This window comes from Goodfellowiella coeruleoviolacea (assembly GCF_024171785.1).
In the GTDB taxonomy this organism is placed as follows: Bacteria; Actinomycetota; Actinomycetes; order Mycobacteriales; family Pseudonocardiaceae; genus Goodfellowiella; species Goodfellowiella coeruleoviolacea.
Genome location: NZ_JAMTCK010000014.1, coordinates 173,015 through 225,507, shown reverse-complemented (window position 1 = coordinate 225,507; position 52,493 = coordinate 173,015). Strand labels below are relative to the sequence as shown.

At 72.6% G+C, this 52,493-nt stretch carries 40 protein-coding genes (1 of these 40 cut by a window edge); 17 read left to right on the top strand and 23 right to left on the bottom strand.

Features of this window, described 5'->3' with window-relative positions; translation table 11 throughout:
• The 3 genes from LX83_RS27615 to LX83_RS27605 form a co-directional block, all read right to left on the bottom strand.
• The coding region (locus tag LX83_RS27615) for a condensation domain-containing protein (protein WP_253776544.1) at positions 1-2,301 on the bottom strand (2,301 nt) is incomplete at its 3' end.
• Complete coding sequence (locus LX83_RS27610; protein ID WP_253776542.1) at positions 2,298-3,974, bottom strand: fatty acyl-AMP ligase; 1,677 nt, start codon at positions 3,972-3,974, stop codon at positions 2,298-2,300. The genes LX83_RS27615 and LX83_RS27610, both read right to left, overlap by 4 nt.
• A 15-nt stretch (positions 3,975-3,989) precedes the next feature.
• Complete coding sequence (locus LX83_RS27605; protein WP_253776540.1) at positions 3,990-5,213, bottom strand: phytanoyl-CoA dioxygenase family protein; 1,224 nt, start codon at positions 5,211-5,213, stop codon at positions 3,990-3,992.
• A gap of 384 nt (positions 5,214-5,597) precedes the next feature.
• Here LX83_RS27605 and LX83_RS27600 point away from each other — a divergent pair, with 384 nt between their 5' ends.
• The 4 genes from LX83_RS27600 (at position 5,598) to LX83_RS27585 (ending at position 12,043) form a co-directional block, all read left to right on the top strand.
• On the top strand, positions 5,598-8,582 hold the full coding sequence (locus tag LX83_RS27600) for an ATP-binding protein (RefSeq protein WP_301329004.1): 2,985 nt from the start codon (positions 5,598-5,600) through the stop codon (positions 8,580-8,582).
• 153 nt (positions 8,583-8,735) lie between these two features.
• Entirely contained in the window at positions 8,736-9,989 is a 1,254-nt protein-coding gene (locus LX83_RS27595) for a cation:proton antiporter (RefSeq protein WP_253776536.1), read from the top strand.
• Positions 9,986-11,503 (top strand): DUF885 family protein, encoded by a 1,518-nt coding sequence (locus LX83_RS27590; RefSeq protein ID WP_253776534.1) that lies wholly within the window; start codon positions 9,986-9,988, stop codon positions 11,501-11,503. The genes LX83_RS27595 and LX83_RS27590 overlap by 4 nt, the downstream gene beginning before the upstream one ends.
• A 99-nt stretch (positions 11,504-11,602) precedes the next feature.
• A complete protein-coding gene (locus tag LX83_RS27585) occupies positions 11,603-12,043 on the top strand; it encodes a universal stress protein (protein ID WP_253776532.1) in 441 nt (146 codons plus the stop codon).
• A 31-nt stretch (positions 12,044-12,074) separates the two neighbouring features.
• On the opposite strand, the gene LX83_RS27580 is transcribed toward LX83_RS27585, so the two are convergent.
• The 6 genes from LX83_RS27580 to LX83_RS27555 all read right to left on the bottom strand — a co-directional run bounded on the left by LX83_RS27580 (position 12,075) and on the right by LX83_RS27555 (position 18,936).
• Positions 12,075-13,253 carry a carboxylate-amine ligase gene (locus LX83_RS27580; RefSeq protein WP_253776530.1) on the bottom strand — a complete coding sequence of 393 codons (1,179 nt, stop codon included), beginning with the start codon at positions 13,251-13,253 and terminating at the stop codon, positions 12,075-12,077.
• A gap of 145 nt (positions 13,254-13,398) precedes the next feature.
• Positions 13,399-14,739, bottom strand: coding sequence for a glucosylglycerate hydrolase (gene ggh / locus LX83_RS27575; protein WP_253776528.1), 1,341 nt, complete (start codon positions 14,737-14,739; stop codon positions 13,399-13,401).
• Positions 14,739-15,830, bottom strand: a complete 1,092-nt coding sequence (locus tag LX83_RS27570; RefSeq protein ID WP_253776526.1) for an ABC transporter ATP-binding protein — start codon at positions 15,828-15,830, stop codon at positions 14,739-14,741. Before LX83_RS27570 ends, ggh begins: the two co-directional genes overlap by 1 nt.
• 21 nt (positions 15,831-15,851) lie before the next feature.
• Positions 15,852-16,715 carry a carbohydrate ABC transporter permease gene (locus tag LX83_RS27565; protein WP_253776524.1) on the bottom strand — a complete coding sequence of 288 codons (864 nt, stop codon included), beginning with the start codon at positions 16,713-16,715 and terminating at the stop codon, positions 15,852-15,854.
• Positions 16,712-17,587 carry a carbohydrate ABC transporter permease gene (locus LX83_RS27560; protein WP_253776522.1) on the bottom strand — a complete coding sequence of 292 codons (876 nt, stop codon included), beginning with the start codon at positions 17,585-17,587 and terminating at the stop codon, positions 16,712-16,714. The genes LX83_RS27565 and LX83_RS27560 overlap by 4 nt, the downstream gene beginning before the upstream one ends.
• Entirely contained in the window at positions 17,587-18,936 is a 1,350-nt protein-coding gene (locus LX83_RS27555; protein ID WP_253776520.1) for an ABC transporter substrate-binding protein, read from the bottom strand. Before LX83_RS27555 ends, LX83_RS27560 begins: the two co-directional genes overlap by 1 nt.
• A 121-nt stretch (positions 18,937-19,057) precedes the next feature.
• Between LX83_RS27555 and LX83_RS27550 the strand changes: the two genes are divergently transcribed.
• Positions 19,058-20,239, top strand: a complete 1,182-nt coding sequence (locus LX83_RS27550) for an ROK family transcriptional regulator (protein WP_253776518.1) — start codon at positions 19,058-19,060, stop codon at positions 20,237-20,239.
• A 247-nt stretch (positions 20,240-20,486) separates the two neighbouring features.
• Complete coding sequence (locus tag LX83_RS27545; protein ID WP_253776516.1) at positions 20,487-21,053, top strand: DUF4396 domain-containing protein; 567 nt, start codon at positions 20,487-20,489, stop codon at positions 21,051-21,053.
• A 578-nt stretch (positions 21,054-21,631) separates the two neighbouring features.
• Here the strand turns inward: LX83_RS27545 and LX83_RS27540 are convergent.
• On the bottom strand, positions 21,632-22,231 hold the full coding sequence (locus LX83_RS27540) for a TetR/AcrR family transcriptional regulator (protein WP_253776514.1): 600 nt from the start codon (positions 22,229-22,231) through the stop codon (positions 21,632-21,634).
• A gap of 94 nt (positions 22,232-22,325) precedes the next feature.
• Between LX83_RS27540 and LX83_RS27535 the strand changes: the two genes are divergently transcribed.
• A complete protein-coding gene (locus LX83_RS27535) occupies positions 22,326-23,294 on the top strand; it encodes an NADP-dependent oxidoreductase (protein WP_253776512.1) in 969 nt (322 codons plus the stop codon).
• Positions 23,295-23,318: 24 nt separating this feature from the next.
• On the opposite strand, the gene LX83_RS27530 is transcribed toward LX83_RS27535, so the two are convergent.
• From LX83_RS27530 to LX83_RS27515, 4 genes are read right to left on the bottom strand one after another with little or no spacing between them, the layout of a single operon-like run.
• A complete protein-coding gene (locus tag LX83_RS27530) occupies positions 23,319-23,975 on the bottom strand; it encodes a nucleoside/nucleotide kinase family protein (protein WP_253776510.1) in 657 nt (218 codons plus the stop codon).
• The gene (locus LX83_RS27525) at positions 23,972-24,793 is read right to left on the bottom strand and encodes an ATP-binding cassette domain-containing protein (protein ID WP_253776508.1); all 822 of its coding nucleotides are present in this window, start codon (positions 24,791-24,793) and stop codon (positions 23,972-23,974) included. Before LX83_RS27525 ends, LX83_RS27530 begins: the two co-directional genes overlap by 4 nt.
• Positions 24,790-25,770, bottom strand: a complete 981-nt coding sequence (locus LX83_RS27520) for an ABC transporter permease (RefSeq protein WP_253776506.1) — start codon at positions 25,768-25,770, stop codon at positions 24,790-24,792. Before LX83_RS27520 ends, LX83_RS27525 begins: the two co-directional genes overlap by 4 nt.
• Before the next feature lie 3 nt (positions 25,771-25,773).
• Positions 25,774-26,799, bottom strand: a complete 1,026-nt coding sequence (locus LX83_RS27515) for a substrate-binding domain-containing protein (RefSeq protein WP_253776504.1) — start codon at positions 26,797-26,799, stop codon at positions 25,774-25,776.
• Between the two features lie 129 nt (positions 26,800-26,928).
• Between LX83_RS27515 and LX83_RS27510 the strand changes: the two genes are divergently transcribed.
• A complete protein-coding gene (locus tag LX83_RS27510; RefSeq protein WP_253776502.1) occupies positions 26,929-27,921 on the top strand; it encodes a LacI family DNA-binding transcriptional regulator in 993 nt (330 codons plus the stop codon).
• Between the two features lie 42 nt (positions 27,922-27,963).
• Here the strand turns inward: LX83_RS27510 and LX83_RS27505 are convergent, their stop codons facing one another.
• The gene (locus tag LX83_RS27505; protein ID WP_253776500.1) at positions 27,964-29,772 is read right to left on the bottom strand and encodes a glycoside hydrolase family 15 protein; all 1,809 of its coding nucleotides are present in this window, start codon (positions 29,770-29,772) and stop codon (positions 27,964-27,966) included.
• A gap of 247 nt (positions 29,773-30,019) precedes the next feature.
• Here LX83_RS27505 and LX83_RS27500 point away from each other — a divergent pair, with 247 nt between their 5' ends.
• The 3 genes from LX83_RS27500 (at position 30,020) to hisG (ending at position 33,187) form a co-directional block, all read left to right on the top strand.
• Complete coding sequence (locus tag LX83_RS27500; RefSeq protein ID WP_253776498.1) at positions 30,020-30,238, top strand: hypothetical protein; 219 nt, start codon at positions 30,020-30,022, stop codon at positions 30,236-30,238.
• Positions 30,239-30,243: 5 nt separating this feature from the next.
• Positions 30,244-32,016, top strand: a complete 1,773-nt coding sequence (locus LX83_RS27495; protein WP_253776496.1) for a flavin monoamine oxidase family protein — start codon at positions 30,244-30,246, stop codon at positions 32,014-32,016.
• 292 nt (positions 32,017-32,308) lie between these two features.
• Positions 32,309-33,187 carry an ATP phosphoribosyltransferase gene (hisG, locus tag LX83_RS27490; RefSeq protein WP_308204063.1) on the top strand — a complete coding sequence of 293 codons (879 nt, stop codon included), beginning with the start codon at positions 32,309-32,311 and terminating at the stop codon, positions 33,185-33,187.
• A gap of 161 nt (positions 33,188-33,348) precedes the next feature.
• On the opposite strand, the gene LX83_RS38070 is transcribed toward hisG, so the two are convergent.
• Positions 33,349-33,471, bottom strand: coding sequence for a hypothetical protein (locus LX83_RS38070; RefSeq protein ID WP_301329002.1), 123 nt, complete (start codon positions 33,469-33,471; stop codon positions 33,349-33,351).
• Between the two features lie 1,391 nt (positions 33,472-34,862).
• Here LX83_RS38070 and LX83_RS27485 point away from each other — a divergent pair.
• Together LX83_RS27485 and LX83_RS27480 are read left to right on the top strand one after the other, a co-directional pair.
• Entirely contained in the window at positions 34,863-35,321 is a 459-nt protein-coding gene (locus LX83_RS27485) for a DoxX family protein (protein ID WP_253776494.1), read from the top strand.
• A 129-nt stretch (positions 35,322-35,450) separates the two neighbouring features.
• Positions 35,451-36,413: a DUF1152 domain-containing protein gene (locus LX83_RS27480; protein ID WP_253776492.1), complete on the top strand. Its 963-nt coding sequence runs from the start codon at positions 35,451-35,453 to the stop codon at positions 36,411-36,413.
• A gap of 56 nt (positions 36,414-36,469) precedes the next feature.
• On the opposite strand, the gene LX83_RS27475 is transcribed toward LX83_RS27480, so the two are convergent.
• On the bottom strand, positions 36,470-37,420 hold the full coding sequence (locus LX83_RS27475) for a hypothetical protein (protein WP_253776490.1): 951 nt from the start codon (positions 37,418-37,420) through the stop codon (positions 36,470-36,472).
• Between the two features lie 416 nt (positions 37,421-37,836).
• On the opposite strand from LX83_RS27475, the gene LX83_RS27470 reads away from it, so the two are divergent.
• Positions 37,837-38,796, top strand: a complete 960-nt coding sequence (locus tag LX83_RS27470; protein WP_253776488.1) for a DUF6807 domain-containing protein — start codon at positions 37,837-37,839, stop codon at positions 38,794-38,796.
• A gap of 74 nt (positions 38,797-38,870) precedes the next feature.
• Positions 38,871-39,620 (top strand): cupin domain-containing protein, encoded by a 750-nt coding sequence (locus LX83_RS27465; RefSeq protein WP_253776487.1) that lies wholly within the window; start codon positions 38,871-38,873, stop codon positions 39,618-39,620.
• Between the two features lie 48 nt (positions 39,621-39,668).
• Here the strand turns inward: LX83_RS27465 and LX83_RS27460 are convergent, their stop codons facing one another.
• From LX83_RS27460 to LX83_RS27450, 3 genes are all read right to left on the bottom strand, one after another.
• Complete coding sequence (locus LX83_RS27460; protein ID WP_253776641.1) at positions 39,669-40,505, bottom strand: peptidoglycan-binding domain-containing protein; 837 nt, start codon at positions 40,503-40,505, stop codon at positions 39,669-39,671.
• Positions 40,506-40,645: 140 nt separating this feature from the next.
• Complete coding sequence (gene dpgD, locus LX83_RS27455) at positions 40,646-41,449, bottom strand: enoyl-CoA-hydratase DpgD (protein ID WP_253776486.1); 804 nt, start codon at positions 41,447-41,449, stop codon at positions 40,646-40,648.
• Positions 41,450-41,466: 17 nt separating this feature from the next.
• Positions 41,467-42,924: an aldehyde dehydrogenase family protein gene (locus LX83_RS27450; protein WP_253776485.1), complete on the bottom strand. Its 1,458-nt coding sequence runs from the start codon at positions 42,922-42,924 to the stop codon at positions 41,467-41,469.
• A 585-nt stretch (positions 42,925-43,509) separates the two neighbouring features.
• Here LX83_RS27450 and LX83_RS27445 point away from each other — a divergent pair.
• Positions 43,510-46,425 (top strand): AfsR/SARP family transcriptional regulator, encoded by a 2,916-nt coding sequence (locus tag LX83_RS27445; RefSeq protein ID WP_301329001.1) that lies wholly within the window; start codon positions 43,510-43,512, stop codon positions 46,423-46,425.
• A 61-nt stretch (positions 46,426-46,486) separates the two neighbouring features.
• Here LX83_RS27445 and LX83_RS38065 read toward each other — a convergent pair whose 3' ends face one another.
• Positions 46,487-49,408, bottom strand: coding sequence for a helix-turn-helix transcriptional regulator (locus LX83_RS38065; RefSeq protein ID WP_301329000.1), 2,922 nt, complete (start codon positions 49,406-49,408; stop codon positions 46,487-46,489).
• A gap of 468 nt (positions 49,409-49,876) precedes the next feature.
• Between LX83_RS38065 and LX83_RS27430 the strand changes: the two genes are divergently transcribed.
• On the top strand, positions 49,877-50,584 hold the full coding sequence (locus tag LX83_RS27430) for a class I SAM-dependent methyltransferase (RefSeq protein ID WP_253776484.1): 708 nt from the start codon (positions 49,877-49,879) through the stop codon (positions 50,582-50,584).
• Between the two features lie 3 nt (positions 50,585-50,587).
• Here the strand turns inward: LX83_RS27430 and LX83_RS27425 are convergent, their stop codons facing one another.
• Entirely contained in the window at positions 50,588-51,694 is a 1,107-nt protein-coding gene (locus tag LX83_RS27425) for an HAD-IIIC family phosphatase (RefSeq protein WP_407649678.1), read from the bottom strand.
• A gap of 76 nt (positions 51,695-51,770) precedes the next feature.
• Positions 51,771-52,493 carry the 3' portion of an acyl-CoA dehydrogenase family protein gene (locus tag LX83_RS27420; RefSeq protein ID WP_253776483.1) on the bottom strand. It continues 387 nt past the right edge of the window, so only the last 723 of its 1,110 coding nucleotides appear in the window; its start codon lies beyond the right edge, outside the window — the gene reads right to left on this strand; its stop codon occupies positions 51,771-51,773.

Genomic DNA, 52,493 nt, shown 5'->3' with positions numbered 1-52,493 from the left:
TTCGCCGCCGAGCAGCAGGGTGGTGAGGGTGGTGAGGGCGTGGGGGTTGTGGGTGAGCAGGGTGGTGGCGTAGGAGGGGGTGGTTTGCAGGTGGGTGATGGTGGTGAGTTGGTCGGTGATGGGGGTGGTGTCGGGCAGGACGGTGGTGGCGCCGGTGGTGAGGGTCCAGATGAGTTCGACGACGGAGATGTCGAAGGCGGTGCTGGTGAGGGCGAGCCAGGTTTGGGGTTGTGGGGTGGCCAGGAGGGTGTCCATGGCGGACAGCAGGGTGGCGAGGTTGGCGTGGGTGACGGCCACGCCCTTGGGCACGCCGGTCGACCCGGACGTGTACAGCACGTAGGCGAGGTTGTCCGGCAGTGGAACCGAGATGTCCACAGTAGACTTGTCTACTTCGGACTGCGCTACGTCGGACTCGGCCGGATCGAGCGCGAGCGTGGGCACGGGCAGCTGGTCCGGCAGGCCCGGGTCGGCCAGCACCGCCACCGGCCGCGCCGACTCGACGATCTGGCGCAGCCGGGCCGGCGGGTGCGTCGGGTCCAGCGGCAGGTAGCCAGCGCCGCTGCACAGGATCGCCCACAGCCCGACCACGGTGTCGATGCCGCGTCCCGCGTACAGCCCGACCAGCCGCTCCGGGCCGGCGCCCGCGTCGCGCAGGCGCGCGGCCAGGGCGCGCACCCGCGCGGCGAACTCGGCGTAGCTCAGGCTCGTGGTGCCGGCGCGCAGCGCGGTCCGGTCGGCGAACCGCGCCACGGCCGAGGCGAACCGGGTCAGCACGAGCGGGGCGTGCTCGACCTGCTGGCCGGCACCCAGGTCGGCCAGCGCGGTGCTCTCGGCCGCGGTGAGCAGCGGCAGCCGACTCACCGGACACTGTGGACTGTCGGCGATCCCGTGCAGCAGCACGCTGAACCAGCCGGCGAACCGGGCGATGCTGGCCGGCTCGAACAGGTCCGTGCGGTACTCCCAGCGCAGCCGGAACACCTCGCCGGTGTCCTCGACGTCCAGGGACAGGTCGAACCTGGCGGTGCCGGTGTGCAGCTCGCGGGCGCTGGCCCCGGCGCGCTCGGCCGGGCGGCGCACGGTCAGCAGGGTCTGCGTCAGCGGTGCCACCCCGGGTGCGCGGGTCGGCACCAGCGCGTCGACCAGTTCGTCGAAGGGCAGGTCCTGGTGCTGCTGGGCGGCCAGCAGGGTGGCCCGGCAGCGGTGCAGCAGCGCGACGAACGACGGGTCGTCGCCCAGCTCGGTGCGCAGCGCCAGGGTGTTGACGAAGAAGCCGATCAGCCGGTCCAGCGCGGGGTCGGGCCGGTTCGCCACCGGCGTGCCCACCACCACGTCGGTCTGGCCGGTGACGCGGGACAGGAAGGTGGCGTACGCGGCGTGCAGCAGCACGAAGGTGGTCACGCCGTGGTCCCGCGCCAGCCGGGTCAGTGCCGCGCGCACGGCGGCGGGCACGGTGTGCTCGTGCACCGCGCCCGCGCTGGCGGGTGCGCTGCCGCGCGGGTGGTCGACGGGCAGCTCCAGCGGCGCCGGCAGGTCGGCGAACCGGTCCCGCCAGTGCGCCAGCTGCCGGTCCCGCTCGCCACCGGCCAGCAGGTCCCGGTGCCAGAGCGCGTAGTCGGCGTACTGCAGGGCGGGCGGCCCGGCCGGCTCGGCGGTCAGCTCGGCCAGCAGCACGTCCAGCGACCAGCCGTCGCAGATGATGTGGTGCGCGGCCAGCACCAGCTCGTCGCCGACCAGGGCGGCCCGCAGCAGCGGACCGCTGGCCAGGTCGAACGGCTCGGCGGTCAGCGCGGCCACGGCGTCGGTGCCCGGCGGCAGCACGGCCACCGCGACCGGCGTGGTGGGCAGGACCTGTTGGTGCGGCCCGGTGTCGTCGACGCGGAAGACGGTCCGCAGGATCTCGTGCCGGTCCACCACCCGGGTCAGCCGCGCGCCGAGGTCGCGGGTGTCCGCCAGGCGGATGGCACCGGCCAGCACGTACGCGCCGGGCGTGAGCTGTTCCAGCACCCAGAGCCGGCGCTGCGCCGGGGAGAGCGGCAGCCGGTCCGGCCGCGCGGTGGCGGTGGGGCCGGACCGGGTGGCCGTGGCCGAGGCGGCCGAGGCCAGCTCGCGCAGGGACCGGCCGGCGAGGATGTCGGCCACCGGCAGGGACACGCCCAGCTCGGCCTCGGCGTCGTGGGCCAGGCCGATCGCCAGCAGCGAGTCGAACCCCAGCTCCAGCGGGGAGGCGTCCGGGTCGAGCACGGCCGGGTCGCACTCCAGCAGCCGCCCGGCAATGGCCCGCAGCCCGTCCACCACGCTCACCGCGCCGCCTCCTGACCGGCGCTCACCAGCAGGTTCAGCGCGCCGTCGAGGAACTGGCGCCGGCACTCCTGGCGCTGGAGCTTGCCGTTGGCGGTGCGCGGCAGGGCGCGGGCCCGGACCGGGGTGACGGTGTGCACGTGCAGCCCCAGTTCCTCAGCGACGGCCCGGCGGATCGCGGCGGTCGCGGCGGCGATCTCCTCGGGGTCCTTGCGCTGGAACATCTCCGCGACCACGACCAGCCGGTCGCCGTCGGCGCCGGGCGCGGTGAACGCGGCCACGCCGTGCGCGCGCACCAGGTCGTGACTGCGCTCGGCGCACGCCTCCACGTCCTGCGGGTAGTGGTTGCGGCCCCGGATGATCAGTACGTCCTTGAGCCGTCCGGTGATGTAGAGCTGGCCGTCGGCGATCAGGCCGAGATCACCCGTGCGCAGGAACGGCTCCGCGCGACCGGGCAGCCGCAGTCCGAACTGCTCGGGCGCACGGCCGTTCCAGTAGCCGGCGGTGACGCTGGCGCCCGCCACCACGATCTCGCCCACCTCGCCGTCGGGCAGCGGGGTGTCGCCGTCCTGGGCGACGATCCGGACGTCGAGGTCGTCGGGCAGCTGCCCGCACGCGACGTGTTCGGTGCCACCATCGGGTCCATCGGATGCCACCGTTCGGGTGACTGGCTCCGGTGCCCCCACCGGGCCGCCACTGACGAACAGGGTCGCCTCGGCCAGCCCGTAACAGGGAAACCACGCCGAGCGATGAAACCCGCGTGGCGCAAAGGTTTCCGTGAACCGGTTCAGGGTGCTGGGGCGGATCGGCTCGGAGCCGGAGAAGGCCACTGTCCAACTGCTCAGGTCGAGGTCGTCATCGTCCGCGGTGTCCGGCCGGTATCGACGCACACACAGCTCAAAAGCGAAGTCCGGGCCGCCGCTGACGGTGGCGCCGAACCGGGAGATCAGCCGCAGCCAGCGCATGGGCTGTTGGAGGAACTCCATGGGCGGGGTCAGCACCCCGGGGAAGCCGGAGAACAGCGGTTGCAGCACCCCGCCGACCAGACCCATGTCGTGGTACGGCGGCAGCCAGCTGACCAGCGTGGACCCGTCGTCCAGCCGCATCTGGCCGGCGATGACCGCGGAGTTGTGCAGCAGGTTGGCGTGGGTGACCATCACCCCCTTGGGCACCCCGGTCGAACCCGACGTGTACTGCAGGAACGCCGGGCTGGCCGGGACGGCGGCGACCGGGTCGGGCGTGCCGGCGCCCAGGGTGGCCGCGTCCAGCCGGGCCAGCCCGGCGAAGACCGGGTCGTCGGCGGGCAGCAGGTCCAGCACGGGGGCGTCGGCGACCACCGCGACCGGGGTGGCGTCCGCGCTGACCGCCCGCAACCTGGCCAGGTTCTTCGGGTTGACCGGCGGATAACTGGGCACGGCGATGAGCCCCGAATGCAGGGCGGCGAGAAAGGCCACCACGAAACGCTCGCCGGGGCCGGGCAGCAACAGCACCCGCTCGCCCGGTCGGGCGTGTTCCCGCAGCGCCGCCGATGCGGCGAGAACGGATCGGTAAAGCTGGGCATAGGACACGGTGTCGGTGTCCTCGCCGCTCACGAAATGATAGGCGGTGCGCTCCGGCGTGTGCTCGGCCCGGTGCGCGAGGATATCGGTGAAGGAGTTCGGCGATGTGCGGTTCATTGCTCGCGTCCCGCCTCAGTCCCGGAACCAGTTCAACTGTTCCACGGCGAGTTCCGCCGCGCCCTCGATCCGCAGTCGGCCGGATCCCAGCGCGCTCATCGGGTCCATTTTTCCGGACACGATCCGGAGGTAGTCGCTGAATGACGAGCTGATCGCCACCTGGCCGGCCCGCTGGCCGGCCGCGGCCACCGAGCATTCCCCGCCGGAAACCACGAGCTGCCAATGGTGGTCGGTGCCGTTTTTCCCGGTGATGTGGTAGTCGATCACCGCCTCGCGGGAACCGGCCTTGGTCGGCCGGAACGCGTCGCGCATGTTGTTGAACAGTCCCGCCAGCACCACGTGCTCGCCCTCGGCCGGGGTCTGCGCGGGCACGGTGACGAACTCGGACGGGGGTATCTCGGCGGCCTCGCCGCCGGTGCGCTCGACCACCCGCACCCCCGCCGGCGGGCGCACCCAGGACCGGGTCGTCCAGTTCGCGCCCAGCTCGTCCCAACCGGGCAGGGCGCCGGCCAGGTGCGGGCCGAGTGCCTCGGCCGGGACCGGGGTCGCCGCCGACTGCCAGCGGTAGTCAGCGGACAGGCGCAGCCGGTCGGTCCGGTTGGGCAGGGCGCCGTGCGCGGTCAGGCAGTGGAACAGCAGCACGTCGCCCACCTGGTAGGAGGTGGTCGCCCAGCGGTCGTCGGCCGGGTCGACGTGGTCGAACCTGGGGCTGACGCCCTCGTTCTGCGACCCGGTGAGGATGGCCAGCCCGCCCAGTTCCGGCGGGCAGTCCACGAACGGCACCCAGGTGGTGAACATGTCCATCACGCCCTCGACCACGAAGTCCTGGTGGACGTAGATGCCGGGGGTGGTGCCCAGTTCGGTCGGCCAGACCAGCCGGGCCACCTTGCGTGGGTGGCAGAACACGTCCGGACCGATCAGCGCCTGCACCACGCTGGTCAGCGCGGGCTGGTGCGGCAGGGCGTGCAGGTATTCGATTTTCTGCACATTGGTATATCCAGGTAAAAAGTTCACATTCTTGAAGTCCCGGGCCGGCGGGCGCAGCTCGGCCACGTCCGGGTCGACGCCCTCCGCCAGCCAGCCGTCGGCCTGCAAAGCGGTGCGGATGTCCCTGGCGAGCTTTTGGATCGGCGCCGGATCCAGCAGGCCGCGGAAGAACAGGTATCCCTCGTCGGCGACCCGGGCGCGCAGCGCGGCCGGGTCGTCCGCGATCCGAGTCGAATCCACCAGTTCGCGCATTCCCGCTCCCAGAATCGAAGTCATGTGTTCCTCGCGGTCGGTCCGCCGGCGATTTCTTTCCGGATTGATTTCCGGCTGCTCGAATCTATTCGCTCCGGCGGCGGGGAGAACTGAAGTCCCAACCCCGTTCCCGGGGTAGCCGCGAATCCCCTCCTGGCCGCAGCGCCAGCTTATGTGCCCCAGGGGGTCGGGCGGCAAGTTAGGGAAATCCCTGAGAGCAGCGCGCGGGACGGGCCACTCTGTGTGCTTAAGGCTCGACCGTCCGGGTGAGGTTATCGAGTGTGCTTGCCATGTTTCGGTTTCGGAGGTAGACAAGATCGAGGCTGTATCAACTGGGGTGAAAAGGAGCAGGGCTATGCACCTGCGGATCTGGCTCGGCACACCATGGGGGAAGATCTGTTTCACGACGAGCGCTCGCATTTTCGGCGCCGACCGGCCGTGAACCGTAACGGGGAGGCCACCCGCACGATATTCGGGCGGGGTGGGGAGCTCAAGGTGCTGTCGCGGGCCGTCAGCGAGGTCGGGCGAGGGCACAGCCGGACCATCGAGGTCATCGGCGAACCGGGCATCGGCAAGACCAGGCTGCTGCTGGAGTTGGAGCGGGACACCGTCGCGTCCCGGATGACCGTGCTCACCGGTCGGGGCTGCGAAGCCGACCGGGACGTGCCGTTCTCCCTGTTCACGGACGCGATCGACGAGTACGTGGCCGGGCTGGGTCCGGACGGGCGCGGCCGGCTGCTCGCTGATCCGGCGCTGGCCGCGGTGTTCCCGCACCTGGCCGACGGCGGAGTCGACCAGGGCCAAGGCCCCGAGCGGGGGGAGCCCGCGCTGGGCGGGCACGACGTCGAGCGCAGGCGGCTGTTCCGGGCGGTGCGCGAGCTGTTGGCGCGCATCGCCGCGGACACCGGTCTGGCGCTGCTGCTCGACGACGTGCACTGGGCCGACGCGGACTCCGCCGACCTGCTCGTCTACCTGGTGCGCCATCCACCGGCCGCGCCGGTGCTGCTGGCCATGGCGCACCGGCCCAAACAGGCGGTGGCCGGGTTGGCGGCCACGCTCAGCTCGGCCGCCAGGCACGGCCTGCTCCAGGTCCTGCCGCTCGGCCCGCTCAACCAGGCCGCCGCCGACGAACTGCTGGAGTCCGTCACGCCCGGGCTGAGCCGGGCCGGCCGCACCGCGCTCTACCGGGCCAGCGGCGGCAACCCGTTCTACCTGGAGGTGCTGGCCGAGGCCCGCCGGGGCGGGCCAGCCGACGCGGACGGGCCGTGCCCCCGGCTGACCGGGATGCTGCACGCTGAGCTGTCCGCGCTGGACCCGGCCACCCGGGCGGCCGCGCAGGCCGCGGCCGTGCTCGGCGAGCCCTTCGAGGTCGGGCTGGTCGCCGAGGTCGCCGGGCTGTCCACCGCCGAGGTGTTCACCGCCATGGACGAACTGGCCAGCCGGGACCTGGTGCGCCAGCTGGGCACCTCGTCCCGGTTCGCCTTCCGGCACCCGGTCGTGCGGCACGTCACCTACCGGGCGATCGGCGCGGGCGGGCGGATCGCCGCGCACGCCAGGGCCGCCCGGGTGCTGGAGGCCCGCGGCGGCTCGGCCGTGGCCATGGCCCCGCACGTCGAGCGCACCGCCGGCGCCGGCGACACCGCCGCGACCAGGGTGCTCGGCGAGGCCGCGCGCGGTGTGCTGCGCCGCGACCCGGCCGTGGCCGCGCAGTGGCTGCAGACCGCGCTGCGGCTGCTGCCCGACCGGCCGGAGTTCCTCGGTGAACGACGGGAGCTGCTGTCGCTGCTGGCGCAGGCCCTGGCCAGTGCCGGCCAGTTGGTGGACAGCGAGGCCGCGCTGACCCAGGCGATGGGCCTGCTCGACGGCGCCGACCCGGCGGTCCGCATCCGGCTGGTGGTGCGGCGCGCCGCCATCACCCGGCTGCTCGGCCGGCACACCCAGACCGTGACCTGCGTGGACGACGAACTGGCCGGTGAGGTCGAGCCCGGCTCGGCCGAGTCGGTCGCGCTGCGCCTGGAACTGACGGTCAACGCCGTGCTGGCCGGTGCGGGGGACTGCCGCGTCGAACTCGACCCGGCCCGCGCCGACGAGGCCGTGCTCGCCGCGGCCCAGCTCGACGACCGCGGCCTGCACGTCGCCGCACTGGCCGCGGCGGCGCTGGCCAGGGCGGCCGTCGGCGAGTTCAGCGCCGCGGCGGCACTGGCCGCCGAGGCCACCGCGCGGCTGGACCGGCTCGCCGACCCCGCCGTCACCGACCACCTGGACGGCGTGATCTGGCTCGGCTGGTGCCGGGTGCACCTGGGCGACGCGGACGGCGCGCTGCGCCACCTGGAGCACGCCCTGGACCTGGCCCGCGCCGCCGGCCGCGCCGTGGACCTGCCCCGGCTGCTCACCGCGCTCGCCCTGGCCCACCTCGACCTCGGCGCGGTCGCGACCGCGGCGGAACGGGCCGAGGAGGCGGTGGAGGCGGCGGCGAACCTGCCCGGTACGGAACTGCGCACCATGTCCCTGGTCGCGCAGTGCCGGGCGCTGTCCCACCAGGGCGCGACCGCGGCCGCCGTGGCCGCCGGAGTGGCCGCGACCCGCGCGGCCGAGCCCAGCCGCGGCCTGTGGTGGTCGCTGGCCTGGCTGGCGCTGGGCGAGGCCCGGCTGCTGCACGGTGATCCGCAGGGGGCGCTGGCCGCGGTGGCCGAGGTGACCGGTGACGCCGGGCTGGACCGGGTGGTCCCGGCGGCCCGCGCCCAGGTCGCCGAGGTGCTGGTGCGGGCCGAACTCGCGCTCGGCCGCCTCGACCAGGCCCGCGGCTGGGCCGACCGGATCGCCGCGCTGGGTCCCCGGTTCGCCGGGTTCGCCGCACTGGCCGGCGCCCAGGTGCTCAGCACGACCGACCCGGCGGCCGCCGCCCAGCAGGCCGCGCTGGCCGAGACGGTGTTCGGCAAGGAGGGCAGGCGGCTGCTCGCCGGCCGGGCTCGGCTGGTCGCGGCCGCGGTGCTGGTCGCGGCCGGCAAGCGGGTCAAGGCGTCCGCCGAGCTGTTCCGCGCCGAACAGCTGCTGCGCGAGTGCGGTGCCACGGGCCTGGTCGAGGAGGCCATGGCCGGGCAGCGCAAGCTGGCCAGGGCCAGTCAGGGCACCCCGGAGCCGGGCGCGGGCCTGGACGCGCTCACCGCCCGCGAGCGCCAGGTCGCCAGCCTGGTGACCGGCGGCCACACCAACCGGCAGATCGCCCACCGGCTCGGCGTCAGCGACAAGACCGTGGAGGCCCACCTGGCCCGGGTCTTCGCCAAGTTAGGGGTGGCCTCCCGGGCGGCGGTCGCCAGCGTGGTGGCCCGCTCGCGCACGGTCAGCGGGCTGATCAGCGAGGGCGCCTGAGCCCCGCCTGGCGCGGCCGGTGCCGCGCACCGCGTGATCCGCGGGTGCCCTCAGCTCCCCCCGGTGTCCTCAGGCGCCGGTGTCCTCGGTTCTCGGTGTCCTGGACGGATCTCGACGTTCCCGACGCGTTCGACGCAGAAAGCGGAGTGACCCATGCTCGATACCCTGCGGTGGTTGGGTGTGGCGCTCGCCGCGCTGGCCGCCACCCTGGCGGTCGCCAAGATCGGCGAGGTCGCCGCCCGCGCGCTGGGCCAGCCCGGTGTCGTCGGGGAGATCGTCCTGGGCCTGCTGACCGGGCCGTTCCTGCTGTGGGTCGGCGGCACCGGCGCCTCGGCCGCGGTGCTGGGGGAGGGCAGGCTGGACGCGCTCACCACCCTGTCCCACGCCGGGCTCGTGCTCTTCCTGGTGGGCGTCGGCCACGAACTCAAGGCCGGTGCCGCCACACCCAGGGCCCGGCCACTGGTGTGGACCGCCGTGGGCGCGCTGGTGCTGCCCGCCGCGGCCGGCCTGCTGATGGCCGCCTGGGTGGGCGGGCAGGGGCCCGAGTTGCGGGGCAGCGCGCCCAGCCTGGCCTTCGGGCTGGTGATGCTGGTGGCGCTCACCGTCACCGCGGTTCCGGTGCTGGCCCGCATCCTGGTCGAGCGCAACCGGATGCACACGGCGGCGGCCCGGCTCTCCCTGGGCTCGGCCGCGCTGATCGACCTGGTCGCCTGGGCACTGCTGGCGGTGGCCATCGCCAGCGCGTCCAGTTCGGGCAGCGTGCTGTCGGTGCTGGGCCGGCTGGCCGTGCTCACCGCGGTCGTGCTGCTCACCGTGCTGGTCGGCCGGCTGCTGCGGCTGGCACCGGCCCGGGCCTGGGCCCGCCGGCACCGCCCGATCGCGATCGTCCTGATCGGACTGGCCGCGCTGGGCCTCGCCGTGCTGGCGAGGGCCTTCGGCCTCAACGAGATCCTGCTCGCGCTGGCCGTGGGGCTGGCGCTGCCGGCGGACGGGCCGGACGGCGCCTGGACCCCGGTCGCCGAGACCGTGGCCAGGGGTGGCCGCCTGCTGGTGCCGGTGTTCTTCTTCGTCACCGGCATCGGGGTGTTCGCCCCGGGTGTGGGCGCCATGCCGTGGGCGGCCGCGGGGGTCGCGGTGCTGCTGGCCATCGTCGGCAAGATGGGTGGTGCCCTGATCGGCGCCCGGCTCGGCGGCCGCACCACCCGGGAGGGCCTGGAACTGGGCATCCTGCTCAACACCCGAGGCCTGACCGAACTGGTGGTGCTGCAGGCCGCGTTCGCCGCGCGGATCATCACACCAGCGCTCTACCTGGCCCTGGTCGTGATGACGATGGTGACCACCGCGATGACCGGCCCGCTGCACAGCTGGCTGACCACACGTGCCCCGGTGGAGGTGAGGGCGGCATGACCGCGGTTTCCGACCCGGTGGGTGAGTTCCTCGAACTCGACCCGGTCCGCGCCGCCCTGGTGGGCGTCCCGGTCCAGCCCGGCGTGTTGACCGACTACTCGCCGGAGGGCTGGGCGGCCCGGCTCGACCGGCTGCGCGCGGCGTCCGCCGAACCCGATCCGGCACTGGCCGAGCGGGTGGCGGCGGAGAGCGGCTACGCCGAGGCCGGGCTGGCGGCCGAGCTGAACCTGGTGACCTCGCCGCCGATCCTGGTCCACGAGCACCTGGCGCAACTGGCCAGGGACGGCGACCAGGCCGCGCTGGCGGCCGGGCTGGCCGCGGTTCCCCGCGCGCTGCGCGGCTACGCCAGGACGCTGCGCGCGGCACCGCGACCGCCCGCGCGGCGGCAGGCCGAGATGGTGCTCGGCGCGGTCCGCTCCTGGGCCGGCAGCCCCGAGTTCGGCCCGACCGGGCCGGCCGAGGCCGCGCGGCGCGCGTTCGGCGAGTTCGCCGACGTGCTGGAGCGGGAGATCCTGCCCACCGCGTCCGAACAGGACGGTGTGGGCCCGGACCGCTACCGGGCCGCGGCCCGCTTCCACCTCGGTGTCGACCTCGACGCCCGGGACTGCTACGACACCCTGGTCGAGGAACTGGACCAGCTGCGCGCGGCAACGACCGCGCTCGCCGCGACCCTCGGCCGGGGCACGTTCGCCGAGACCTGCGCCGCGCTGAACACCGATCCACTGTGGACGATCTCGGGGGCGGCGGAGCTGCGCGCGTGGGCCCAGCAGCGCCTGGACGCCGCCGCGGCGGCGTGCGACGCCCTCGACCTGCCAGCGCGGTCGCGCGGCCTGGAGGTGCACGTGGTCGCCGAGGCCGGGCCGGTGCGCTACCTGCCCCCGGCCGCCGACGGCACCCGCCCCGCCCGGGTGGTCTGGCCGATGGCGTCGGCCGAGCCGGTGCCGGTGTGGAACCAGACGACCATGCTGCACCACGAGGGCGTGCCAGGACACCACCTGCAACTGGGCGGCGTCCGCGCCCGGCCGCAACTGGCCGTGGCGGGCAACGCCGAGGGCTGGGCGGTGTACGCCGAGGGGCTGATGCACCAGGCCGGCGCGCTGGCACCGGAGGAGGAACTGGGGTACCTGACCGGGCTGCGGCTGAACGTGGCCATGGCCCTGGTGGACCTGGCCCTGCACAACGGCTTCCCCCTGCCCGACACGGGCCAGCCGTGGTCGCTGGACGGCGCCGCCGCGTTCCTGGCCGCGGAATCGGCGTTCCCGGTGGGCTCGCTGTACTTCACCGTGCTGCGCTCGGCCGCCTGGCCCGCACAGGCGATCACCTACAGCTGGGGCGCCCGCCAGTGGCGGTCGCTGCGCGCCAGCGCCGCCGCGGTCAACGCCCGCGAGTTCCACTCCCGCCTGCTGGCCCTGGGCCCCTGTGGCCTGTCCGTGCTGCGCTCCGCCGCCCACACCCTCGCGAGTCGACTTCGCAAACCCCGCGAGTCGCACACTCAGGCAGGGCCGTTCGGGTGATGAGGTCAGCTGACCCGCATGAGGGGGAAACCACGGCGCTGACCGGGCCCGGCCGGGCTTCGTCTGGCCGGGCGTCCGGTTGTGCGGCACGGTGTGGGCATGGCCGGTCAGCAGGGCTACCAGATCGTCGTCGGCGTGGACGGTTCACCCGCGTCCAAGGCGGCGCTGCGGTGGGCGGTGTGGCAGGCGGGGCTGACTCGCGGCACGGTGACCGCGCTGATGGCCTGGGACGCGCCGCCCCTCTACGACTTCGAGCTGCCCGCCGAACTGGACCCGGAACACCTCGCCGCGCGCACCCTGACCGACGCCGTCAGGGAGGTGACCGCCGAGGCCGGGGCCGAGCCCGTCACCGTGCACACCCGGATCGCGCAGGGCAACGCGGCCAAGGCGCTGTTGGACGCGGCCAAGGACGCCGACCTGCTGGTGGTGGGCAGCCGGGGGCACGGCGGGTTCACCGGGTTGCTGCTCGGGTCGGTCAGCCTGCACTGCACCCAGCACGCGAACTGCCCGGTCGTGGTGATCCGGCTGCCCCGGTCCTGACGGCGAGGCGAGGCCACCCGGGCGAACATCCTCAGGCCGAGGGGCGGCGCGGCGGCCGACCGGACCCGGACAGGGATTCCGGCACGTCCGCGACGGTCTGCTCGATGAGCAGGCTGAGCACCGCCGGAAGGCCACCGCTGGCCGCGGCGGCGACCTGGCGGGTGGACCCGGTGCCCCGCTCGCGCAGCCCGGCGACCAGTGACTGGATCACCGCGGTGTCACCGGACTCGTCCAGCGCGTCCCGGACGTGCAGGAGCAACGCGTCCAGCATGGCCGAGGCCGGGACGGCGCGCTGCTGCCACGGGTCGACGGCTTCACCGGCCAGCCCGTGCCGGGCCGCGGCCCACAGCGCGCAGTTGAGCAGCCAGTGGTCGAACCGCTGCGCGGTGCGCCCGGCGGCCAGGTCGGTGAGCGCGGTGCGGACCAGGGCGCGGGTCAGCCCGGCGTACAGCACGGCCTCGCCGACCGTGGCCGCGGCGTCACCGACCCGGACCTCCACGGTGGGAAAGCGGGACGACAGGCGGGCGACCCGCAGGCCGCCCTGACCCTCGTCGAGCATGCCGCAGTCCACCAGCCGGTCGAGCACCGCGTAGTAGGACGCGGCGTCGGCGTGGAAGAGCGGCATGCCGGCGGCCGGCAGCCGGGTGTGCGCCATCATGCGCCAGCTGTGGAACCCGGAGTCCGCGCCGTACCGGTACCGCGAGTTCGTGGTGAGCGCCAGCAGGGTGGGCAGCCAGGGTGTCAGGTGGTTGAGCACGGCCACCCGGGTTTCCAGGTCGTGCACGCCGACGTGCACGTGGCAGCCGCACAGCTCCAGGTCGGTGACCGCCCCGGTGTAGCGCTCGCGCATCCGCAGGTAGTGGTCGGTGGCGGTGATGCCAGGCTCCGGGGCGCGGGTCACCGGCTCGCCCACCGACACCAGGTGGGCGTGTTCCCCGGCCGCGCCCCGCGCGAGGCTGGACCGTCCACTGTGGATCTTCTCACCCAGTTCGGACAGCGTGGTGCAGACCGTGGTCGCCGCCTCGATCTCGCTGGTGCACAGCTCCTGCTGGAAGGTGGACAGGGTGGTGGGCGCGGAGCGGGTGACCCGGGCCAGGACGTCGCGGGCGCGCGGCGCCGGTAGCAGCGTGTCGGCGTCGAGCAGGAGGAACTCCTCCTCCACGCCCAGGGTCACCCCGTCGGGTGTCGGGCGTTCGGCGCTGTCGGGCATGGGGCCTCCCGTAGCCGGCCGCGCTTCCCGTTCTCGGGGTTGTGCCTTCCGCTCCAGGGTTGTCCCTGTCGGTGGTTGCCGCCACCGCAGCCGGGCCGGCCGTGCCTGGTACCGGACCGGCGGGGTCACCCGACCAGCCACGCGGTCACTCGACCAGCCAGGCGAGGGCCACCGCCGCCGTCCACGACTGCTGGGAACTGCCCAGCGCCTGCCCGGTCAGCGGCTGGTAGTACTCGGCGAAGCTCAGGTCGCCCAGCTGGTCCAGTGCCTCGGCGCGCAACCGGTCGGCCACGGCGTGCTGACCGTGCCGGCGCAGCGCCCACCAGAACAGCCAGGTCATCACCGGCCACTGTGGACCCCGCCAGTAACTGCGGGGCTGGAACTCGGGGGAGTCCGGCGGCACCGACGGTGGCAGTGCCCGGCGCAGGTCGGGGTGCCCGCACCAGCGCGGCCCGGTGAACAGCTCGACCTGCCTGCGCAGGGTGGGCTGGTCCGCGCCGCAGATCAGCGGGGCGAACCCGGCGATCGACTCGGTGTCCACCCAGGCGCCGGTGCGCAGGTTCTGGTCCCGCGCCAGGCCGGTCGTGGCCGACACACTGCCCAGCACCCCGTCGCGGAACCGCTGGGCCAGCTCGTTCAGCTCGGCGGCCTCGTCGGCGCGACCGAACTCGGCACCGAGTTCGGCGAGAACGGCACAGGCCGCGCTGGCGATGGCGGACATGAACACGTCGGCCATCCGGAAGTCGATGCGCTCGCGCACCGCGTCGTCGTCGTAGCGCGCCTCGCGCATCTGCTGGATCAGCCACAGGTAGCGCTGGTACTCGGTGTCACTGGGCCGCTCGGCCGGGTCCTTGACGTAGCGCAGGTCGTGCCGGCGGTCAACCGGGATGGGCTGCGGGGGTTGGATCCTGGCGTAGGCGTCGTCCCAGCGCGGCGAGTTGTCCATTCCGGACTCCCAGCCGTGGTGGATCTCCAGCAGGCCACGGCCTTCGGGGTCGCGCGCACCGGCCAGCCACCGGTGCCAGGCCAGCCACCGGTCGAAGCTGTCCACCACGAACCGCTCGGCCAGCTCGCGGTCCGCACCGCCGGCGCGTCGGCCCGCGTCGAGCACGTGGGCCACGGCGATCGCGTGCACCGGCGGCTGGCAGATGCCGGAGGTGCGGGCGGCCGGCGCGGTCGGCGCCACCTCGCAGCGCCACACGTCCGGGCCGGGGAAGTACTCGGTGTCCGGGCCGAACACGATGTGCGGCAGCATGCCCGTCCGCCACTGGGCGGCCAGCAGCGTCCGCAGCTCCACGATCGCGCGCGGCACGCTGAGCTTGGCCAGCCCGGTGGTGATGAACGCGGCGTCCCAGCTCCACAGGTGCGGGTACAGCCGGGGCGAGGCGGTGGTCATCACGCCGATGTCGTTGGCGCGCAGCACGTACGCGGCGTGCGCGGCCAGCTCGGCCGGTGAGACCGCGGGGGAGGCGTGCGTGGTGGGCATCAGGCGGCGACCTCCAGCGCCAGTGCGGTGTCCGGGTCGTAGAACCGCATGTGCTTCGGGTCGATGGTGAGCCAGACCGGTTTGCCCGGCTGGGTGGCGAAGCTGGGCGGGGTCTGCACCTTCAGCTGGATCCCGTCGAGCTGGACGGTGAGCAGCACGGCCGAGCCGGTCGGCTCGACCACCTCGACCTGGGCGGCGAGCGCGCCGTCCCGGGCGGTGTCGGACACGTTGATGTTCTCCGCGCGGATGCCCACGCTGACCGGTCGCCCGGCGAAACCGGTGAGCTGGCCGGGGGCGGCCAGCCGCTGTGTCCCGACCAGCACCCGCGCCTGTCCCGCGCCGGACTCGACCGTCGCGGGCAGGAAGTTCATCGGCGGTGAACCCAGGAAGCCGCCGACGAACTGGTCGGCCGGCCGGTCGTACACCTCGATCGGCGGTCCGATCTGGGCGATCCGGCCATCCCGCAGCACCGCCACCCGGTCGCCGAGCGACATGGCCTCGGCCTGGTCGTGGGTGACGTAGATGGTGGTGGTGCCGAGCTGGTTGACGATCTTCTTGAGTTCGGAGCGGAACTGCAGGCGCAGCAGGGCATCCAGATTGGACAGTGGTTCGTCCATCAGCAGCACGTCGGCGTCGACCGCGATGGCCCTGGCCACGGCGACCCGCTGCCGCTGCCCACCGGACAGCTGCGCCGGGTGCCGGTCCAGCACGTCGGTGAGGTTGAGCAGCTCGGCGGCCCTGGCCACCCGCCGGTTGATCTCGTCCTTGGGCACCTTGTGCAGCATCAGGCCGAAGCCGATGTTCGCGCGCACCCGCATGTGCGGGAAGATCGCGTAGGACTGGAAGACCATGGACACGTTGCGCTGCCGGGCCGACAGGTGGGTGACGTCCCTGCCCCTGATGTGGATCGTGCCGGCGTCGGGGGTCTCCAGGCCGGCGACCATGCGCAGCAGCGTGGTCTTGCCGCAGCCGCTCGGGCCGACGAGCACCAGGAACTCCCCGTCGGGGATGTGCAGGGAGATGTGGTCGGTCGCCGGTCGCCTGCCACCGGGGTGGGTCTTGACCAGGTCACTGACAATGATGTCAGCCACGGGACATCCTTCCGGGAACGGTCAGCGGAGCGTGGTGCCCCACATGCTCAGCAGGTACTTGCGCATCAGCGCGACGAACACCAGCGCGGGCACGATGAGGGCGAAACCACCGGCGAACCGGTAGGTCAACGGGGAGGCACCCAGGGTGGAGAGCACCTGGGCGGGCAGGGTCCGGCGGTCCAGGGTCAGGATCGCCGCGCCGAGCACCTCGTTCCACGAGGTCACGAAGGTGAACAGGCCGGCAGCGGCGATGCCGGGCAGTGCCTGGGGCAGCACGACCCGCACGAACGCCTGCACCGGCGTGGCGCCGAAGATCTGCGCTGCCTCCTCCTGGTCGCGCGGCACGCCCACGAACACCGCCGAGGTGATCAGCACCGTGGTGGGCAGCGCCAGCGCGGTGTGCAGCAGGATCACCGCGTAGGTGGTGTCGTACAGGCCGGTGGTCAGGAACAGCTGGGCCAGCGGCACGGACAGCACCACGATCGGCAGCGCCCTGGTCAGCAGCATGAACAGCTGGTAGGCGTCCCGGCCGGCGAAGACGTACCTGGCCAGGGCGTAGCCGGCGGGCAGTCCGATCAGGACACTCAGCACCAGCGTGCCGACACCCACGATCAGCGAGTTGACGAACGCCGGGAGCACGCCGCCCATGGTCAAGAACGAGGCCATGGTCTCCACCGAGACGTCGGTGGGCAGCAGCGACAGCGGGAAGCGGTTCAGCGATTCCGGAGTGGACAGTGCGGCCAGCGCGACCAGGTACACCGGCGCGAACATGAACGCGGTCACCGCCAGGCAGGCCAGCTGGACGCCCACGGCCCGCCACCGGGCGCCACGCCCCCGGCCCGCCCTGGCCGGCTTGTGGGGTGCGGGTGTGTCAGCCGGGGTCATGGCCGCGCCTCCGTTGACGTGCGGTCGCGCAGCACCCGCAGGTACACCACGGCGGTGCCCATGGACAGCGCGAGCACCACCAGGGCCAGCACCGCCGAGACGTTCGGGTTCTGCAGCAGGTTGTACCACTGGTAGGTCTCGCCGACGAGCAGCGGGAAGTCGCGGCCGGTCAGCGCCTGCGCCACGGCGAAGGTCTGCAGCGCCAGAATGGTGCGCAGGATCAACGCCACCTGCAGGCTGGGCCGCAACTGCGGCAGCAGCACGTGGCGCAGCCGCTGCCAGAAGGTGGCGCCGAAGACCTCGGCGGCCTCCTCGTAGTCGCGCGGGATGCTCTGCATCCCCGCCACCACGATCACCAGCACCAGCGAGGTCGCCCGCCACAGCTCGGCGACCAGCACGGCCAGGAACATGGTGGGGTAGCTGGCAAAGGACAGCCAGGGGTAGGTGGGCAGACCGAGCAGGTCGAGCAGTGAGTTGAGGTATCCCTGGTCGGTGAACACCGCCAGCCACACCAGTCCGGCACACAGGTCGCTGACCGCGAGCGGCACCACCCACAGGTAGAAGTACACCTGGGAGAACCGCGGTTTCGCGCGCAACAGCAGGGCCATGGCCAGTGCGAAGGCGAACTGCAGCGGGATCAGCACCACGAGCAGCAGCAGGGTGTTGCCCACCGAGGGCCAGAAGTGCGGGTCGTCGACCATCCGGCGGACGAACTCCAGGGTGGGGCCGTCCTCGCCGAGGAACGCCTGGCCGATCCCGACCACCAGCGGCCACAGGAACAGCGCCGTCATGAAGACCACCGACGGGATCAGCAGCAGCACCGGGACCGGCGGCCGGCGCCGGCGGGTGGTCGTTGTCGTGGCGGTGGTCATCACAACACCCGGCAGCTGGTGCCCTCGACCGGGTCGGGAGCCCAGCACGGCACCTTGACCTGGTCGAGGATCGCGTTGAGCTGGACCGCCTGCGCGTCCAGCACCTCCTGGACCGGCTTGCCGTCCAGGCAGATCTCCGTGAAGCAGTTCTTGAAGATCTGCGACACCTCCCCGTCTCGCTTGCCGAGCCCACCCGGCGGCAGCGACAGGACCGCGCCGTCGGCCTCGGACTGGTTGCTGATGGCATCGGCCTCCAGCCGGGCGGCCGGGGGCAGGTCAGCCGGTATCGCGTCCCGGATCACCGGGAAGAACGCGTTCTGGCGCAGCACCTCGGCCTGGGCGGTGGCCGTGGTCAGCGCTCTGATCACCGCGCGAGCCCGGTCGGGCTGCGGTGCGCCCCTGGGGATGGCCAGGCCGGCGGCCACCAGCAGGTAGCCCTGTCCCTTGGGGCCACGCGGCGCGGGCACCATCAGCCAGTCGTCCGGGCTGCTCTCGGGTGCCTTCACCAGCCGGGCCACGTGGTCCCACGCGATCAGCACCTCGCCGCGCGCCAGTGGTTCCTGCATGTAGTCGTAGTTGGTGGACGCGGGCGCGGTGTTGGCCCAGAGCCGCTTCATGTACTCCCAGGCGGCCACCGCGTCCTGGTTGCGGAACGTGGTGATCTGCCCGCCGGTGAAGCTCGGCAGCAGGTATCCCTGGAAGAACCGGTGGTAGAGCCCCTTGGGGCCGGCCGGCAGGCCGAAGATCGGCTTGCCGCCGTTGGCCGCGCGGCCGGCGCTCACCCAGTCGAGCAACTGGTCGTAGGTCAGGTGTCGCACGTCCGCGCCGGCCGGCAGCCAGCCCAGTGCCTTCTTGTGCACGGCGAGCACGGACGACGCCTGCATCCACGGCACGTACTTGCTGGACTTGCCGCCGAGCGTGGTCAGCGAGAGCAGGTGGCTGGGGAACCCGCGGTCGCCGAGTTCGGCGACCAGGTCGTCCAGATCGGACAGCAGGTCGGTGTACTGGCCGAGTTCCCCGTGCAGCGCGCCGACCAGGCTCACCGACACCCGACCGGAGTTCACCTGTGAGGTCAGGGTGGTGCCGAACACGCCGACGTCGACCGGGTTGTAGCCGACGTTGATGTCGGTGACGGTGTTCTTGAGGATCTGCTCGAACCGCTGGCGCTCGTCCAGCGGCGTGAACTGGGTGGACAGGAAGCCCACCCCGTCCTTGCCCGCGCCCGAGGTGGTGGACAGGCCGGCGCAGGCGGAGAGCAGCGGCGCGGCGGCCGCGCCCAGCCCGAGGCCCAGCACCGAGCGACGGGTCAGGGGACGGCCTGGCCTGGCGTTGCGAGCGGATCTCTCCATCGCTGGCTCCGATCGGCGGTGGTCGGTGCGGGGTGGCCCGACGTGGCATGGGCACTTATGTAAAATGGGATGACGTAAGTTAGGTCGCGGATGCGCGGCTGTCAACCCCGGGGGGATCGCGGTGCGCGTGGGTAGGGCGGAGTCAGGTCGGGTACCCGCGACCACCCCCGGCCACCTGCTCGCGTTGATCCGCTCGCGTCCGGTGTGGACACGCCAGGAACTGCTCGACGCCACCGGGATGTCCCGGCCGACGCTGCTGGCCCGGCTCGCCGCGCTGGTCTCGGCCGGCCTGGTGTACGAGTCCGGCTCCGCGTCCTCCACCGGCGGTCGACCCGCCCAGCTGATCCGGTTCGACGACCGCGAACTGCTGGTGCTGACCCTCGACATCGGACAGACCAGGGCCGCGGTCAGCGTCACCGACATCCACGGCCGCGAACTGGCGTGCGCGCGCCGGCCGGTCAACGCCTTCGAGGACGCGCCGGACGACCTGCTCGGCCCGCTGCTGGCCGAGGGGGAGCGGCTGCTGGCCGAGACCGGTCGCGGGCGACTGGTCGGGGTGGGCATGAGCCTGCCCGCCCCGATCCGACCGGACACCGGCCTGCCGCACACCGTCTGGACCATGCCGCGCTGGCGCGACTACCCGATCCCCCAGCGCATCGCCGCGCTCTGGGATGTCCCGCTGGTTCTGGAGAACGACGCCCGCGCCATGGCGCTCGGTGAGGCTGGCGTCGACGACGCCAACACCCTGCTCGCGGTGAAGTGGTCCAGCGGCATCGGCGCGGGGCTGGTGATTGGCGGCGAGTGCCTGGTGGGTGAGGACGGCGCGGCCGGTGACATCGGGCACCTGCGGGTGGGTCGCGGTACCCGGCGGTGCCGGTGCGGGCAGCGTGGCTGTCTCGCGGCGTACGCCTCCGGCTACGCGCTGGTGACCTCCCTGCGGTTGCGCTCGGTGGACGAACTCGCCGAGCGCGCGCGAGCGCGCGACGAGCGGGTGTGCGCGGCGTTGTCGGAGGCGGCCGAACTGGTCGGTGTCGCGCTCGCCTCGATGATCACCATGGTCAACCCGGGTGTGCTGGTGCTCAACGGCACCATCGGTGTGCTCCCCGGAATCGTCACCCGGGTCGGCCGCACCCTGCGCGCCACCGCGTTGAGCCGCAGCACCGAGAACCTGCGGGTGGTGTCGAGCGGCCTCGGCGAGCGCGCGGTGACCACCGGGCTGGCCCAGCTCGTCGCCAACCGCGTGCTGCACCCCGATGCCGTTGACGAGTCGCTGGCGGCGGGTTCTCCTCCTGCGCACGGCTGATCGCGGCTGCTCCGCCGGCTGACCGTGCCGCGCTCGCGCTGGCGCGGCCCGCACGACCACGCGGATCCGCACATCCACGCGATGACCCAAGCTCGCGTGACCAGCCAAGCTCGCGCGGCCACGCGGGATCACCCGGCCCCGCGGGATCACCCGGCCACGCTCCGTCGCGCGAGCACGCGCCGGTTGTCGGATTGCCTGTAGATACCCTAGGGGGGTATGGTCTGCCCGGTAGGAAGGGAGACCAGTCATGGACCACGCTCAGCACACCGGCACCACGACCTGGGCCATGGCCGCGCAGGCCACGCTGCACTGCCTGACCGGCTGCGCCATCGGTGAGGTCGCCGGCATGGTCATCGGCACCGCGGCCGGCCTGCACAACGCCACCACCGTGGTCATCTCCGTGGCGTTGGCGTTCGTGTTCGGCTACGCGCTGACCATGCGCGGCGTGCTGCGCGCCGGAGTCGGCTTCGCCGCCGCGCTGAAGGTGGCGCTGGCGGCGGACACCGTTTCCATCGCGGTGATGGAGGTCCTGGACAACCTCGTCATGGTCGGCATTCCCGGTGCCATGGACGCCGGCCTGACCAGTGGGCTGTTCTGGGGTTCGCTGGCCGGTTCCCTGGTGATCGCGTTCCTGCTCACCACCCCGGTCAACCGGTGGATGATCTCCCGGGGCAAGGGGCACGCCGTGGTGCACGCCCAGCACCACGGTCACCAGCACGGCCACGACAGCCAGCCCGGCCACGACAGCCAGCCCGGCCACGAGCACGGCCACGGCCACCAGCACGACCACGGTCACGAGCACGGCCACCACTGACCCGAACACCCAGGCGCGCGCGGCAGCGGCCGCTCGCCTCGGTGGCCCCGAGCGGGAGTTGTCAAACCAGTGCGCCACACCGTCCATGCGCTCAGTCAAACATGTGTTCGATCGGCTCGGTAGTCACACGATCTGGTGATATCGCCGCGCGGTGGCGGCACGTCGGCAGCGTGGGCGGCAGCTCCCGGTGATGGCCACCACGCGCGGCTCGCCACCGGCTCATGTGGACGGTGCGGCTGGCGCCCAGGTGGTCCACCCCGGCGGCGTGCTGGCACAAGTGGTGTGCCATGCGCCTGAGCTTCGCACCCGACGACATCGAGCGGTTCGCCCACACCAGGGACCGGCTGGCGGAGACCTTCCAGGCGTGGGCCGCGTCGCGGAACCGCGCCGCCAACCACCTCGCGCCTGACCGCGGCACTGGACTTCGAGTTCGAAGTGGACGGTCATCTCGCCTGGTGGAGTCGGGAAGACCTGAGCGAGCTGCTGCTGGCGTGGTTGCCCCACAACATCACCATGACCGAGCCCGACCGGGACGCCGTGGTGCCGAGGTGTGACGCCGTCAGGCGGTGCGGTGGCGGTCAGGCGAGCGTTGGCGGGGGCTGGGGCAGCGGGTGGGCGCCTTCGGGGCGCAGGCCGTCGAAGATGATGGCCAGGTAGCGCCGCCACAGGTCGGGCGGGGCCTCCGGCAGGTAGCCGGTGACGTAGTTGGGCGCGCACATCAGCAGGATCACGTCCGCGCCGGTGACGTCGTCCCGCACGGCGCCGTGGTCGCGAGCGCGGTCCACGAGCGCGTTGATGATCTCGTACATCCGCGTGCGCACCTGGCTCACCTCGGCGTTGAGTTCACCGGCCTCCAGCAGGAACGACAGGTCGCGTTCCTGCCGCTGTCGCGCGGCCGCGGTGAGGAACTCCAGCAGCGCGGCACCGGGGTCGGGGGCGGTGAGCAGCGGCTCGCCCACGGCGTTGAGCGCGGTGATCCGGTCGATGACGATCGCGGCGATCAGGTCGTCCTTGGTGGGGAAGTGGCGGAACACCGTGCCCTTGCCAACCCCGGCCCTGCGCGCGATGTCGGCGACCGACGCGTCCAGCCCGTGCTCGGCGAACTCGTCCGCGGCCGCCGCCAGCAGCAGCTCCCGGTTGCGGGCCGCGTCGGCGCGCAGGGGACGAGTCGAGGTCACCAGGGCAGCGTAACAAGTTGACCGCCCGGTCCGGTTATTGCTAGCTTCCCGGTCAGAACATGACCGCAGGGTCCGTTTTTCTGGAGGGGAACCCATGAAGGCAGTTGTGGCCACTGGCTACGGCCCACCCGAGCAGTACGCGGTGGCCGAGGTGCCGGTGCCAAGGCCGGGACCTGGACAGATCCAGGTCCGCATCGCCGCCGCCTCGCTCAACCCCGGCGACATCCAGTTGCCCAGTGGCACTTTCCGCGACGTCGCGCCGCTGACATTCCCGCACGTGCCCGGCAACGACTTCGCCGGGACCGTCACCGAGGTCGGTCCCGGGGTGACCACCTACCGCGTGGGGGACGAGATCTTCGGCCAGGCCGTACCCAGGGTGCTGCGCGCCATGACCGGTGCCACGCGGCCGTCGCTGAGCACCGGGTCCCTGGCCGAGTACGCGGTCTTCGAGGCGGACACCCCGTTGTTGGCGCACCGCCCCGCCGGTCTGTCCGTCGAACAGGCGGCGGCACTGGCCACCACCGGGCTGACCGCGCGGGCCCTGATGACCACCGCCCAGGTGCGGCCGGGCGAATCCGTCCTGGTCGTCGGGGCCACCGGCGGTGTCGGCACCGCGGTGGTGCCGCTGCTCGCCTCGGCCGGGGCGCGGGTGATCGCCACCGCGACCGATGTCGACGCCGACCTGGTGCGCGGTCTGGGTGCGGCCGAGACCATCGGCTACGCCGAGGCCGAGTACCCCACCGGCGTGGACGCGGCGTTCAACCTCACCCTGCCCAGCGACCAGCTCACCGGCCTCGCTCGCGCCGTTCGCCCGGGCGGGCGCCTGCTCACCATCACCTACCCAGTGCCGCAACAGGAGTGGATCGGCCGGGACGACGTCACCCTGCACTTCGTGCTCGACCTGGCCGGCGCCCTGGGCGGGATGCGCGAGGTGGGCGAACTGGCGGCCAGCGGCGACCTGCCGGCGACGATCGGTCGGCGGTACACCCTGGACGAGGGCGCGCGGGCGTGCGTCGACTTCGTCCGCCAGCACACCACGGGCAAGATCGTCGTCACCATGTGAGGTCCACTGCGGACACCCGCCCGGTCAGTCCTGGGGCGTCTGGTCGTAGGCGTGGACCAGCACCAGGTCGGCGTGGCGGGCGGTGGGGGCGATCCGGTCCGCGTTGGCCTGGTCCGAACCCAGCGCCCGCTGCTCGGCCTGCTCGGGCGAGCGGCCGAAGCGGCGGTGCCTGGCGATCAGCCGGGCGATGCGCTCGCCCTCGTCCGGCGCGAGGAACCAGGCCTCGTCCAGCAGCGGGCGCACCCGTGCCCACGGCCCCTCGTCCAGCAACAGGTAGTTGCCCTCGGTGACCACCAGCGGGGTCTCCGGGTGCACCGGGACGGCACCGGCGATCGGCTCCTCGATCTCCCGGCGGAACAGCGGCGCGTACACCACGTCCGCGTGGTCGTCGCCGGAACCGTTGCGGCGCAACCGGTCCAGCAGGTCCACGTAGCCCACCGCGTCGAAGGTGTCCGGCGCGCCCTTGCGCTCGGTCCGGCCCAGCCGCGCCAGTTCGCACTGGGCCAGGTGGAACCCGTCCATGCCCACCAGCACGGCCTGCCCGTCCAATGCGGACACCAGTCGAGCGGCCAATGTGGACTTCCCCGACGCCGGAGCGCCGGCGATGCCAAGCACCCGCCGGCCACCTCGGCCGGCCAGCGCGCGGGCCCTGGCGACCAGGTCGGCGAAGCCGGGCGTCACGGCCGCGTCGTCAACCCGGTGCGCGCCACGGTCGACACCTCCTCCAGTTGTCCGTTCTCCCCCATGCGCAGGGCGCCGGTGATCAGGCCGACCACCTCGTTCATGGTGCGCTCGCGCGGCGAGACCAGCGCGACGCGTTTGCCCAGCCGGTGCACGTGGATCCGGTCGGCGATCTCGAACACGTGCGGCATGTTGTGGCTGATCAGCACCACGGGCAGGCCGCGGTCCCGAATCCGGCCGATCAGGTCGAGCACCCGCGCGGCCTCGGCAACGCCCAGGGCGGCGGTGGGCTCGTCCATGATCACCACACGGGTGCCGAAGGCCGCGGCCCTGGCCACGGCCACCCCCTGGCGCTGGCCGCCGGACAGCGTCTCCACCGGCTGCTGCATGGACTTGACGCGCACGCCGAGGTCGCCGAGTACCCGCTCGGCCTCGGCCCGCATGCCGCCGGAGTCCAGCATCCGGAAGACCCTGCCGAGCAGACCGGGGCGCCGGCGTTCCCGGCCGAGGAACAGGTTGCTGGCGATGTCCTGGGCCGGGGCCAGGGCGAGGTCCTGGTACACCGTTTCGATGCCGGCCCGCCTGGCGTCCAGCGGACCGTGGAAGCGCACCGGGTTGCCGTCGACCAGGATCTGGCCGGAGTCCGGCACGAGCGCGCCGGACAGCGCCTTGATCAGACTGGACTTGCCGGCGCCGTTGTCACCGACCACGGCCAGCACCTCGCCGGGCAGCAGGTCGAAGTCGGCCCCGTCGATCGCGGTCACCTTGCCGTACCGCTTGACCAGTTTCCGCGCTGCGAGCACAGGTTCCCGGGTCACCGCTGCCTCCTGCGGGAGAATCGGTCCACGGCAACCGCGAGGATGACCAGCACACCGGTTGCCACGTCCTGGTAGAGGCTGTCAATGCCGGCCTGGGTCAGGCCGGAGCGCAGCACCGACACGATCAGCGCGCCCACCAGGGTGCCGAGCACGCTGCCGCGCCCGCCGAACAGGCTGGTGCCGCCGAGCACCACCGCCGTGATCGAGTCCAGGTTGCCGGTCTGGAAGGCGTTCGGGTCGGCGTTGGGCACCCGGCCCAGCGCCTGCCAGGCCGCGATGCCGTACACGATCCCGGCGACCAGGTACACGCTCAGCACGGTGCGCCGCACGTGGATGCCGGACAGCCGGGCCGCCTCGGGGTCGTTGCCCACCGCGTAGACGTGCTTGCCCCACGCGGTGCGCGTCAGCGCGTACCAGAGCACCAGGAACATGGCCAGTGCCACGCCCATCCCGACGGTGACCTCGACCTGGCCGAACAGGTACTGGCGGGTGCCGAGGAAACCCAGCAGCCCGTCGGTGACCGGGAAGCTCTGCCCGTCCGCGTAGATCCGGCTCACCGCGGTGACGATGGTGAGCGTGCCCAGGGTGACGATGAACGGCGGCAGCCGCAGCGAGGTGACGATGCCGCCGGTGGCCGCGCCGATGCCCGCGGCCACGACGAGGCCGGTGAGCAGCGCGAGCGGGGCCGGCGCGCCGGTGAGCACCAGCTTGGCCATCAGCAGCGTGCCGAGCACGGCGGTCGCGGCGTTGGCCAGGTCGATGCCGGCGGTGAGGATGACCAGCGTCTGGCCGAGCGCGAGCGTGCCCACCACCAGGGACTGCTGGACCACCAGCGAGAGGTTGTCGAGTCGCAGGAACGTGTCGGTGGTCAGCGCGAACGCCACGATCGCGACGAGCAGCGCCAGCGCCGGCCCCACGGCCGGGGTGCGCAGCACGAACTCGGCCACGCTCGTCCGGTTGAGTGCCTTGGTCGCCACCGCTCACCCCCAGCAGTTCTGCAGGCCCCAGGCGGTGTCCTTGCTGTCCACCCCGGGTACCGGCTTGTCGGTGATGACCACGGCCCCGGTGTTGACGAAGCCGCTCAGCTTCTTGCCGGTCCTGGCGAACTCCACGCCCGCCTGCACGCCCTGTTCGGCCATCTTCTTCGGGAACTGCATGACGGTCACGGCGTACTTGCCGGCCTGCACGTCCCTGACGCCCTGGCAGCCGCCGTCGATCGCGCCCACCACCACGCCGTCGGTCAGACCCCTGGCCTGCAGCGCGGCCTGGCCGCCCCGGGCCGCCGGCTCGTTGATGTTGTAGACCGCGTTCACCGAACTGTTGCGCTGCAACAGGTTCTCCATGGCCTGCTGGGCCTTGTTCTGGTCGCCGTTGGTCGGCTCGGCGCCGAGGATCTGCGGGGCGCCCTCGGCGAGGCCGATGCCCTGCAGGAAACCGTCGTGGCGCTGCTGGTCCACGGTGCCGCCCGGGGTGCCGTCGAGCATGATCACCGCCGGCGGCCGGTCGCCGAGCGCGGCCTTGACGTACTGGCCCTCCAACCGGCCCGCCTCGGTGTTGTCCGTGGCGAGGGTGGCGTCCACCGCGCTCTCCGGATCGGTCCGGGTGTCCAGCGCGATGACCAGGATTCCCTTGTCCCTGGCCTGTTTGATGGCACCGAGGATGCCGGTGGAGTTGCTCGGCGTCACCAGGATCGCCTTGACCCCCTGCTGCACCAGGTTCTCCAGGGCCGCGACCTGGCCGTCGTTGTCGCCGTCGAACTTGCCGGCCAACGCGATCAGTTCCGCGCCGGACTTGTCCGCTTCCGCCTTGGCGGACTCGCGCAGTTCCACGAAGTAGGGGTTGCTGTCGGTCTTGGTGACCAGCCCGATCTTGATCTTCCCGCCGCTGTCACCGCCGGAGCTGGCCGCCTTCTGGCTGGTGCAGGCCGCGCCGGTGAGCAGCATCGCCCCGGTGGCGAGCAACGCGAGGCCCCGGGTGGTGGTGCGGTGTGGACGACGTTGTCCCATGGCTTCCTCCTGGCCGCCGGTTTGGGGCACGCTAAGTCGCGCAACGCCGCGAGGCAAGCGTTTGCGCAAACGCTTGCGCCCCGCACCGCCATCCGTGCCACTGCTGTCACCGGAGGTCCCGTGGTCACCATGCGTGATGTCGCCGAACTCGCCGGGGTGTCCATCACCACGGTGTCCCACGTGGTGAACGGGACCAGGGCGGTCGCCGAGGCCACCAAGCAACGGGTGCTCGACGCGGTCGAGGCCACCGGCTACACCGGCAACGCCATCGCCCGGTCGCTGGCCACCGGCGGCACCCGGTCGCTGGGCGTGGCCATCTCCCTGGTGGTGAACCCGTACTTCGCCGAACTGATCCAGGTGATCGAGGGGGAGGCGGCCCGGGCGGGGTTCACGCTGCTGCTGGTGGACACCCACGACACGCCGGACACCACCAGGGCCGCCGTGCACATGCTCCGGTCGCGCCGGGTGGACGGCCTGCTGCTCACCCCGTCACCGGGACCGCTGTCCACGGCACTGCCCGACCTGCACCAGCTGAAGACGCCCATCGTGCTGGTCGACCGGCTGTCCGGGGAGGGCGTGGTGGACCAGGTCGGTCCGGAGAACGTCGGCGCGACGGCCGCGCTCGTCGGCCACGTGGCCGCCCGGGGACACCGCAGGATCGCCCTGATCAGCGGGGCCGCCGGGCTGGCGACCACGGCCGAGCGGACCCAGGGCTACCGCCTCGGCCTGCGCCGGGCCGGGCTGGCCTTCGCCCCGGAACTCGTGGTGTGCGGTGAGTCCTCGGCCGAGCCGGCGCGCGCGGCCCTGCACCGGCTGCTGGACCTCGACCAGCCGCCGACCGCGGTGGTCAGCGGCAACAACCGGATGACCGTGGGGGTGCTGCGGGCCGCGGGCGACCGCGGACTGCGCATCGGCCGGGACCTCGCCGTGGTCGGCTACGACGACGTGGAGTGGGCCGAACTGGTCGACCCGCCGCTGACCACGATCGCGCAGCCGATCACCGACATCGGCCGCACCGCCGTGCGGCTGCTGCTCGACCGGATCACCCACCCGGACCGGCCGGCCAGAACCGTGCGCCTGCCCGGTCGACTGGTGCACCGCCGCTCCTGCGGCTGCCCGTAGCGCGGCGGGTGCCTGGGCGGTGGCTGCCCTGGCGGTGGGTGGTCAGCCGAGGACGCGGTCGAGGTTGAACGCGGCGCTGATCAGCGCCAGGTGGGTGAACGCCTGGGGGAAGTTGCCCTGCTGCTCGCCGGTGCGGCTGATCTCCTCGGCGTACAGCCCCAGGTGGTTGGCGTAGGTGAGCATCTTCTCGAAGGCCAACCGGGCCTCGTCCACCCGTCCGGCGCGGGCCAGCGCCTCCACGTACCAGAAGGAGCAGATCGAGAAGGTGCCCTCCGCACCCCGCAGGCCGTCCGGGCTGGCCTGCGGGTCGTAGCGGTAGACCAGCGAGTCGGACACCAGCTCCGCGGTGAGCGCGTCCAAAGTGGACAGCCACTTTGGATCGGTTGGCGAGATGAACTTGGCCAGGGGCATCATCAGCACCGCGGCGTCGAGCACGTCGCCGTGCTCGTACTGGACGAACGCCTGCCGCTCGGCCGACCAGCCGTGGCGCATGATGGTGCGGTAGATGGTGTCGCGGGCCTGACGCCAGCGGGGGATGTCAGCGGGCAGGCCGCGCCGCTGCGCCATCCGCATGGCCCGTTCGATCGCCACCCAGCACATCAGTCGCGAGTAGAGGAACTTCTTGCGGCCGCCCCGGGTTTCCCAGATGCCCTCGTCGGGTTGGTCCCAGTGGTCGCACACCCAGTCCACCAGCCCGCACACCTCGTCCCAGTGACCGCTGGAAATCGGCTGCCCCCACTTGTCGTAGAGGTAGACCGAGTCGATGAGCGCGCCGTAGATGTCGAGCTGGAGCTGGTCGGCGGCGGCGTTGCCGACCCGGACCGGCGCGGAATCCCGGTAGCCAGCCAGGTGGTCCAGCTCGCGTTCGGGCAGGTCGGTGCGGCCGTCGATGCCGTACATGATCTGCACCGGGCCGGACGGGCCGGTGTCGCTCAGGTTGATCCGCTGGATGAGGAAGTCGATGAAGGAGGCGGCCTCGCTGGTCAGGCCCAGCCGGAGCAGCGCGTACACGCAGAACGCGGCGTCGCGGGTCCACGAGTACCGGTAGTCCCAGTTGCGGTCGCCGCCGATCCGCTCGGGCAGGCTGGTCGTCGCCGCGGCCACGATCGCGCCGGTCGGCGCGTAGGTGAGCAGCTTGAGCACCAGCGCGGAGCGGTGCACGGTCTCCCGCCAGCGACCGCGGTAGTGGGAGCCGGACAGCCAGCGCCGCCAGAACTCCACGGTGGCGACGAACTGCTGCTCCGCCTCGGTGCACGCGCAGCCGCGCGGCAGCACGTTCTCGCCCACCCGGTCGAGCGCGAACACCGCGGACTCGCCCTCCAGCAGCTTGAAGTCCGCGCGCACGTCCACACCGCTCTCCTCCAGCGGCACGGTGGCGGTCAGCGCGAGCGAGAGGTCCGGCGACTCGAACAGGGCCATGCCGTGCTCCAGCCGCAGGGTGTGCGGGTGGGTGCCGTAGGCGAACCGGGGTGCCACCCGGGCCACGAACGGCAGTGACCCGCGCACGCAGAACACCCGCCGGATCAGCCGGTGCCGGTCGGTCTCGGTGGGCTCACCGGTCACCGGCATGAAGTCCTGGACCTCGCCCACCCCGTCGTCGGTGAAGAACCGGGTGATCAGCACGTTGGTGTCGGGGAAGTAGAACTGGGTGGTCCGGGCCGGCACGGCGGCGGCCAACTCGAAGCAGCCGCCCCGGTCCGCGTCCAGGATGGACCCGAACACGCTGGGGGCGTCGAACGACGGGCAGCAGTACCAGTCGATGGTGCCGTTCGTGCCCACCAGGGCCACGCTGCGCAGGTCGCCGATCAGCCCGTGCTCGGCGATGGGCAGGTAGCGGGATGCCTCGGCCATGACGGTGACCTCCCCGCGTCCGGTGACCGTCGCGGCCGCCGGGACAGCAGTGCGTGCACTGGGCACGGGCGGTGTCGGCGCACCGGCCCGCGCCGTTCCCGGTTCGGGTTCCCAACCTGCGACCAGGAGAAACACCCGGGGCCCCTGGCCGCGCTGGAAAAGGAATTCCGCCCCGGTTGTCCGGGAGGCGAGTCGGGCCGGTGGTGAAAAGAGTTCATCTTCCGTGCGGGTGGGGAGTGGGTGTGCGGTGGGTGCGGACTGGTGGCGGTGGACCTGCGGTAGCGCGGTCGGCGGCGGGTGGTCCGGCGAGGTCAGCGGCATTGTTGGTCGCAGGAACATCACCCGGCTGGAGAATCAAGAAAGCCAAAATGATGAATTTTTACCAGAGGTCTCCGCTGATTTCCTGAAATGTCCACTCGAAAAGGTGACTATCGTTGTCACCGAATGGTTGAGCCACTACGAGTGAGCACCATGACTACCCATGGCCCCCACTCGATGGGGCGGCGCGGTTTTCTCGGCGCGGCGGCACTGGCGGCAGGAACGACGTTCACGGGTTTGCGTCCGGCCCACGGCGCCCCCACCCGGTCGACCACCGCCTCCGACACCAGCCAGGAACTCGCCCGCACGCTGCTGCTCGTCGGCGAGAACGGCGAGGACCTCAAGCTCGCCTACCTGCGAATCCTGATCAACGACGGGCTGCCAAAGCAGGGCAGGCCCAAGAAGATCGCCGTGGTCGGGGCGGGCATCGCCGGCCTGGTCGCCGCCGACCTGCTGCGCGCCGCCGGCCACCAGGTCACCATCATCGAGGCGAACGCCAACCGCACCGGGGGTCGGATCAAGACCTTCCGCGGCGTGTTCGAGGACAAGAGCCTGCACGCCGAGGCCGGCGCCATGCGGCTGCCCGACTTCCACCCCATGGTGCTGGCGCTGGTGGACAAGCTGGGCCTGCGGCGCCGGCTGTTCTACAACGCCGACGTCGCCCCGGGCGCGCAGCCGGTGGGGCCGGTCCCGCCGGTGGTGTACCGCGCGTTCACCGGCGAGTCGTGGACCAACGGCACCCCGGTGGACTTCCAGGCACCGCAGCCGACCCTGCGCAGCCTGATCCAGGTCAACGGCATGCGGGTGACCCGGGGCCAGTACGCGGCCAGGCCCACCGAGATCAACCGATCCTTCGGCGCGGCCCTGACCGGCACGACAGCGGCAGCGGTGGACCGGGCGCTGGCCCCGGTGACCGTGCCCCAGAGCGTGTCCATCGAGGAGCGGATCACCGCGTGGGCGCGGCTGATCCAGGACTTCGACGACTACTCCACCCACCGGTACCTGGTCGAGCAGGCCGGGTGGGGCCTGGCCGACATCGAGGCCGCGGGAACGTTGGAGAACATGACGTCCCGGCTGCACTACTCGCTGTTCCCCACGCTGATGGACCACGCCATCATCAGCCCGACCAACCGCTACTGGGAACTGGAGAACGGCACGGCTGCGCTGACCGACGCGCTGACCGCCAAGCTCGACACCGTCATCCGGCGCAACCGGCGGATGACCGCGCTCACCCAGACCGACAAGGGTGTGCGGATCGAGACCACCGCGGAGTCCGGGACCGAGGACGGCTGCCACGGCGGGCCGGTGCGGCCGGTCGAGACGTTCGAGGCCGACTACGCGGTCATCACCGTCCCGCTGACCGCGCTGCGGTTCTGCGAGTTCACCCCGCTGCTGTCCTACCCGAAGCGGCGCGCGATCGCCGCGCTGCACTACGACTCGGCGACCAAGGTGCTGCTGGAGTTCAGGACCCGGTTCTGGGAGCGCGGGCCGGACGGGTTCACCGGCGGCGGCTGCGTGACCGACAGCCCCAACCGGTTCACCTACTTCCCCTCGCACGTGCCGCACTCGCGGGGCGGGGTGGTGCTGGCCTCGTACACCTGGTCGGACGAGGCCATGCGGTGGGACTCGCTGACCGACGACGAGCGGTACGCGTTCGCCCTGGACAACATGGCGCGGCTGTTCGGCAGGCAGGTGTACGACGAGTTCACCGGCCACGGCGCCACCCAGTCCTGGACGCGCAACAGGTACGCGCTGGGTGAGGCCGCCATCTTCACCCCGGGGCAGCTGCACGAGTACCACGCGGCGACCCGCACCACCGAGGGGCGGCTGCACTTCGCCGGTGAGCACACCAGCCTCAAGCCGGCCTGGATCGAGGGGTCGCTGGAGAGCGCGGTGCGGGCCGCGCTTGAGGTCAACCAGCGCTGACCCGGGGGCGGTGGCCCCGCCACCGGTCCGCACCGATCGGGTGTGCCGGCGCCGTCCGCCGGCACACGCCGCCCCTGCCGTGGACGGGCGTTCCGCAATCCGAGGGTGAGCTGGTCGCCGTCAGTGCGCCGGCGCCCGGGCGGGCGATGTGAGTCCACATGCGACGGTGTGGTCGCCGCCGGGCGCGGCCCCGGCGGTTTGCACGGAGAGTTTCCGACACGCCCGGGAATACCCACGAACGAAGGATGTTCGGCATTCGTCCACGCCGGACACCCGTGGGAGAATGAGGGCCGTGACCCCCCACGAGAACGACATGCTGTTGCGTGTCGCGCTGCCCAACAAGGGATCGTTGAGCGAGCCGGCGATATCCCTGCTCAGGGATGCCGACTACCAGGTTCGACGAGAAAATCGAGAACTCTTCGTCATCGACGCGGAGCACGGAATTCAGTTCTTCTTCCTGCGGCCGAGGGACATCGCCCGATTCGTGGGTGACGGCGCGGTGGACCTGGGGATCACCGGGCAGGACCTGCTGGCGGACTCCGGTGCCGCGGCCGAGGAGGTGCTGAGCCTGGGGTTCGCCCGCTCGCAGTTCCGGCTGGCGGCCCGCCCCGGCGCGATCAGCGACCTGTCCCAGGTGGACGGGCAGCGGCTGGCCACCAGCTATCCCACCCTGGTGCGCAAGTTCCTCGCCGAGGCGGGCGTCCAGGCCACCGTGATCACCCTGGAGGGCGCGGTGGAGAACGCGGTGGAACTCGGGTTGGCCACGGTGGTCGCGGACGTGGTGGAGAGCGGGCTCTCCCTGCGCAACGCCGGACTGGAGCCGTTCGGGCCGCCCCTGCTGACCTCCGAGGCGATCATGGTGCGTGGCGCCGTGCACCGGCACTCGGCCAAGGCCGCCGCACTGGACCTGCTGGTGCAGCGCCTGCAGGGGGTGCTGCACGCCCGCACCTACGCCCTGATCGAGTACAACTGCCCGGAGCGGTCCCTGGCCGACGCGTACGCGCTCACGCCGGGGCTGGAGGCGCCCACCGTGTCCAAGCTGGCTGAACAGGGCTGGTACGCGGTGCGGTCCATGGTCGAGCGCAGCAAGGTCCAGAAGGTCATGGACCAGCTCAAGGGCATCGGCGCGGAGGGCATCTTCACCACCCGGCTGGACGCGTTCCGCGCCTGAGCGGCGCCCGCCGCCCCACGGGTGGCCGCGGGCAGCCACGTGGCCGGCGGCCGTCACCGCGGCACCGGTTGTCCGCGCCGGGGAACAGCCGGTGGGGCCGGCGGGTGCGGGCGCGTACCCGTGACGGGCCCGGTGACTGGTCCTGGTGGCGGGTCCTGGTGTCAGCCGAGTCGTCCGCCGAATCGCCCGCCGAATCGCCCGCCGAGTCGTCGGCCGATGCCGCCGTCGGGGACGATCCCGGCGGTGCGGGCCAGGTCCTCGGCGGTCGGGGTCGGGTCGGTCACCCCATCCGTTGCGGTTCGTCCTCTTTCGTCCCCATTCGTGCGGTATCCGTTGTTGATCGGTCCATTTCGCGGGGAGCGCGTCGGGGGAATTCAGCACGGTGTTCCACCGTGGTCCACAAATTCCGTCGTGTGCGAACCACCTGTCGGTGGTCACCCCATTGAGTGGGGCGGCGAGAACAACACTCGATCGAGCGATGAAAAGAGGTTCGGTGCTCGCCTAGGCTGGAAGTATGGTCACGCAGGCAGAAAGAGGTGCATTCTCCGGTGCTGACCTCGTTGTCGCGTGTGGCCCGAAAACCGCGGCGGCGGGCCGGCGCCGACGAATTCATCCCCCGGTTCATTTCCTGGTCCAGCACCGCGGCGCGCGGGAACGGGCTGGCGCGCCCGCCGCGGAACCGGTCGGCGTCGTTACCGCGTCGACCAGGACCCGCCACCGGTCCAGCGGGTCGAGCGGCGAGCTGACCGGGTCGGTCCGCCGCGCCGGGCAGTTCCCACCGGTCCACCTCGACCGGTCCCTCCTCACGGGGCCATCCCCACTGGGCTGGTCGTCAGCTGCCAGCGGGCCGCGTGGCTCGACTCACACCACAGCGGTCCGCACCGGGCACCCACCACAACCAGGGGCGGTGGGCGGGCGGACCCGCTGATTGCCGGTGCCCCCGCGCGTCCTTTTGATGAACCTTTGAATTTCCCGTGGTAAATCTTCGGGAGATTCGGCAAGGCTCCGCGAGATGGCGGCAGAAGGGTGACACGCTATGCAGCCGGCGGTTGTCCAACGCTGGTCCGGCACCATGTCGGACCGGCGATCGGTCGGGCCACCCGCCCGATCGCTGCCCCGGAAAAACAACACGTGTGGCGGCCGTTGTTCACGTGGTCGCCGGTGGTTGTTACGCATAGCTGATCTGTCGGTCCACGATCCGCGTCAGTGGCGGTCAGCCCGGTCCTGTCCCGGTGGGGGTGCTACCCCGTCGGGCAGCAGGACAACTCGGCGGAACGGACTATCGGCGGGATCGACGGCGACCAATCACGATGGGCGGATCGGCTCTTTCTGCGCCTGGGGCCCCGAGGTAAATTCGAGTGACTGCGTCCCAATGCAGCTGGTCAGTCAGACCCACGGCTGGCCTGTGGCACGGCCGTTCTCGGAAGCCAGAAAACGGATGAAGCGGACGTCAGCGGTGTGCCGGCCAAGCGATCGGCCGGCCAACCTGGACCCGCTGGCGTAACAGGACATCCCTGGCCACTCCGAGGCCGGTTGCTGGACGGCGAGCCCGGTTCTTGCCGCGGTGTCGCCGCTTCTGGGGCGTCTCTCCGTTCTGTGGCGCGGCCTCGACCGCCGCCCGGCGAGGCAACCGTTGCCGGGCGGTTCTTTTCCCAATGCCTGAGGAAGGAATTCCATGGAACTGTTGGACAAGAACAAGGGGCACGTGCTGGCCTTGTTCAGGATCGTGGTGGGTCTGCTGTTCGCGTGCCACGGCGCGGCGACCCTGTTCGGCGTGCTGGGCGGCGTGCGGGGCAGGGCGCCGGGCTTCGCCGAGTGGCCGGGCTGGTGGGCGGCGGCCATCCAGCTGGCCGGTGGCGTGCTGGTCCTGCTCGGCCTGGCCACCAGGGTGGCGGCGACCATCTGCTCGGGGTCCATGGCCTACGCCTACTTCTTCGTGCACCAGCCGGACGGGTTGTTCCCGATCCAGAACGGTGGCGAGGCGGCGGCCATGTTCTGCTGGGCCTTCCTGCTGATCGTCTTCCTCGGTCCGGGCACGTTGGCGCTGGACTCGCTGTTCAGCCGCAAGCAGTCAGCGGGCGGCCAGCGCAGTAGCGTGGCGGAGCCCGCCCCGTTGCAGCAGCCCACCGCCTGAGCGGGCTGCCACCAGCCCCGAGTGCACCGTCGGGGCACGCTTTCACTGGCGAACGCGTGCCCCGACCATCCATAATGGACTTACTGGGATCGGGGGAGCGGTGCGGCGGCGCACCGGTAACCTGGGAGGGTGTTCCGCCTAGCCGAGCCACCGCTGTTCACCCGCCTGCGCCCGGCCGAGAACATCCTGATCGCCGGGGCCGGCGGCGGCTTCGACATCTACAGTGGACTGCCCATCGCGCTGGCCCTGCACGGCATGGGCAAGCGGGTGCACCTCGCGAACCTGGCGTTCAGCGACCTGAGCCGGCTGGCCAGCGGTGACTGGGTCGGGCCGGGCGTGGCCGAGGTCCACCCGGACAGCGTGGGCAACGACGAGTACTTTCCCGAGCGGACACTGGCCCGCTGGTTGCCCGCGACCGGCCTCGCGCCCCGGGTGTACGCCTTCCCCAAGGCCGGGGTGCGGCGGTTGCGGGCGGCCTACCAGGTCCTGGTGTCGCAGTTGGACCTGGACGCGGTCGTGCTCGTCGACGGTGGCACGGACATCCTGCTGCGCGGGGACGAGAGCGGCCTGGGCACGCCCGAGGAGGACATGACCAGCCTGGCCGCCGTGGCCGGGCTGGACGACGGCGTCGACCGGCTGGTGGCCTGCCTCGGTTTCGGCATCGACGCCTACCACGGGGTCTGCCACGCGCACGTGCTGGAGAACATCGCCGCGCTGGAGCGCGCCGGCGCCTACCTGGGCGCGTTCTCCGTGCCGGCCGACAGCCAGGAGGGCGCGGCATACCTGGCCGCGGTCGCGCACGCGGCCGAGCAGACGACCACCCGGCCCAGCATCGTCAACGGCCAGATCGCGGCCGCGATCCGCGGGGAGTTCGGCGATGTGCACGCGTCCAGCCGCACCCGGGGCAGCGAGCTGTTCGTGAACCCGTTGATGGGCCTGTACTTCACGTTCGACCTGCTGGGGCTGGCCAGCGGCGTCGACTACCTGGCCCTGCTCGAACACACCGAGCACGCGCACCAGGTCGCCCTGGTCATCCGGGCCCACCTCAAGGACCGGGCACGGCCGCGGCCCAGGCGGAGCCTGCCCCACTGACGCGTGTTCGGGGCAGCGCGCCCGCCTGGGCCGCGCACGAGGTCACCGGCTGGCGGTCAGGCGTTCTGGGCGCCGTTGTAGACCTGGTAGGCGGCGTCGCGGTAGTAGGCGAAGTAGGAGTCGCCCCAGCTGCCGAAGAAGCTGGCCGTCTGCATGGCCGAGCCGTCACCGGCCTGGTAGTTCACGATGAACGCGCCACCGCTGGCGCCGCCGCTGAGACCGATGCAGTTGGGGATCTGCACGCCACCCTGCTGTCCGTCGTAGGGCTGCCCCTCGCACCAGACGGCGTAGTCCTTGTCGGCCGGAAGGCCGATGCCGTGTGCGTACTTGTTGGTCGGCTGGTTGAACCCGATGCCCGAGCCGCCGACCACGTCCTGGACGTGCCGGCCGCTGGTGCCGCCGGTGGCGAGCACGATGAACGCGTTGTCGCCGCCGGGGCCCTTCTGGTCGACCCGCCAGCCCATGGACCGCCAGTTCCACCAGCCGTACGGCGCGTTGCCCCGGTCGTAGGCGGGCGCGAAGCGGAAGTTGGTGTAGGTCTTGCCGCTGTCGATGTCCATCACGCAGTGCCGCGCGGTGGCGATGACATCGCGGTTGTTGCTGGTGACGACGTTCGCCGAGCAGACGTAGTCACCCACGCCCGGATTGGTGAAGAACAGCCTGCCCATGGTGATCCACACGCTGGCGGTGGTGTGCACCTCGGACTGGTCGGTGGGCCGGGTGGCGGGAACGGACACCGGTCTGCCGGTCGCGGCCTCGCGCTGGGCGCTCTCGGCCTCGGCCCGCGCGGCCGTGCGCGCGGTCGCCGGCGGGCTGACCGGTGTGGCCGAGGCGACGCGCTCCGGCGTCCAGTACGCGTCCAGGGCCTCGGCCGAGGTGGTGTTGGTCGCGGTGTGCACGGTGGTGTCGACCGCGGTGGTGGTGGCCGCGGTGGCGGCGGCCGTCGCGTCGGCTGTGGGGACGAGTGAGGCCAGCGCGACGGCGGCGGCTAAGACGATCTGCGGCACGGCATCATCCTGTCTGGTGCTGTGTGGGGGACGGCGGCGGCGCGATCATGCTGCCAGAGCGGGTCCGGATGTCCAGTGCGGCAAGGGATTTCTTTCCGGTAACGGCGACGAGGTCTGCCGCGTTGGACCACGTCGGCCGGTCACGGCCGGTCGCCGCCGCGCCCCCGAGGTGGTGCTTTTCGTTGCCACGTCTGGTGTTCCGTGGCGAACGGGGCAGCGCGCGAACGGGGCAGCGGGAGTGCGCCGTCCGGACGTGGCCGGCCTGGTTCGCGCGGCGGTGTCGCGGTCCGCCCGACTGTGGGACGCACCGCGCCGACCTTGCCCCGGCTGGCACTCCGGGTGAGAATCCTCCCGGAGTTGACCGAAGCACTGCGGTCCCACCGGCGTCATCGCGGTGCCGAGGAAGGGAACCGCTGATGGACACCGGCCAGCTCACCGTCACCGAGGAACACGGTCACCACCTCGACGTCGCCTCGGGCGGGGTCGCGCTCTTCCGCTACGTCTACGGGCCGGATGACCCGAGGCTGGAGTCGCCCCGGCCCTACTTCCACCCGCTGCGCACCCTGGCCGGCCGGACCGTGTCGGCCTTCCGGCCCTGGGACCACGTGTGGCACCGGGGGATCGCCTACTCGCTGCCGAACGTGGGAACGCAGAACTTCTGGGGCGGGCCGACGTACTTCCGCGACCGCGGTTACGTCCAGGCCGACAACAACGGCTCCACCGTCCACACCGGATTCGGCGGGATCAGCGCCGCCGGGCGGCTGTTCCGCGCCGAGGAGTCGCTGACCTGGGTGGCCAGCACCGGCGCGGACTGGTTCACCGAGCGCCGCCGGTTCGGCGCGCGGGTGGACGCCGCGCACGGCCACTGGACCCTGGCCTTCCACACGGAGTTCACCAACGTCTCCGGCGCGACCGTGCCGATCGGCAGCCCCACCACCGAGGGCCGGCCCAACGCCGGCTACGGCGGGCTGTTCTGGCGCGGGCCGAGGTCGTTCAGCCACGGCCGGGTCTACCTGGACGGGCGCGTCGGCGGTGACGAGATGATGGGGGAGCGCGGCGACTGGCTCGCCTACGCCGGCCGGCACGACGAGGTCGACGCCACCTCGACGCTGGTGTTCGTCGACCACAGCCCCAACCCCGACGGCCGGCCGGTGCGCTGGTTCGTCCGCACCGGGGTGTTCGCCGCCGTGTGCCCGGCCCCGTTCTTCGACACGGTGAGGCCGGTCGAACCCGGCCAGCGCCTGGCCTTCCGCTACACGGTGACCATTGTGGACGGTGACACCGGTCCGGCCGGCGCGGCCGACATCGCGGCAGCGGCCGAGGGGGCGGCCGCGGACATCCTCGGCGAGCAGGTGAGCACCGCGGCCACCCGATGAGGCGGGACCTGGTCGGCCCCACCCGACGGGACGGTCGACCCGCGGCAGGCGACGATCCAGAAGGGACGGACGGCATGGGCGAGCAGCCGCTGCTGCCCGGGGGAACGGGGTTCTCCCGGCTGCGGGTGTACCCGTGGGACACCGACGACGGCCTGCACGGCGGTTCGCCGCACCTGCACCTGACCTGCACCGAGTGCTACCTGGTGCTCGGTGGCACCGGCGAGCTGCACACGCTGACCCTGGACGGGCTGCGGGTGATCCCGCTGCGGGCCGGTGACGCGGTCTGGTTCACGCCGGGCACCGTGCACCGCGCGGTCAACACCGGCGAGCTGCGGGTGCAGGTCATCATGCAGAACGACGGCCTGCCCGAGGCCGGTGACGCGGTGATGACCTTTCCCGACAGCCACCTGGCCAGCCCGAGCGCGTACGCGGCAGCGGCCGACCTCGGTGCGGGAAGCCCGGCCGAGCGGCAGCAGCGGGCCCGGCGTCGGCGGGACCTGGCGATCGCCGGGTTCACCGAACTGGTCGCGGGCGGCGCTGCCGCGCTGGAGCGGTTCTACGCGGCGGCCGTTGCCCTGGTGGCCGACCGGATGGACGCGTGGGAACGGGCCTGGCGGGCCAGGGCACTGGCCGCCGCCCTGCGCACCGGCGAGCAGATCGAGGCGCTGCGCCGGGGTGACGGCACGCACCTGCGGCAGGCCCGGGTGGCCCGGCTGGACGCACCGGCCGAGACCGCGCTGGGCATGTGCGGCTTTCTGGCGCCCTACGCCAGGGACGCGGCCGAGACGCCACCGGTGAGCCAGCGGGGACCGGCCGTGGAATGAGCCCTCGCCCGTCCCACGGCCGGCCGCGCCGCGCTCAGCCCTCCGCGCTCAGCCGCGCTGGTACTCCTCCCAGGTCACCTTCTCGACCGCGGGGCCGTCGTCCTTGCCCTTGTTGGCCAGGCCGTTGAGGCCCAGGTAGTAGTCGCCCGCCTGGTGCTGGGCACCGGAGGACAGGTCGGGGTCGCTGATGGCGATCGCGTGGATGTGGTAGCCCCAGTCGCCCTGGGCCGGCGTGCGGACCCAGGCGGCGAAGCCGACCCGGCGCAGCTTCTCGGTCACGGTCACCCGGGTCGCCGAGGTCATGCCGGACACGTTGATGTCCAGCGCGCCGCCACCGTCGTGCGTGCCGGCCGAGGCGCCGACGCCGGTGTTGTACGACCCCTGGGTGAAGCTCAGCGTCCGGCCGAGCAGTGCCTCGGCCGCCAGGACCATGGCCTTGGTGCGGGTGTTCACGGTGACCCCGCGCCAGGACACCCGGGTGCCCGCGCTGACCACGTTGGTGACGGTGAACCGGTCGGCGCCCAGCTTGGCCAGCGAGGTCGGCCCGGGCAGGCCGGACGCGTCGAGTCCGGTGTAGCCCAACGACTTCTGGTAGGCGGCGTAGGCGGTGATGGTCGACGTGCCGAAGTGGCCGTCCACGTACTGCGCGGCCAGCAGGCCCCTGTCGGCCAGCGCCTGCTCCACCAGCAGCACGCTCTCCTTGCTGCCCGGGGTCAGCGCGGTGTCCGGGCGGCGCGGGTCGATCTGCGCGGCCTTGAGCACCGCCTCCATGTTCACCGTGGGCAGGTCGAGGGTCGAGGTGTCCTGGCTGGCCAGCGCCGGCTGCGCCACCGCGAGCGAGGCGGCCGCGCCGACCGCGGTCAGCGCCGCGGCCCTGGTGAGCAGACCCCGTCGCGTGAGCGCCACCGGGGCGCCCTCGGCACTGTCCGACCGCACGCTCATGGCTGTCCTCCAGTCGTCCATTGCAGACATGCGGCCAGGATGGCCGGTGTGGATACAAAGGACGTACAAAACGGAGAGAACCGCTACTCGCAGGTCCAGCGGGGTGGGCGTTTCTCCACGAAGGCGCGCGGTCCCTCGACCGCGTCCCGGCTGTGCATGCGGCGCTCCTCCCACACGTAGCGGGTGGCGAACGCCTGGGGCAGCGGCAGGGTGGCCGCCGTGGTGGCCGCCTCCTTGATGGCCCGCACCGACAGCGGCGCGCAGGCGAGGATGTCCTCGACCCAGCGCGCCACGTGGTCGTCCAGTTCCTCGGCCGGCACCACCTCGTTGACCAGGCCCAGCTCGTAGGCGCGCCGCGCGCTCATCCGGCGGCCGGACAGCAGGTAGCCCATGGCGGCGCGGAACGGCGCCTGCCTGGTCAGCCGGAACACCCCGCCGGCCCCGGGGATCAGGCCGAGCCTGGCCTCGGTGAGCGCGAACTCGGCGTGCTCGGCGGCCACCACCACGTCGCAGGCCAGCGCCAGTTCGAAGCCGCCGCCGAAGGCGTAGCCGTTGACCCTGGCGATCACCGGCTTGGCCAGGTGGAACCGCTCGGTCAGCCGTGGCCAGCCGGGTTTGCCCCGGCTGCCGAACGTCGAGGGCGTCGGGCCGGCCGCGTCGCGCGCGGCGAGTTCCTTGAGGTCCTGGCCGACCGAGAACGACCGGGGGCCGGCGCCGGTGAGCACCGCCAGCCACAGTTGGTCGTCGGCCTCGAAGTCGTCCCACACCGCGGCCAGTTCCGCGTGGGTGCGCAGGTCCATCGCGTTGAGCACGGCGGGCCGGTCCAGGGTGACGCGGGCGACGCGGCCGTCCTTGACGTAGCGGACCCTGGTCAGTTCGTCGATCATGTGTCCTCTGTGGAGGGTCAGAACGGGTATCGGGCCGGGGTTTCCCGCACGGTCAGCCACTGCCACTCGGTGAACTCCGCCCAGTTCTGCTCGGCGCCGTGCCGGGAGCCGTTGCCGGAGCAGCCGCGGCCACCGAACGGGATGTGCGCCTCGTCGTTGATGGTCTGGTCGTTGACGTGCACCAGCCCGGTGGCCAGCCGGTCGGCCACGGCCCGGCCGCGGCGGGTGTCGCCGGTCTGCACCGCGGCGGACAGGCCGAACTCGGTCTGGTCGGCCACGGCCACGGCCTCGTCCTCGTCGGCGACCACGACCACCGGGGCGACCGGGCCGAAGATCTCCTCGGTGAACGCCGGCATGTCCGCGGTGACCCCGGTCAGCACGGTGGGCCGGTAGTACAGGCCGGTGTGCCTGCCGCCGGTCCGGACCGCGGCGCCGGCGGCCACCGACTCGGTGACGATCCGGTGCACCCGGTCGCGCTGGCCGGCGTCGATCAGCGGACCGAGGTCCACCTGCTCGGTCCACGGGTCGCCGACGCGCAGCCTGTCGGCCTTGGCGGCCAGCAGGTCGGTGTACTGCTCGGCCACCGACGCCAGCACGATGTGCCGGCCGGTGCTCATGCAGACCTGGCCGGAGTGGAAGAACGACCCCCACGCGCCGGCCGAGCTGGCCAGGTCGAGGTCGGCGTCGTCGAGCACGATCAGCGCGTTGTTGCCGCCCAGTTCCAGCGAGGCCCGCTTGAGCAGGCGCCCGGTGGTCGCACCGACCAGGCGGCCGGCCGAGGTGGAGCCGGTGAAGGCGATCATGGCCGTGTCCGGGTGCTCGGTCAGCGCCGCGCCGGCCCGGGCGTCACCGGGCAGCACGTGCAGCACGTCGCGGGGTACACCCGCCCGTTCCAGCAGGCGCGCGGCGAGCAGGCCGCCGGCCACGGCGGTGCGCGGGTCCGGCTTGAGCACCACCGCGTTGCCCAGGGCCAGCGCCGGGGCCACCGCCCGGATGCCGAGCAGCAGCGGCATGTTCCACGGGCTGATCACCCCGACCACACCGACCGGCACGCGCCGGGCGATGCTGTGCCGGTCGGGTTCGGCGGGCAGCAGCACGCCGTGCGGGCGGGTGGGCAGTTCGGCGGCGGCGCGGAACTCGTCGGCGACCGCGCCGATCTCGAACTCGGCCTTGGCCCGCACGCCACCGCCCTCCCGCACGATCCACTCGGCCACCTCGTCGCGGGCCTGGTCGAGCACGGTGGCGGCGGCGCGCAGGACCGCGGCCCGTTCGGCCGGCGGGGTCGCGGCCCACCCGGGCTGGGCGGCCTTGGCCGCGGCGACGGCGGCGTTGATGTCGGCGGGGTTGGCCAGCCCGGTGGTGGTCAGTCGCGCGCCCGTGGCCTTCTCCACCACCTCGGCGCTGCCACCGGCCGGCGCGCGCCAGCCGGAGCTGAACACCGTGCCCTGCTGGGCCGGGCCGAGCAGTCGAGCCATGCGATCTCTCCTTGTCCGGTCGGCGCGCGGAGCGGCCCTCGACCACGGCGCCGGCCACCGGCTGGCGCGCGCCACCGGGAAACCGATCAGGAATGCGGAAAACGCGGTGCGACGATTTCCGAGGCCGTCGGGGGCGGCTTTCCCCGGTGTTGGCGAAAGCTTTTGTCGGGTGTTTTCCGGTTGTGCGGAGCCGTGTTCTCGTGCTTCTTTTCGGAGCGGTGACTCATGATGTCAGTGCAGGTACCGGCCTGGTAGGTGGGCCTGTTGTGATATGCGCCATAGGGATTTTGTCGGGGTGGAAAAGCGTGGTCGTGCTCGGGGTGGCAGTGGTTGTGCTTTGTTAGGTCAGCGGGGTTCTCGGGTTCGCCGGTGAGTGCTCGGATCGGCGAAAAGAGGTGCGGTCCTTGCCGTGCCCGGCGGGGTGCGGCGGGACCGGTCGTCCGGGCCGATGGCGGACTGCCACGCGTGGTTACTGACCGGCCGCGTCGGCTCGGCCATTGGCGTGATAAAAGCGGTTGAATAGGATGAAACTCATCTCCTCGGAGTAACCAAGGCGGCCGGTTCGGCGCAGTGGTGTGGCAACACATGCGGGTGACCAAAGGGGATGATGTGCGACTGGGGGTTTTGGGACGATTACACCTGCGGTCCGATAACGGCGAGGAAATCGCGGTTCCCCGGGGCAAGACAACCGCACTGCTGGTGGCACTCGTGGCCGGGCACGGCCGGCCGGTCACCCGGGACCGGCTGATCAGGGCGCTGTGGGGCGATGATCCGCCCAGGACGAGCGGCGCCAGCCTGCACAACCACGTCGCCGCCGTGCGCTCGGTGCTCGCCCGCGCGACGCCAGGCGGCGACCGGCGCCTGCGGTTCGTGCTGGACGGCTACCAGCTGGACCTGGCCGCGCACGAGTGCGATCTGATCGAGTTCGAGCGGCTGATCGCCGACGGCCGGGCCGCGGCCGGCGCCGACGAGCAGCAGCGGGCCGCGCGGGCGCTGCGCCAGGCACTGCGGCTGTGGCGCGGCACGCCGTCCTGGCACCGGGCCGCCTCCTCGGAGGTGATCGACGAACTCGTGCGGGGCTGGGAGCACGCCAGGCTCACCGCGCACGAGGACTGCCTGGCCGCGGAGCTGCGGCTGGGCCACCACGCCGAGGTGATCGGTGAACTGCGCGGCCTGATCGCCCGCTTCCCGCTGCGCGAACAGCCCTACGGGCTGCTGATGCGGGCGCTGTGGCTGGTGGGGGAGCGGGCCGAGGCGCTGGACGTCTACCAGGCCGCGCGGCGCGCCCTGGCCAGCGACCTCGGGGTCGAGCCGGGCCCTCGGCTGACCGAGCTGCGGGCCAGCATCCTGCGCGGGGACGCGCCGCCCTCGGTGGTGGTGCCCCGGCAGCTGCCGGCCGACACCGTGGACTTCACCGGCCGGCAGGAGGCGATCGCCCGGACCGTGCGGCTGCTGACCGCCCCGGGCGCGATGGCCACCGTGACCCTGACCGGCCAACCCGGCGCGGGCAAGACCGCGCTGGCCGTCCGGGTGGCCCACCTGCTCGCCGCGCGGTTCCCCGACGGCCAGCTCTACGTCAGCCTCGGCGGCGGCTCGGGCGACCCGCGTCCGCCCGGCGAGGTCCTCACCGAACTGCTGCGCGCGCTCAACGGGCCGGACGCGGCCGTGCCGGTGGACGTCGCGCAGCGCGCCGCCGCCTACCGCAGCCGGCTGGCCGGCCGGCGGGTGCTGGTGATCCTCGACGACGCCGCCAACGAGGCCCAGGTGCGGCCGCTGCTGCCCGGCACCCCTGGCAACGCCGTGCTGGTGACCAGCCGCCGGCTGCTGGTCGGCCTGCCCGGCGCGCGCGGTGTCGCGGTGCCCCCGCTGACCAGGCCGGAGGCACTGATGCTGCTGACCAAGGTGCTGGGCGCGGCACGGGTGGCGGCCGAACCGGAGGCCGCGACCGAACTGGTCGACCGGTGCGGCCGGCTGCCGCTGGCGATCACCGTGGTGGTGGCCCGGCTGGCCACCCGGCCGCAGTGGTCGCTGGCCTCGCTGCTGGCCAGGATGCGCGACCAGCGCCACCTGCTCGACGAGCTGGCCGTGGCCGAACTGGACGTGCGGGCCGGTTTCGCCGTGTCCTACGAGGCGCTGGGCGAGCTGGAGCGGTTGGTGTTCCGCAGGTTCGCGCTGGCGGGCACGGCCGAGCTGGCGCCGTGGGCACTGGCCGCGCTCGCCGACGACGACGCCGCCATCGACCAGGCCCTGCACCACCTGCTGACCAGCCACCTGATCGAACCGGCCAGCGGCGAGCACGAGCGGTACACCATGCACGACCTGGTCCGGGTGTTCGCCGCCGAGCGGGTGGAGCCGGCGGACGGGGTGCCCACCGAGGCGCACACCCCGGCCAGGGCGGCGTTCCGCCGCCTGTTCGACCGCACCCGCGCGCTGATCGAGGTGGCGTTCCAGCACCTGCCCACGCCGGCCGGGTGGCTGGCGCCGATCGGCCCGCCGTCGGGCATCGACCCGCCGGCGGCCGCGCGCGACCTGGTGCACCAGGACCCGGTCCGGTGGTGCGCGGCCGAGAACGACACCCTGCTCGCGGTGCTCACCAGGGCCGCCGCCGTGGGCTGGGGCCGGGAGGCGCTGGACGCGGCCGAGCGGCTGAGCGGCTTCCTGTCCATCAAGCACCGGATGCCCGAGGTGGACCGGCTGTACTCGGCACTGGTCGCGGCGGCCGGCGCGGACCGGCTGGTGGCGGCGCGGGCCAAGTTCGGCCAGGCGCACGGCATGCTGATGGGCGGGCGGGTGGTGGACGCCTCGGCGGTGCTGGCCGAGTGCGCGTCCGCGTTCGAGGAGCTGGGCGAGGACCTGGCGGCCACGGACGCGTTGGTGCTGCACAGTTTCTGCCTGGCCCGGCAGGGCGAGCTGGCCGAGGCCGGGCGGCTGGCCCGCCGGGCGCTGGACCTCGGGCGCGCCGCCGGTGACCAGCGGGGCCAGGCCCGGGCACTGCGCCAGCTCGGGGACGTGCAGGCGCTGAGCGGGCAACCGGCCGCGGCGGTGGGCACGCTGACCGACGCGCTCGACCTGTGCCGGCGGGTCGGCGAGGCCGACCTGGAGGCGGTGGTGGTGAGCAGCCTGGCCAGGGCCCACCTCGACCTGGGTGCGCTGGACCAGGCCGACCAGCTGTGCCGGCGGGCGGTCACGCTGCTCGACGAACTCGACCAGCCGGTGGGCCGGGCACACGTCCGGCTGCTGCACAGCCGGATCGCGGAGGTGCGCGGCCAGCACCGGGAGGCGGTGCGCCTGGTCGAGGCCAGCCTGCACGTGTTCCGCCGGTTCGGCGACCGCCGGGGCGAGGCGCAGGCCCTGCACCGGCTCGCCGTGCACCGGCTGGCGCTGGGCCAGGCCGGTGAGGCGGCCCCGCTGCTGCGGTCGGCGCGGGCGCTGTGCGCGGAACTCGGCATGCGCGCGCTGGCCACCGAACTGGCGGAGCTGGCGGATGCCGGTGCCGGGTGAGCGCGGGCCACGCTGCCCGGGCCACGCTGCCCGGGCCACCCCAGGACCACGCCCGGTGCGGCTACTCGACCCGCACGCGGCGGTCGTCCACCCGGGTGCCGAACACCCTGCCGTGGGCCCACCCGCCGGCCGGGGCGGCGCGGCCGGACAGCCGGGCCGAGGGCACGCCGACCCTGGCGTTCTCCCGTTCCTCGCTCCACGTCCGCCGCTGCAGGGGCAGGCCACTGGGCAGTTCGGCCCGGCTCTGCACGTTGAGCTTGCGGTAGACCCTGGTCAGGTGCTGCTCGACGGTGCTGACCGTGATGCCGAGCTTGCGGCTGATCACCCGGTTGGTGTCGCCGAGGGCGGCCAGCGAGGCCACCCGCCACTCGGCGCGGCTGAGCGTGGCCAGGCCGGCGGCCGCGCCGGTGTCGCCGCCGTCCTGGCCGGCGTGGTGCGCGCCGGCGCGGGCCAGCAGCCGCCGGCACAGCGTCTCGGCGTGGCAGCTCTTGGCCAGGTCCATGGCCTGCTCGGCGGTGGCCCGCGCCTGGTCCACCTCGCCCCTGCCGTGCTGGGCGTGGCTGAGGTCGACGAGCGCGGCGGCCTGTTCGACCCGGTCGCCGGGCACCCGCAGCAGCGCCAACGCCTCGGTGAACAGGGACAGGCCCTGCTCGGACCGGTCGAGCGCGGCCAGCAGCCGCAGCGAGACGCCCCTGGTGCGCACGCCGGCGCCGGGCAGGGCGAGCTGTTCGGTGAGCAGTTCCCGCGCCTGGTCCGGCTGGTCCAGCCGCAGGTGGGCCTGGGCGGCGCCAGTGCGCCACGCGGCGATCGCCGGGTGGTCGATGCCCCACTCGGTCATCAGCGCGCCGCAGTTGCGGAAGTCGCCGAGCGCGGCGAACAACCGCCCGGTGGCCAGGAAGTAGTGGCCACGCGCGCACAGGTACTGCGGGCCGAACCACGTCTGGAACATCGCCTCGGGCACGCTCCGCTTGAGCAGTCCGGCCGCCTCGTCGTGGTCGCCCATGCCGGTGGTGGCCAGCAGCAGCGTGGCCAGCGGCGCGCCAATGCCCGCCCCCCACTGCTCGGCCGGCATCCGGTCCAGCGCGGTGCGGGCGTGCTCGGCGGCGAGGAGCAGGTCGCCCTGGCGGAACGCGATCTCGGCGCGCAGGTTGCCGAGCAGCGCCTGCCAGGTGTTGGCCTGCCGGGCGGCGCTCTCCTCCAGCAGGGCCTCGCACCAGGGCGCGGCCCGGTCCGGCCGGTCCGCGTAGACCAGCGCCAGCAGCGCGGACACCAGGGCGTCCAGCGTGGTGTCGGTCAGCTGGCAGGTCTGCAGCACGTGCTCGGCCGCGCTGATGGCGACCTCGCTCGGCCCGGTGCTGAGCACCGTGGCCAGGGCCGCGGCCGCCCGGCTCCACGCGTCCCCGGTGGTGGCGAGCAGCTCCATCGGCCCCGGCGGCACCGGGACGCTGGCCCGCCGGGGGAACAGCGGCGGGTGGGAGTGGGAGAGCAGGTGGTAGGTCAGCCCCAGTTCGGCGTGCACCTGGGGGGACACCGACTCGGTCGCCTCGATCAGGGTGGTCAGCGTCTGCGCCGCCTCGCCGGCGTGGTCGTGCCAGAGCAGGTACTTGACCAGCGTCATCGCGTCGCTGCCGGTGAGGTGGCCGGCGCGCATGGCCGCGCGCAGCTGGGCCAGGCGCAGGTTGGCGGTGCCGGGCCGGGCCCGCCAGTCGACCTGGGCGAGCAGCGCGGTGATGGCGGCGCGTTCCTGGTCGTCGCCGCACACCCGGTGGGCCAGGTCCAGGCAGGCCGCGGCCAGGGTCGCGTCGTCGTCGGCCAGTGCCTGCCTGGCGGCGTCGCACAGCACCGCGGTGGCCCACGGGCCGCTGGCCTGGTCGGCGCTGATCAGGTGGCCGGCGACCGCGGTGGCCGAGGCGCCCTCGTGGTGCAGCAGTTCGGCCACGCGCACGTGCAGCGCGGCGAGGTCGGTCGGGGTGAGGCTGTCGAGCACGGCGGCGCGGGCGGCCGGGTGCCGGAACCCGCCGTTGTGCACCAGGCCGGCCATGGTCAGCACGTCGAGCACCTGGGCGGCCGAGTCCGCCGGGAGGTCGGCCAGCCGGCCGAGCAGCCGGGGGCAGGCGTGTTCGCCGAGCAGGGCGAGTCCGCACGCGACCTCGCGCAGGCTGTGTTCCCACCGGTGCAGGCAGTCCAGCACGGCCTGGCCGAACGCGTCGCCCACCACCGGCTCGGCACCGAGCCCGCTGGGCCGGGCGCAGTCGGCCGCCAGGTAGTCCTCGATCAGCGCGTGCACCAGCAGCGGGTTGCCGCCGCTGGTCTGGTGGTAGGCGGGGGCGAGTTGGCGGCCGGTGGGGACGTCGAGCTGCTGGGCGAGCACCTCGGCCACGCCGGAGCGGGACAGCGGTGCCAGGCGCAGCCGGGTGAAGTAGGGCAGGCGGGCGACCTCGCTGTGGAAGGGCAGGTGGCGGGGCCGGGGCTGGGCCCACTCGGTGAGGACCATCAGCACCCGCGCGGAGCGGATGCGGCGTTGCAGGTAGAGCAGGGCCTGCTGGGACTGGGCGTCGGCGAACTGGACGTCGTCGATGGCCAGCACGACCGGTTGCTGGCTGGCCAGGTCCAGCAGGTGCGCGCACAGCGCGTCCAGCACGGCCGCGTCCGGCTGGTCGACCGCGAGCACGTCCCACCCACTGTCCACTGTGGATCCGACGCCGGCCGGCGGTGTTCTCGCGGTGAGCTGGTCCAGTGGTGTTGTGCCGCCGAACAACTGGCCCATCACGCCCAGGGGCAGGGCCTGCTCGGCGCGGGAACCGGTCGCGGTGAGCAGCACCGCGCCGGAGTCGACCGCGTGGTCGGCAAAGGTGTTCACCAGGGCGGTTTTCCCGCACGCCACGCCCCCGGTGATCAGTGCGATCTGTCCCCGGTGCTGTCTGGCACGATCAAACAGTCCGTTGAGGACACCCAGCTCCCGGCGCCGTTCCGCCAACTCCATGCTTCGCCCTTCCTGGTTCCCGTTCGCCGTGAGGACCACCGCCGACTGGAAAGTGACTCAGAGTGATTGGGTTGAGGGTCATCTGTGGGTTGGGCACCGAACCTACCTCGGGCGAAGCGGATTAGTGAAGGCCTTACGGACATATGCGATAGATGGAAAATCTCTACCTATCCCACGGGTGCGCGGTGCGGCGGCTGGCTGGCCGGAGCGGCATCGACGCTGGCGACAGCGGGTGCCGGCGGGTCGGCCGGGGATGATCGACAGCGATTCAACCACGGCTCGGCGCACGCGTCCCGGATGTGCCGGCTCGACCCGATCGCGCCCGGGCTTTGTTAGGTCGCGGAGGCCTGGGCGGCTGCTGGCCGGCGGACCTGACAAAGTGCGACAGGGGTACCCCGATAACGCGGTGGCGGCCGGACGCGATCCGGTTTCCCGCCGTTCTCCGGTCGAACTCCGATTAACCGGACCGTGCTCGCCGAATTGCTTTTCCGGCTCTATGGTGTGCGTATGGCAAATCAGGTTGACTCCTCCCCGCAGCTGTTGGAATACGTCCGAGGTGTTTCACTCCGGGATGACGAGATCCTGCGGGAACTGCGTGCGGAAACCGCGCAGCTGCCCATGGGCGCCGCCATGCAGGTGATGGCGGAGGAAGGCCAGTTCCTCGCCCTGCTCGTCGGTCTCACCGGGGCCAGGTCCGTGCTGGAGATCGGCACCTTCACCGGGTACAGCACGCTGTGCATGGCTCGGGCGCTCCCCGCCGACGGACACCTCGTGACCTGCGACGTCACCGACAGGTGGCCGGCGATCGGCCGGCCGTACTGGGTGCGCGCCGGCGTGGCCGACCGCATTGACGTCCGCATCGGCGACGCCGTCGAGACCCTGGCGCTGCTCACCGCGGAACAGGGACCGGACAGTGTCGACCTGGTGTTCGTCGACGCGGACAAGGCGAATTACCGGAAATACTACGAGTCCGCCCTGGAACTGGTGAAACCAGGCGGACTCGTCGTCATTGACAACACGCTTTTCTTCGGTCGGGTGATCGATCCGGCCGCCCAGGATTCCGACACGGTCGCCATCCGGGAACTCAACGCTTTTCTGCGGGACGACGACCGGGTCGAGATATCGCTGCTCGCCGTGGCCGACGGCATCACGCTCGCGCGCAGGAAGCCGGCCTGAGCCTCAGCGCACCGGGCCCGGCCGCGCCAGCGCGTGGTCCGCGGCCAGGTCCGGTGCGACGAGCCGCATGGTGGTCGGCGCGGGGCGCGCGGTCGGCACCAGGTGCAGCCGCTGCACGTCCTCGGCCTCGGCCGGGGGCAGCGCGGCCACGCACGGGCAGGACTGGTCGGTGTAACCGGCGAACCGGTAGGCGACCTCCATCATCCGGTTGCGGTCGGTCCGCCGGAAGTCGGCCACCAGGTGGGCGCCGGCCCGGCTGGCCTGGTCGGTCAGCCAGTTCAGGAGCACCGCGCCGGCGCCGAACGAGACCACCCGGCAGGAGGTGGCCAACAGCTTGAGGTGCCACACCTCGGGCTGGACCGCCAGCAGCAGCACACCGACCGCGCCGTGCGGGCCGAACCGGTCGCTGAGCGTGGTCACCAGGACCTCGTGGCCGGGATCGGCCAGCAGCCCGCGCAGTGCGGCGTCCGAGTAGTGCACGCCGGTCGCGTTCATCTGGCTGGTGCGCAGGGTCAGCTCCTCCACCCGGGACAGTTCCTCGTCGCCGGCCCGGCCGATGCGCATCTCCAGGTTGAGCGAGCGCAGGAACTCCTCGTCCGGACCGGTGAACCTGGCCTGCTCGGCCTCGCGCTGGAAACTGGCCTGGTACATCTGCCGGCGCCGGCGCGAGTCCACGGTCACCGTCGCCGGGCTGAACTCGGGCAGGTCCACCAGGGAGAGCACCTGCTCGGCGGAGTAGCAGCGCACCTCGGGCAGGTGGAAGCTGACCTCGGCGCGCTCGGCCGGCTGGTCGTCGATGAACGCCATTGCCGTGTGCGCGAACCTGAGCTGGTCGGCGATCGCCCGCACCGCCTCCGACTTGGGCCCCCAGCTGATCCTGGGCAGCACGAAGTACTCGGCGATGCCCAGCTGTTCCAGCCGGGCCATGGCCAGGTCGTGGTCGTTCTTGCTGGAGATCGACTGGAGGATGCCCCGCGAGTCGAGCGTGCTGACCACCTCGCGCACCGCATCGGCCAGCTCGACCGTGGCGTCCTCCAACAGGGTGCCCTGCCACAGGGTGTTGTCCAGATCCCAGACCAGGCACTTCACCATCGGGGTCGGATCGGGCACGGCTCCTCCTCGGGATGCTCGCTTGTGGACTGTCGAGTTCGGACAGTTGGCCGCGGCCGGAGCGGGCGTGCCGCGATCACCGGACGGTCGTCAACACGTGCTGGGACAGGATCAGCTGGCAGATCTCGTTGCTGCCCTCGATGATCTCCATCAGCTTCGCGTCCCGGTACGCCCTGGCCACCACGTGCCCGTCCCGCGCGCCGGCCGAGGCCAGCACCTGCACGGCCGAGGCGGCACCCCGCGCGGCGTGCCCGGCGCTGACGTGCTTGGCCAGCACGGTGGCGATCACCACGTCCGGCGAGCCGGCGTCCCAGCAGTGGCTGGCGTGCTCGCAGGCGCGGGTGGCCACCTGCTCGGCCACCAGCAGGTCGGCCAGGTGCCTGGCGATGAGCTGGTGCTGGCCCAGCGGTGTGCCGAACTGCTGGCGGGAGCGGGCGTGCTCGGCCGAGGCGCGCAGGCAGGCCCGCAGGATGCCGACACAGCCCCAGGCCACCGAGAACCGGCCGTAGGCGAGCGCCGCGGTGACCAGCAGCGGCAGCGACTGGCCCACCCCGCCGAGCAGGTGGGTGGCTGGCAGCCGCACCGCGTCCAGCCGCACGTTGGCGTGGCCGGCGGCACGGCAGCCCATCGGGTCGGCCACCCGCTCCACCAGCACCCCGGGCGCGGTGGCCGGCACCACCACGGCGGCACCGCCGTCCCCGCACCGGCCGAAGACCACCAGCAGGTCGGCGTAGTGCGCGGCGGTCACCCACACCTTCTGGCCGGACACCACGACGGTGTCGCCCTCCAGGCTGATCCG

What these genes read in the sequence shown, in the direction of transcription:
- LX83_RS27450 (WP_253776485.1), bottom strand. Translation starts at nt 42,924, where the DNA reads ATGGCTCGACTGCTCGGCCCGGCCCAGCAGGGCACGGTGTTCAGCTCC.
- LX83_RS27535 (WP_253776512.1), top strand. Translation starts at nt 22,326, where the DNA reads ATGAAGGCAGTTGTGGCCACTGGCTACGGCCCACCCGAGCAGTACGCG.
- LX83_RS27560 (WP_253776522.1), bottom strand. Translation starts at nt 17,587, where the DNA reads ATGACCACCGCCACGACAACGACCACCCGCCGGCGCCGGCCGCCGGTC.
- LX83_RS27605 (WP_253776540.1), bottom strand. Translation starts at nt 5,213, where the DNA reads ATGCGCGAACTGGTGGATTCGACTCGGATCGCGGACGACCCGGCCGCG.
- LX83_RS27610 (WP_253776542.1), bottom strand. Translation starts at nt 3,974, where the DNA reads ATGAACCGCACATCGCCGAACTCCTTCACCGATATCCTCGCGCACCGG.
- LX83_RS27445 (WP_301329001.1), top strand. Translation starts at nt 43,510, where the DNA reads ATGCGGGTGACCAAAGGGGATGATGTGCGACTGGGGGTTTTGGGACGA.
- LX83_RS38065 (WP_301329000.1), bottom strand. Translation starts at nt 49,408, where the DNA reads ATGGAGTTGGCGGAACGGCGCCGGGAGCTGGGTGTCCTCAACGGACTG.
- LX83_RS27590 (WP_253776534.1), top strand. Translation starts at nt 9,986, where the DNA reads ATGACCGCGGTTTCCGACCCGGTGGGTGAGTTCCTCGAACTCGACCCG.
- LX83_RS27600 (WP_301329004.1), top strand. Translation starts at nt 5,598, where the DNA reads ATGGGGGAAGATCTGTTTCACGACGAGCGCTCGCATTTTCGGCGCCGA.
- LX83_RS27510 (WP_253776502.1), top strand. Translation starts at nt 26,929, where the DNA reads ATGCGTGATGTCGCCGAACTCGCCGGGGTGTCCATCACCACGGTGTCC.
- LX83_RS27555 (WP_253776520.1), bottom strand. Translation starts at nt 18,936, where the DNA reads ATGGAGAGATCCGCTCGCAACGCCAGGCCAGGCCGTCCCCTGACCCGT.
- LX83_RS27495 (WP_253776496.1), top strand. Translation starts at nt 30,244, where the DNA reads ATGACTACCCATGGCCCCCACTCGATGGGGCGGCGCGGTTTTCTCGGC.
- LX83_RS27485 (WP_253776494.1), top strand. Translation starts at nt 34,863, where the DNA reads ATGGAACTGTTGGACAAGAACAAGGGGCACGTGCTGGCCTTGTTCAGG.
- LX83_RS27515 (WP_253776504.1), bottom strand. Translation starts at nt 26,799, where the DNA reads ATGGGACAACGTCGTCCACACCGCACCACCACCCGGGGCCTCGCGTTG.
- LX83_RS27545 (WP_253776516.1), top strand. Translation starts at nt 20,487, where the DNA reads ATGGACCACGCTCAGCACACCGGCACCACGACCTGGGCCATGGCCGCG.
- LX83_RS27595 (WP_253776536.1), top strand. Translation starts at nt 8,736, where the DNA reads ATGCTCGATACCCTGCGGTGGTTGGGTGTGGCGCTCGCCGCGCTGGCC.
- LX83_RS27580 (WP_253776530.1), bottom strand. Translation starts at nt 13,253, where the DNA reads ATGCCCGACAGCGCCGAACGCCCGACACCCGACGGGGTGACCCTGGGC.
- LX83_RS27505 (WP_253776500.1), bottom strand. Translation starts at nt 29,772, where the DNA reads ATGGCCGAGGCATCCCGCTACCTGCCCATCGCCGAGCACGGGCTGATC.
- ggh (WP_253776528.1), bottom strand. Translation starts at nt 14,739, where the DNA reads ATGCCCACCACGCACGCCTCCCCCGCGGTCTCACCGGCCGAGCTGGCC.
- dpgD (WP_253776486.1), bottom strand. Translation starts at nt 41,449, where the DNA reads ATGATCGACGAACTGACCAGGGTCCGCTACGTCAAGGACGGCCGCGTC.
- LX83_RS27565 (WP_253776524.1), bottom strand. Translation starts at nt 16,715, where the DNA reads ATGACCCCGGCTGACACACCCGCACCCCACAAGCCGGCCAGGGCGGGC.
- LX83_RS27470 (WP_253776488.1), top strand. Translation starts at nt 37,837, where the DNA reads ATGGACACCGGCCAGCTCACCGTCACCGAGGAACACGGTCACCACCTC.
- LX83_RS27585 (WP_253776532.1), top strand. Translation starts at nt 11,603, where the DNA reads ATGGCCGGTCAGCAGGGCTACCAGATCGTCGTCGGCGTGGACGGTTCA.
- LX83_RS27465 (WP_253776487.1), top strand. Translation starts at nt 38,871, where the DNA reads ATGGGCGAGCAGCCGCTGCTGCCCGGGGGAACGGGGTTCTCCCGGCTG.